At 60.8% G+C, this 45,938-nt stretch carries 39 protein-coding genes and 1 pseudogene (1 of these 40 only partly in view); 9 read left to right on the top strand and 31 right to left on the bottom strand.

The features are described from left to right. Positions 1-806: 806 nt before the first annotated feature. Both HMPREF2537_RS06050 and HMPREF2537_RS06045 read right to left on the bottom strand, forming a co-directional pair. On the bottom strand, positions 807-2,993 hold the full coding sequence (locus HMPREF2537_RS06050; protein WP_070526461.1) for a 3-hydroxyacyl-CoA dehydrogenase/enoyl-CoA hydratase family protein: 2,187 nt from the start codon (positions 2,991-2,993) through the stop codon (positions 807-809). Continuing rightward, positions 2,994-4,154, bottom strand: a complete 1,161-nt coding sequence (locus tag HMPREF2537_RS06045; RefSeq protein ID WP_070526458.1) for an acetyl-CoA C-acyltransferase — start codon at positions 4,152-4,154, stop codon at positions 2,994-2,996. Positions 4,155-4,371: 217 nt separating this feature from the next. On the opposite strand from HMPREF2537_RS06045, the gene HMPREF2537_RS06040 reads away from it, so the two are divergent. Both HMPREF2537_RS06040 and HMPREF2537_RS06035 read left to right on the top strand, forming a co-directional pair. After that, the gene (locus tag HMPREF2537_RS06040) at positions 4,372-5,661 is read left to right on the top strand and encodes an NRAMP family divalent metal transporter (RefSeq protein WP_070526455.1); all 1,290 of its coding nucleotides are present in this window, start codon (positions 4,372-4,374) and stop codon (positions 5,659-5,661) included. Beyond that, a complete protein-coding gene (locus tag HMPREF2537_RS06035; RefSeq protein WP_371441235.1) occupies positions 5,652-6,431 on the top strand; it encodes a putative hydro-lyase in 780 nt (259 codons plus the stop codon). The genes HMPREF2537_RS06040 and HMPREF2537_RS06035 overlap by 10 nt, the downstream gene beginning before the upstream one ends. A gap of 344 nt (positions 6,432-6,775) precedes the next feature. Here the strand turns inward: HMPREF2537_RS06035 and HMPREF2537_RS06030 are convergent, their stop codons facing one another. The 12 genes and pseudogenes from HMPREF2537_RS06030 to HMPREF2537_RS05975 all read right to left on the bottom strand — a co-directional run bounded on the left by HMPREF2537_RS06030 (position 6,776) and on the right by HMPREF2537_RS05975 (position 20,131). Beyond that, entirely contained in the window at positions 6,776-7,375 is a 600-nt protein-coding gene (locus HMPREF2537_RS06030) for a GntR family transcriptional regulator (RefSeq protein WP_070526452.1), read from the bottom strand. Positions 7,376-7,397: 22 nt separating this feature from the next. Beyond that, positions 7,398-9,197, bottom strand: coding sequence for an acetyl/propionyl/methylcrotonyl-CoA carboxylase subunit alpha (locus HMPREF2537_RS06025; RefSeq protein ID WP_070526449.1), 1,800 nt, complete (start codon positions 9,195-9,197; stop codon positions 7,398-7,400). A 24-nt stretch (positions 9,198-9,221) separates the two neighbouring features. Next, positions 9,222-10,769 (bottom strand): 5-oxoprolinase subunit B/C family protein, encoded by a 1,548-nt coding sequence (locus HMPREF2537_RS06020; RefSeq protein WP_070526444.1) that lies wholly within the window; start codon positions 10,767-10,769, stop codon positions 9,222-9,224. Next, complete coding sequence (locus tag HMPREF2537_RS06015; protein ID WP_070526442.1) at positions 10,769-11,530, bottom strand: 5-oxoprolinase subunit PxpA; 762 nt, start codon at positions 11,528-11,530, stop codon at positions 10,769-10,771. Before HMPREF2537_RS06015 ends, HMPREF2537_RS06020 begins: the two co-directional genes overlap by 1 nt. Before the next feature lie 261 nt (positions 11,531-11,791). Beyond that, positions 11,792-12,481, bottom strand: coding sequence for a hypothetical protein (locus tag HMPREF2537_RS06010; RefSeq protein ID WP_070526439.1), 690 nt, complete (start codon positions 12,479-12,481; stop codon positions 11,792-11,794). Between the two features lie 287 nt (positions 12,482-12,768). Beyond that, positions 12,769-13,422 (bottom strand): sortase family protein, encoded by a 654-nt coding sequence (locus HMPREF2537_RS06005; protein WP_246820257.1) that lies wholly within the window; start codon positions 13,420-13,422, stop codon positions 12,769-12,771. Between the two features lie 418 nt (positions 13,423-13,840). Next, complete coding sequence (locus HMPREF2537_RS06000) at positions 13,841-14,818, bottom strand: DUF2891 family protein (RefSeq protein WP_070526436.1); 978 nt, start codon at positions 14,816-14,818, stop codon at positions 13,841-13,843. Between the two features lie 607 nt (positions 14,819-15,425). Then, positions 15,426-15,773 (bottom strand): annotated as a pseudogene (locus HMPREF2537_RS05995) (DUF2200 domain-containing protein). 165 nt (positions 15,774-15,938) lie between these two features. Next, complete coding sequence (locus tag HMPREF2537_RS05990) at positions 15,939-16,532, bottom strand: hypothetical protein (protein WP_070526433.1); 594 nt, start codon at positions 16,530-16,532, stop codon at positions 15,939-15,941. Between the two features lie 3 nt (positions 16,533-16,535). After that, positions 16,536-17,108 carry a hypothetical protein gene (locus HMPREF2537_RS05985; protein ID WP_070526429.1) on the bottom strand — a complete coding sequence of 191 codons (573 nt, stop codon included), beginning with the start codon at positions 17,106-17,108 and terminating at the stop codon, positions 16,536-16,538. 29 nt (positions 17,109-17,137) lie between these two features. Beyond that, the gene (locus tag HMPREF2537_RS05980) at positions 17,138-18,376 is read right to left on the bottom strand and encodes a hypothetical protein (protein WP_210383628.1); all 1,239 of its coding nucleotides are present in this window, start codon (positions 18,374-18,376) and stop codon (positions 17,138-17,140) included. 507 nt (positions 18,377-18,883) lie between these two features. Next, complete coding sequence (locus HMPREF2537_RS05975) at positions 18,884-20,131, bottom strand: arginine deiminase (protein WP_070526423.1); 1,248 nt, start codon at positions 20,129-20,131, stop codon at positions 18,884-18,886. 704 nt (positions 20,132-20,835) lie between these two features. On the opposite strand from HMPREF2537_RS05975, the gene HMPREF2537_RS05970 reads away from it, so the two are divergent. Continuing rightward, entirely contained in the window at positions 20,836-21,303 is a 468-nt protein-coding gene (locus tag HMPREF2537_RS05970; protein ID WP_070526420.1) for an ASCH domain-containing protein, read from the top strand. Here the strand turns inward: HMPREF2537_RS05970 and HMPREF2537_RS05965 are convergent. The 4 genes from HMPREF2537_RS05965 to HMPREF2537_RS05955 all read right to left on the bottom strand — a co-directional run bounded on the left by HMPREF2537_RS05965 (position 21,300) and on the right by HMPREF2537_RS05955 (position 25,778). Then, complete coding sequence (locus HMPREF2537_RS05965; RefSeq protein ID WP_070526418.1) at positions 21,300-21,806, bottom strand: GNAT family N-acetyltransferase; 507 nt, start codon at positions 21,804-21,806, stop codon at positions 21,300-21,302. The two genes, HMPREF2537_RS05970 and HMPREF2537_RS05965, sit on opposite strands and share 4 nt — an antisense overlap. Positions 21,807-21,927: 121 nt before the next feature. After that, positions 21,928-23,790, bottom strand: coding sequence for a GmrSD restriction endonuclease domain-containing protein (locus HMPREF2537_RS05960; RefSeq protein ID WP_070526415.1), 1,863 nt, complete (start codon positions 23,788-23,790; stop codon positions 21,928-21,930). 223 nt (positions 23,791-24,013) lie between these two features. Beyond that, positions 24,014-24,748 carry a DUF4352 domain-containing protein gene (locus HMPREF2537_RS12455; protein ID WP_083298977.1) on the bottom strand — a complete coding sequence of 245 codons (735 nt, stop codon included), beginning with the start codon at positions 24,746-24,748 and terminating at the stop codon, positions 24,014-24,016. Positions 24,749-25,223: 475 nt separating this feature from the next. After that, entirely contained in the window at positions 25,224-25,778 is a 555-nt protein-coding gene (locus HMPREF2537_RS05955; RefSeq protein ID WP_070526412.1) for a CAP domain-containing protein, read from the bottom strand. A 350-nt stretch (positions 25,779-26,128) separates the two neighbouring features. Between HMPREF2537_RS05955 and mmuM the strand changes: the two genes are divergently transcribed. The 3 genes from mmuM (at position 26,129) to HMPREF2537_RS05935 (ending at position 28,013) form a co-directional block, all read left to right on the top strand. Next, entirely contained in the window at positions 26,129-27,007 is an 879-nt protein-coding gene (gene mmuM, locus HMPREF2537_RS05945; RefSeq protein WP_070526405.1) for a homocysteine S-methyltransferase, read from the top strand. Between the two features lie 52 nt (positions 27,008-27,059). Beyond that, positions 27,060-27,446, top strand: a complete 387-nt coding sequence (locus HMPREF2537_RS05940) for a hypothetical protein (RefSeq protein ID WP_070526402.1) — start codon at positions 27,060-27,062, stop codon at positions 27,444-27,446. A 75-nt stretch (positions 27,447-27,521) separates the two neighbouring features. Next, positions 27,522-28,013 (top strand): gluconokinase, encoded by a 492-nt coding sequence (locus HMPREF2537_RS05935; RefSeq protein ID WP_371326355.1) that lies wholly within the window; start codon positions 27,522-27,524, stop codon positions 28,011-28,013. Here HMPREF2537_RS05935 and HMPREF2537_RS05930 read toward each other — a convergent pair whose 3' ends face one another. The 6 genes from HMPREF2537_RS05930 to HMPREF2537_RS05905 form a co-directional block, all read right to left on the bottom strand. Then, entirely contained in the window at positions 28,014-29,408 is a 1,395-nt protein-coding gene (locus tag HMPREF2537_RS05930) for a GntP family permease (RefSeq protein WP_070526477.1), read from the bottom strand. It lies immediately after the preceding gene. Between the two features lie 84 nt (positions 29,409-29,492). Then, positions 29,493-30,650: an alpha/beta hydrolase gene (locus HMPREF2537_RS05925; RefSeq protein ID WP_070526396.1), complete on the bottom strand. Its 1,158-nt coding sequence runs from the start codon at positions 30,648-30,650 to the stop codon at positions 29,493-29,495. 185 nt (positions 30,651-30,835) lie between these two features. After that, positions 30,836-32,218: a hypothetical protein gene (locus HMPREF2537_RS05920; protein ID WP_070526393.1), complete on the bottom strand. Its 1,383-nt coding sequence runs from the start codon at positions 32,216-32,218 to the stop codon at positions 30,836-30,838. A gap of 412 nt (positions 32,219-32,630) precedes the next feature. After that, complete coding sequence (locus tag HMPREF2537_RS05915; RefSeq protein WP_070526390.1) at positions 32,631-33,239, bottom strand: cation efflux transmembrane domain-containing protein; 609 nt, start codon at positions 33,237-33,239, stop codon at positions 32,631-32,633. 65 nt (positions 33,240-33,304) lie between these two features. Continuing rightward, entirely contained in the window at positions 33,305-34,657 is a 1,353-nt protein-coding gene (locus HMPREF2537_RS05910) for an MFS transporter (protein ID WP_070526386.1), read from the bottom strand. 138 nt (positions 34,658-34,795) lie between these two features. Continuing rightward, the gene (locus tag HMPREF2537_RS05905; RefSeq protein WP_070526383.1) at positions 34,796-35,935 is read right to left on the bottom strand and encodes a helix-turn-helix domain-containing protein; all 1,140 of its coding nucleotides are present in this window, start codon (positions 35,933-35,935) and stop codon (positions 34,796-34,798) included. A gap of 141 nt (positions 35,936-36,076) precedes the next feature. Between HMPREF2537_RS05905 and HMPREF2537_RS05900 the strand changes: the two genes are divergently transcribed. Together HMPREF2537_RS05900 and HMPREF2537_RS05895 are read left to right on the top strand one after the other, a co-directional pair. Continuing rightward, positions 36,077-37,669 carry an amidohydrolase gene (locus tag HMPREF2537_RS05900; protein ID WP_070526379.1) on the top strand — a complete coding sequence of 531 codons (1,593 nt, stop codon included), beginning with the start codon at positions 36,077-36,079 and terminating at the stop codon, positions 37,667-37,669. Positions 37,670-37,678: 9 nt separating this feature from the next. Next, positions 37,679-38,914: a M20 family metallo-hydrolase gene (locus HMPREF2537_RS05895; protein WP_070526376.1), complete on the top strand. Its 1,236-nt coding sequence runs from the start codon at positions 37,679-37,681 to the stop codon at positions 38,912-38,914. A 35-nt stretch (positions 38,915-38,949) separates the two neighbouring features. Here HMPREF2537_RS05895 and HMPREF2537_RS05890 read toward each other — a convergent pair whose 3' ends face one another. From HMPREF2537_RS05890 to HMPREF2537_RS05870, 5 genes are all read right to left on the bottom strand, one after another. After that, a complete protein-coding gene (locus HMPREF2537_RS05890; RefSeq protein ID WP_070526373.1) occupies positions 38,950-39,396 on the bottom strand; it encodes a MarR family winged helix-turn-helix transcriptional regulator in 447 nt (148 codons plus the stop codon). A gap of 55 nt (positions 39,397-39,451) precedes the next feature. Continuing rightward, positions 39,452-39,847: an MmcQ/YjbR family DNA-binding protein gene (locus HMPREF2537_RS05885; RefSeq protein ID WP_070526370.1), complete on the bottom strand. Its 396-nt coding sequence runs from the start codon at positions 39,845-39,847 to the stop codon at positions 39,452-39,454. Between the two features lie 222 nt (positions 39,848-40,069). After that, the gene (locus tag HMPREF2537_RS05880; RefSeq protein WP_010189256.1) at positions 40,070-40,882 is read right to left on the bottom strand and encodes an enoyl-CoA hydratase-related protein; all 813 of its coding nucleotides are present in this window, start codon (positions 40,880-40,882) and stop codon (positions 40,070-40,072) included. Positions 40,883-40,885: 3 nt separating this feature from the next. Beyond that, positions 40,886-41,857: an NAD(P)H-dependent flavin oxidoreductase gene (locus HMPREF2537_RS05875; RefSeq protein WP_070526367.1), complete on the bottom strand. Its 972-nt coding sequence runs from the start codon at positions 41,855-41,857 to the stop codon at positions 40,886-40,888. Between the two features lie 75 nt (positions 41,858-41,932). Next, positions 41,933-42,343, bottom strand: a complete 411-nt coding sequence (locus tag HMPREF2537_RS05870; protein WP_010189254.1) for an acyl-CoA thioesterase — start codon at positions 42,341-42,343, stop codon at positions 41,933-41,935. Between the two features lie 87 nt (positions 42,344-42,430). Between HMPREF2537_RS05870 and HMPREF2537_RS05865 the strand changes: the two genes are divergently transcribed. Continuing rightward, a complete protein-coding gene (locus tag HMPREF2537_RS05865) occupies positions 42,431-43,612 on the top strand; it encodes an acyl-CoA dehydrogenase family protein (protein ID WP_070526363.1) in 1,182 nt (393 codons plus the stop codon). A gap of 48 nt (positions 43,613-43,660) precedes the next feature. On the opposite strand, the gene HMPREF2537_RS05860 is transcribed toward HMPREF2537_RS05865, so the two are convergent. Together HMPREF2537_RS05860 and HMPREF2537_RS05855 are read right to left on the bottom strand one after the other, a co-directional pair. Continuing rightward, entirely contained in the window at positions 43,661-45,034 is a 1,374-nt protein-coding gene (locus HMPREF2537_RS05860; protein WP_070526360.1) for an NAD-dependent succinate-semialdehyde dehydrogenase, read from the bottom strand. A gap of 8 nt (positions 45,035-45,042) precedes the next feature. Beyond that, positions 45,043-45,938: the 3' portion of an APC family permease gene (locus HMPREF2537_RS05855; RefSeq protein WP_070526356.1), read on the bottom strand. Its footprint extends 625 nt past the window's final position; 896 of the gene's 1,521 nt are visible here — the last part of the coding sequence; the start codon falls outside the window, past its right edge; its stop codon occupies positions 45,043-45,045.

Below are 45,938 nucleotides of genomic sequence, written 5' to 3'. Positions count from 1 at the left end.
CGTGTCTACTTTCCGGGGGTCAGGCCCTGCCGCTGGTCAGCACACGCACATGCAAAGAGCATCCCTAAATACGGCAACAAAGCAACGAAAATGGTGACTTTCACCCCGGTGTGCTTGAAGGGTCGTACAGGCGCATTTTCGTACCTGCCCAATCCACCTGCATCGTATGCCCTGGTGCATGGGTGATCCGGGCGGTCAGCCCGGCCGCGTCGACATGGGAGGCAACCAGTTGGCGGAACCGGTCGTAGCTGTAGTGACGCTGGCCCGGCTGGGCCAGCGTTGTGGTGTAGCGAGCCCACAATACTTACAATGTTAGCTTCACACGTCTTGTGCGTGCTTTGACGACCGCGTCAAAGTCAATCGGGACGAACGTGCCTTGCCCGCTACTGCGCTTATCTACGAAAATCGCGTCCAACTCGTTATTGATGGGCATGTGAAATATGACGGAATCACCTACGGCAAACCGGTGGATGAGGTCATCCGGGCGGAGCGGCAGCGTGAAAAGCACATCCAGAATCTAGGCTTTGTTGTCTTGCCGTATTCCCCGAGCGAATTGCTTTATGAAAGACCACGAGTGGTCAGTGAGGTGCGGGCAGCGCTCAAGGCTGTGAGGTCGCACCGTAGCGCATAGTGGTGGGGTGGAAAGCGAGCCTCATCAAGCACCGCCGAGTTTAGATGGTCCTTCTACTTTGGTTTCTTAGTGCTGATAAGGGACCATCTCCACACCAAAACCCCATACAAATGGTCCCTTTGCTGAGTAAAGGGGACCAGAGTAAGGGGACCATTTGCGATGAGGGTGGCGCAGGCTAGTTGTTGAGCGGCTTGCGGGTCGCGGCCATGTGCTTGGCGCGCTCCACGTTGGCGGGCAGGAGGACCAGCGGTACGTCGTACTCCACCTCGCGGTCGCAGAACTCGGTGAAGCTCAGCGAGCCGGAGCCGGTGTACATCTCGGCGAGCTTGGCCACGATGACGTGGTCGTTTTCGGTGGTTCCCTCGAGAGGCCAGTCGCGGTCCAAGGCGGGGGAGCCGGAGTACATTTCGATAGAAGCGTCTGCAGGTGGGGTGTAGGAGGCGGCCAGGTCGGCGGCCTCGAGCAGAGCGCGGGCGAGGACGTGGTCGAAGGACATGAGCACGACGTCATCTGAGGATAAGAAGCCAGCCTTCTGGGCTTCGAAAGCAGAGGAGAAATTGCGTGCCGAGGCAATGAAGTCGAAGGCCTTCTGGTGATAGTCCTCGACACCGGCCGCCTTGAGGCGTTCCAGCGAGGAGATAGTGCCCGTCCAGCCTGGGTAGAGACCCACGGTGCGCTCCGGGAAACCGAGGCGTGTATCGGCGTGAGCCACGATGCGGTCGCAGGCCAAAGCGGTTTCAAAGCCGCCGCCCAAGGCAACACCACGCACAGCCGCCACCACGGGAACCGGGGCGAACTTGAGTGCGCGCAGGGTCTTCGAGCCGTCCGCAATCAATGATTCGACGCGCGAAGCAGAACCTGATTCGCCCGCAGCCGCAATGGAAGCCAGATCCGCACCCGCGCAGAAGACCGGCTTGTCGTTAGCAATGACCAGAGCGACAAGGTTAGAGGAGGACACAGCGTCGAGAGCAGCGCGAATAACCTCGAGGGCCGGAGTCGGCATGGAGTTCATCGGCGTGTGCAGGTCGATGATGCCGATGCGCCCAGCAGACGTGGACACCGCGTGGACCGCGCCCGCATCCAGAGACACGATGGTCTCCGTATCAAGAGAAGCCAGAGTGACAACACCCTCGCGCGGCGCGAGTTCCTGGCGCGAACCCGTCGAGGACAGCACCGAGCCCTCGCCATAAAAGCCGCCCGCCTGAGCAGCAGCGGAGACCAATGCCGGAACGTCTGGGCCGTAAGCGGAGGCGACGTGGTCGATGCCGATGGCGTCGGCAAGCGCGAAGATGCCCTTCTTCCAACCGAAGCCCAAGTTCAGGCCCTCGTCGATGAGCCCCACATGGTCCGCGATGGAGGGCGCGACCTCGCAGCAATACGCCAGCGTGTCGAGGAAGACGGCGCGGGCGAAGCGGCCGCCGGGGGAGTCGGTGTCCATGACCTCGCGGGGATCCTTCAGGCCCACGACGGGATCGGACAACGTCGAGCGGGGTACGTAGTCGTAGGAGGCGTTAATGACCTCGTTTCGGCTGCGGTAGAAGCCGCCTTCACCAGTGCGGCCGGTCAGCCCCCGAGAAACGAGACCTTCGATGAAGGGATCATCGCCGAGGGGGACGTCAAGAAGCGGATCGCCGGCAGGCAGGGCCGTCTCCAGCGACTTCCAAATGGGCTTGACCAGCTGCAATCCGATGTAATCGAGCAGCCCGAAAATGCCGGTACGGGGAATGCCGAAGGCGCGGCCGAATGCGGCGTCGGCAAGCTCGTAGCTCACGTCGAACTCGCGGGCGCGGGCCACACCGGCGGCCATCCAATAGCAGCCCACGCGGTTGGCAATGAACCCGGGGGTGTCGCGGCACTCAAGAGCGATCTTGCCCAGGGTTTGCTCGATGGTCGTGCGCAGAGCAGCCTCCGTGGAGCCGGAAGCGATGAGTTCCACCAGGAGCATGACCTTCGGCGGGTTGAAGAAGTGCGTGATGGCGAACTTATCGCGGCGGGTCTCCGGAACGCCCTCAAGCAGGGAGGCCAGCGGCAGGGTTGAGGTATTCGAGCTCAACAGAGCGTCCGCAGACAAATGAGGCTCAATGGCCTGATAGAGCGAATGCTTGGCGCCCAAGTCCTCGAAGATGGCCTCGATGACCCACTCGCGGTCCTCCAGCAGGGCGTAGTCATCGCTGGCGCGCACGCGCTCGGCGAACTCCGGCAGGTGAAAACCTTTGCGCTTGAGCTGGATATCGACGCCGCGCTGGGCGCCCTCCGCATTCTGGTCCAGGAGCACGACGTCCATGCCTGCCGACGCGCACAGCGCCGCAATGCCAGAACCCATCGAACCCGCGCCGATGACGGCTACCTTGGTGATGCTCATTTACTTCGCTCCATTCTCAATAATCATGGCGATTCCCTGACCGCCGCCGATACACATGGTGACCAGGCCATAGCGCTTGCCCTGGTGGCGCAGCGCATACGCCAGCTTGGTCAGCAGGATGACGCCCGTGGCACCGACCGGGTGGCCGTGCGCGACGGCACCGCCATAGATATTCGTCTTCGCCGGGTCAAAGCCCAGTTGGTCCTGCACGGCGATGGCCTGGGCGGCGAAGGCCTCGTTGGATTCGATGAGGTCGATATCCTCCAAGCTCAGCCCGGCCTTCTCCAGCGCCTTCGGGACGGCAGCGATAGGGCCGATGCCCATGCGCGTCGGGTCCACACCCGCGATGGACCAGGACACAATCTTCGCCAGCGGGTCCAAGCCACGCTTGGTCACCTCTTCCGCGGTGGCCAGCACGGCGGCCGCCGCGCCATCGTTGATGCCGGAGGCATTGCCGGCGGTGACGGTTCCGTCCTTAACAAAGACCGGCTTGAGCTTCGCCAGCTTCTCGACGTCCGTCTCCCGCACCGCTTCATCAAAGTCCAGCTCGCCGACGGGGACGATTTCCTCGGCGTGGACGCCCTCCGCGCGGGCCTGGGCGGCGCGCTCCTGGGACTCGGCGGCGAACTCGTCCTGGCGCTCGCGGGAGATGTTGTTATCGGCGGCGACGTTTTCTGCGGTCACGCCCATGTGGCCGGTGCCGAAGGGGCAGGAGAGCGCGCCGGTAAGCCAGTCGTAGAGCTTGCCGTCACCCATGCGCTTGCCAAAGCGTGCGCCTTCGACGGAGTAGGGCGCGTTACTCATGGATTCCGCGCCGACGGCGAGAGCTAGGGAGCCGTCGCCAGACTGCAGCAGCTGCGCCGCGCTGATGACGGCCTGGACGCCGGAGCCGCAGAGGCGGTTGACGCCCATGGCGGTGGAAGAGTCCGGCATGCCTACGTTCCGGGCAATCGCGCGGGAGAGGTAGAGGTCCTTCGGCACAACGGGCATGACGTTGGAGGCCACGGCGGTATCGAGATCTGCACCAGTAAGCCCCGAACGATCAATAGCTGCTTCGGCGGCAAGCGAACCGAGATCAGTGAGGGAAAGGCGGGCCAGGCTACCTCCAAATTTGCCAATAGGCAGGCGCGCGGCTCCTGCGATGTAGATGTCCTGGGGCATGAGTTCCTCCGTAGATTAAACGAATCGCTATTAGTTAAAGCCGTATCCTAGGTCACTTTTTAGTGTCGTGCAATAGGGCCTGCATCCAGGTGTGTGTGGCGCTGCAGTTTCCACAGGGTGTAACGTGCGCCACCCCCGCGCTGTTTACAGATTGTTCAACAACCCCTATGCTTTCACCAACGTTTAATGCGACCTTCGTCACGAAAGGTGCCCAACAATGAGCTTGGAATCCACCAACCCCTCCGCTTCCCAGAAAACTTCCCAGAAAACTTCCCAGGAAGCAGCCCAGGGAACTAAACAGAACGCGCCGACCGAGGCACAGGCCCCCAAGGGCATCGGCGCCATGGCAGGCGCCATGTTCCTCATGGCCACCTCCGCCATCGGCCCGGGCTTCTTGACCCAAACCTCCGTCTTCACCGTGCAGATGGGTGCGGCCTTCGCTTTCGCGATTGCGTTGTCGATCATCGTCGACATCGCCATTCAGCTGAACGTGTGGCGCGTCCTCGCTATCTCCGGCATGCGCGCCAACGAGCTGGGCAACACCGTCCTGCCTGGCCTCGGATGGTTCCTCGCCATTCTCGTCTTCATCGGCGGGATGGTCTTTAACATCGGCAATATCGCTGGCTCGGGCTTGGGTCTTAACGCCCTGCTGGGCATCGATGCCCGCATCGGCGGCCTCATTGCTTCCGCCATCGCCATCTTCATCTTCTTGTCCAAGCGAGCCGGCGTCGCACTTGACCGCATCGTCGCCGCGCTGGGCGCCATCATGATTCTGCTCATGCTCTACGTGGCGATTGTCTCTCAGCCGCCGGTGGGTGAGGCGTTGAAGAACACCGTCATGCCAGAAAGCGTTGACTTCTTCGTCATCACCACCCTCATTGGTGGCACCGTGGGCGGCTACATCACCTTCGCCGGCGCGCACCGCCTCATTGACTCCGGACTGTCCGGCCCGGAAAACGTCAATGCGATTACCAAGACCTCTGTCCTCGGCATCATCGTCACCGGCATCATGCGCGTGCTGCTCTTCCTCGCGGTCCTCGGGGTTGTGTCGACTGGCGTTGCGCTCTCTGAGGACAACACGGCGGCCGATGCCTTCCGCCACGCTGCTGGCGAATTTGGTCTCCGCGCCTTCGGCGTTGTCCTCTTCGCTGCCGGCCTGTCCTCCGTTATCGGTGCTTCCTACACCTCGATCACCTTCGTGACCACCCAGAAGGTCAGCCCGCGCACCCGCAATTTCCTAACCGTAGGCTTCATCGTTGTCTGCGCTATTCTCTTCGGCATTCTTAATTCCGCACCGCAGAAGCTCCTCATTTTCGCGGGCGCCTTCAATGGCATCATCCTGCCCATCGCTTTCGCCATGGTCATGTGGGTGGCGTTCAAGCGCCACGACCTCACGCACGGTGTTAAGCAGCCGATGTGGCTGCTCATCGCTGGTGTCCTGGCGCTGCTGTTGGAAATCTTCATCGGCGTTAAGTCCATCTCGGGAATCGTTAACCTATGGGCATGATGCAGACTCCCGCAGAAGTGCGCGCCTTCGCCCGCGCCCACGACATGACCACCACCGCCGGCCACGCCCGCGGCTTCATGCAGGCTAATCTCATTGCGCTGCCGCGCGAGTACGCCTTCGACTTCCTGCTCTTCGCGCAGCGCAACCCCAAGCCGTGCCCCATCGTGGGCGTGCTGGAGGCCGGGCAGTTCACCTCTGAACTCATCCCGGGCGGCGATATCCGCACGGACATTCCCGCCTACAACATTTACGAGGACGGCAAGCTTACGCAGACGCTTGGCGACGCTTCCCCCTTCTACTCCGACGACATCGTCTCCTTCCTCATCGGTTGTTCCTTTACCTTTGAGAATGCGCTTGTAGAAAACGGCATTTCCATCGCTCACATTGACCAGGGCCGCAACGTGCCGATGTACCGCACTTCGATTCCTTGCGCGCCGGCGGGCGCCTTCTCGGGGCCGATGGTGGTCTCCATGCGTCCCATCCCCGCGAGCCAGGTTGCCGATGCCGTCCGCATTACCTCCCGCTATCCGGGAGTCCATGGTGCCCCGGTTCACGTGGGCGACCCAGCTGCCATCGGCATCGAGGACCTGTCGCAGTCCGATTTCGGCGAAGCCGTCGACATCCCGGAGGGCACCATCCCGGTCTTCTGGGCGTGCGGCGTGACTCCGCAGGCCATCGTGATGAACTCGCGGCCCAGTCTGGCTATCACGCATGCCCCGGGCAAGATGCTCGTTACCGACATCCCGGACCGCGATTTCCTCATCCCGTAGTTTCTACGCAAGCGGCTGGAGTGCTTTTGAGCCTCGTCGCTCCGTTCCACGCCGCCACGGCCCCTGCCGTGACTAGGCACCTCACAATAGTCGCGGCGCACCTCCGACTACGGCGCCGAGCACGCTGCCGCGTGGCCCGACAGCAGATGGCATCTCACAAAAGGCATCCCGCAGATGGCATCTGCGAACTGTGCCGAAGCCCGGTCAATAGCCGTTTGCGCGGGCGAAAACGGAACCGCAGGCGAAGAGAGCCCGTAAACACAGGGCAGGCCTGCGGGCGAAAACGGAGCCGCGGGCAAAGAAGTACCTGCAAACGCGGGCGGTCCTGTGCCGCGGAGGCGCGGTTAGAGGACCCGAAGAATCGAGTCCATCGCGCGCATCAAGTCTGCGCGGCAGGCATCGGCGGCCGCCTCGCGCTCACCCTGCACGATGAGGTGAGCCAAGTCGATGTTGGCTTGCACGTGGTTATCGTGAATCTGCGGGTAGCGCTCCAGCGTCAACAAGAAGGTCAGGCGCATCCGCGCCAGCAGGTGCGACATTGAGCGGTCCAGCGTCGGCGAGCCCAAGCCAGCGACCAGCTGCCGATGGAAGCGCTGGTTGATGAGGGGGCGGGGAGCGCCGTCTTGCACGGCGGATTCGGTCAGCCGCACCAGCTCGCCCGGGTCTTCGAAGGTGGCGTAGCGCGCCGCGGCCGGTTCGATGGCGGCGCGCGCCAGATAAAGATCGCGCACGAAATCGGTATCCGGGGTGGCGATGAAAACGCCTCTGTGCGGAATGCGCTCCACGATGCGCTCGGAAGCGAGCATGGCGAAGGACTCCCGCAGGGTGTTGCGGGAGCATTCGAAGCGCTCGGCCGCGCGGACCTCGCTGAGCTGCTGCCCAGGCATGTACTCGCCCTCGGAGATGGCGGCGCGGAGCGCGGAGGCGACGGAATCTGCAAGCATGCGACTTACAGTAGCCCGCCGCTTAAGAAATCGTGGCGATTACCGCGCCGGGTTCCAACCTCGAGCCCTCCTTCGCAACACGGCTCAGCTTGCCCGCGGACGGAGCCTTGACCGCGGATTCCATCTTCATGGCCTCAATCGTGGCGATGGCCTGGCCTTCCTCGACCGTCTCGCCGTCCTCGACGTTCCATGCCACGAGGTTGGCCTCGTAGGGGCTGGTCACTTCGTTGCCACTGGCGCTGGCACCGGAGGCCGCGCTTGCCGGCGCCCCCTTCACCTGTCCCTGCGCCAACATATCGGTGGGGAAGCCCACGCTGACTAGTTTGCCGTCGATCTCCAGCGCAACGCGGGTGCGCTGCGCGTAGATGGCCTCGACGGGGACGGTAGCGCTCGTGGCTTCCGCGGAGGGACGGTAGTTGTGGTCGAGCCAGTCGGTGTAGATGCCGGCCGCGGCATCGGCATCGCCGTGGTCCACGAGGACCTGGGAGGAGACCATATCGCGGTGGAAGGGCAGGACGGTGCGCACGCCCTCGATGTCGAATTCCTGGAGGGCCTGCTGTGCGCGCTTCAGCGCGATCTCGCGGGTCGGGCCCCATACTAGGAGCTTGGCCACGAGCGAGTCATAGTAGGGCGGCACGATGGAGCCGGAGCGTACGCCGGCGTCCACGCGGATGCCAGGGCCGGTTGGTGGCTCGAAGCGCACAATGGTGCCCGGGCAGGGAGCGAAGCCGTTGAGGATGTCCTCGGCATTGATGCGGAACTCGAAGGCGTGGCCGTCGGACACGGGGTCTGAAGCGTCTGAAGCGTGCGCTTCAGACGGGGAAGAGGTATCTGACGCGGGAGCGTCAGATAGGAAAGACAAGGGCTCGCCCGAGGCGATGCGGAACTGCTCCGCAATGATGTCCACGCCGGTGACCATCTCAGTCACCGGGTGCTCCACCTGCACGCGGGTATTGACCTCGAGGAAGGAAATCGTGCCGTCCTCGGAGACGATGTACTCGACGGTGCCTGCACCGGTGTAGCCGACCTTCGCGCAGATGGCGCGGGCACCTTCGTGGATGCCGGTGCGCTGCTCGTCGCTAAGCGCAGGCGCCGGGGCCTCCTCAATGAGCTTCTGGAAGCGGCGCTGCGTGGAGCAATCGCGGGTGCCCAGCACGGCGACGTTGCCGTGCGTATCAGCCAGAATCTGCGCCTCCACGTGGCGCGGGTGGGTCAGGAACTTCTCCACGTAGCACTCCGCGCGCCCGAAAGCCTCCTTGGCTTCGCGGCCGGCGGAGTTGAACGCGGCCTCGATGTCCTCGAGGTTCTCCACCACCTTCAGACCGCGTCCGCCGCCGCCATAGGCAGCCTTGATGGCGATGGGCAGGCCGTGCTCCTCAGCGAAGGCTCGGGCTTCCTGCCAGTCATCGATGGGATCGGAGGTACCCGGTGCCAGCGGGGCACCGACCTCCTCGGCCACGCGGCGCGCAGCAATCTTGTCACCGAGCAGCTCGATGGACTCCGGCGAGGGACCAATCCATGTCAGGCCGGCCTCGGCCACGGCGCGGGCAAAGTCGGCGTTCTCCGAGAGGAAGCCGTAGCCCGGGTGAATGGCATCCGCGCCTGCGCGCACGGCGATATCGAGGAGTGTTGGGATATTCATGTAGGTATCCGCCGCAGAGTTACCGGGCAGCGCGTAAGCTTCGTCAGCCACCTGGGTGTGCAGGGCGCCGGCATCGGCCTCGGAGTAAATGGCGATGGAGCGGATGCCCAAGTCACGCGCGGTGCGGGCGATACGGACGGCGATCTCGCCGCGGTTAGCAATAAGGACTGCAGAGATCATGGGTGGTTGTTCCTTTACTAGTGTTTAAGCGAGTTCAAAGCGGACCGTCGCTCCCGGCGGGAGTTGCGCGGCAATGTCAATATCTTCTTCGAGGACCGTGGCGATGACCGGGTAACCGCCGGTCACGGCGTGATCACGGAGGAAAATCACGGGTTCGCCACTCGGCGGTACCTGGACGGAGCCGGCCACCATACCCTCCGAAGCCAGCTCGCCCTCGCGGGCGCGGCTTAAGCTCACGGAGCCCTCCGGGCCGACCAGGCGCACGCCCACGCGGTTGGACTGTGCGGTCACAGTCCACTCGGTGGCCAGGAAGGCCTCCAGGCTCTCAGGAGTAAACCAGTCATCGCGCGGACCGAGCACGCAGCGCAGCACGCCCTCGGTCTGGCCGTGCGCGCCTTCGCGAACGCGCATCGGGTTGCTCAGCTGGGCATCGGTCATCGCGGTGGAGCGGGGGAGGACACCGATTACGTCGCCAAGCCGCACTGGTGCAGGCCCCAGCCCGGAAAGCACATCGGTGGAGGCCGAGCCCAGCTCTGCATCCGCCACGATGCCGCCGCGGATGGCGATGTAGTTGCGCAGGCCTACCGCCGCGGGATCCACAGTCACAGTCGAACCAGCCGTGACGAGCACTGGGCGCGCGAGGTGCACCGGCATATCGTCCAGCAGGACGCGGGATTGGGCGCCGGTGACGCACATGACGGCGTCGGTCAGCGCGCGCAGGCGGATGCCGCCGATATTCTCCAGCACGGTGGCACCGCGGGGGTTACCCACCGCGACGTTGGCGGTGGCCGCCGCGGCTAGGTCGGCTGCACCCGAGGGCGTAACACCCAAGTTGCCGCGGCCGGGGCGACCCTGGTCTTGGAAGAGCGTGAGCAGCCCGGCATCGAGGACCTCCAAGCGCGGCAGGCGCGCCGGTGTGCGGCGGCCGAAAGGCGTGGTCGACACAACATCTGGGAGCGAGCTCACCGCGCGGTAGCGCACGCGGTCGCCTGGCTGGACCAGCGCTGGCGGGTGGGCATCAGATTCCCACATCGGGGTCGAGGTAGTGCCCAACAGCTGCCAGCCGCCAGGGGAGACGCGCGGGTAGACCGCAGAGAAACCGCCAGCAATACCGACGGCACCCGCCGGCACTGCGGTGCGCGGGGTGGCGCGGCGCTCGATGTTGAAGTTCTGTGCCGGGTCCGCTGGGGTGCAATAGGTAAAGCCGGGTGCGAAGCCGCCGAAGGCCGCGAGCCACTCGGTCGACGTGTGCCAGTCAATGAGGCCTTCGCGTGACATGCCCATCAACTCGGCGGCCTCGTCGAGGTCTTCGCCGTCATAGAGAACGTCGATCTCCACAAAGCGCGGATCCTCGCCCGCCTGCGCGGTGGGGTGGAAATCCTGCAGTTTCTCGGCGGCAGCGGCGGCGGAATTCGGCGTGGCAAAGGTCAGCAACAAGGTGGTGGCTGCAGCAATGGCATCGACTTGGTCCTTGAGCGGATTGGCGTCGAGGGCCGCGTGCCACGCCATGACCTGGGACAAGTCCTCCAGCTCTACGAGCAGCGCGCGTGTTCCTACGGGGTGAATATGCATCAGATAGCGCTCCGAGTCTCAATCCCGCGCGCCTGCAGTTCCTTGACCACACCGCGCAGCAGCTCTACCGCACCGGGCGAATCACCGTGCGTGCACACCGACTGGGCATCCACGTTGAGCACGGAGCCGTCGATGGCCGTGATGGATCCGGTTTCGGCGACCTCGAGCACGCGCTTGACGACGTCCCCCTCATCACCCATCCCCGCATTCGCCTCTCGCCGCGAGACGAGCGTGCCATCGGGGTTGTAGTTGCGGTCAGCGAAGGCCTCGCGGATGACGGTGAGTCCCTTCTGCTCGGCGATGTCGACGGCGATGCCGCCGGGCAGCAGCATGACGGGCAGATCACCGAAGGCCTTGATGCCGTCGATAACGGCGTGGGCTTGGGCTTCGTGGTGGACGATGGTGTTGTACATCGCGCCATGCGGCTTGACATAGGCAACGCGGGTTCCGTTGGCCTGGGCTAGGGCTTGGAGGGCACCGATTTGGTAGGTGACTTCGTCGGCAAGCTCCGCAGGGGCGTAATCGATGAAGCGACGTCCGAATGCTGCTGGGTCGTTGTAGCCCACGTGCGCGCCGACGGTGACTCCCGCTTCCGCGGCCGCTTTGAGGGTGCCCGCGATGGAGTGCGGGTCGCCGGCGTGGAAGCCAGTGGCGACGTTGGCCGAGGAGACGAGCTGGAGCATCGCGGCGTCATCGGCCACGGGGTTGCCGGCGGTGGTTTCGCCGAGGTCAGCGTTGAGGTCTATGTGCAGCGCGCTCATAACAGGAGGACACCTCTTCTGTAGTTCCCAAATTGTTGAACAATCTATGGGTGCCTAGTGTAGCCCGCATCACGCCACTTTGTGAAGTGTGTCCCTCATCTGTGTAGTTGTGGGAAGTGAACGTACCCCCATCGCGACGGCGATGGGGGTACGGCTGTCTGGTGCTGTCACTGAGATGTTGCTGGGGGAGTGTGGGGTAAAACGCAAAAGCCGCGTTCCTCTGCCTTGAAAAAGAGGAACGCGGTGTGCGGAGCCTAGTGCTTAGGCGAAGAACTTGCGGCGAGCGGCGAAAGCGCCAGCAGCGATCATGGCTGCGAAGGCGAGTGCAGCGAGGCCACGAGCGACGGTGTTGGAGCCGGTCTCAGCGGAGATACCGCGGGACTGTGCCGGTGCCTGTGCGGCGGTGTTGTCAGCAACCTGGCCACCCTGAGCGATGACCTCGTCCTTGTTGGCGTTGAGCATTTGCTCGGAAGCGGCCTTCTCCTCAGCGGTCGGGGTGCCCTGCTGTGCAGCCTCCTGGGACTTCACGTAGGTCTTGCCGTCCTGGGACAGGTACCAGGTCACGCCACCGATGACGAGGGCTGCCGGCAGAGCCAGCCAAGCCAGCTTCTTCTTGTCGAAATCGGACTCGGAGGAGGAGTCCTCGTCTTCCTCGACCGGAGCTTCGTCTTCAGGAGCGTCCTCTTCGGGAGCCTCCTCTTCAGGATCCTGCTGAGCCTGCAGCTGCTCCCAAGCCCACTGTGCCTGCTCTTCGGTCAGTTTGGTGGTTCCGTCCAGCTCGCCGTCCTCGTTGCGGTGCGCGTAGGTACCGTCGGCCTGCCTCTGGTAGGTCACGCCATCGAGTTCAAACTCGGCCGGGGCCGGAATCTGGGCAGAGGCAACGGCGGTGCCGCCGAGTGCGAGGGAGCCAGCCAAGACGGCTGCGGTCAGAGTGCGGTTGATGCGCTTCATAAGTTTCTCCTTGTGAGGATGGTGAGAGTGATTCGATCCAACGTGAACCACAATAGTCACAACTTTCACATCGGCCACAAGGTTTGGAGAGTTTGTTTCGCTAGCATGACGGTCGCTTATCGCGTTAATTGAACTGCGTGTTCGACATGTGGAAGCTCGCTCGATTGGGCCCATGGTGTCTGCTGACCTGCAGGAATATGCGTAATGAAAACAGGCGAACTGGGAAAATGTTCGATAAATGTGTGGCGAGCTGGCCATCCCCCTCTATGGGGGTATGTCGGGTGGATCTAGCCTTGGTCTGCGGCGGCTTCAGGTGTTTCAGCTACGCCTTCAAACTGCCATCCCACCACGGCATTGCGCACCGCCGCTGCTAGAGGGTTGGCTGGCTGGATACAGCTGATGGTGAGCAAGCGGCCGGGCTGGGCATCGGCGCCCCAAATGCTCTCATCCTGTTCGAGGCCTTCCTTTGAGGGATCGTGCAGATCCGTTGCGGTGTACACCAGCCACTGATCCCCGGAGTTCTGCGTGCGCAGGTAAAGCTTGTCGCCTAAGGAAGCCTTGTGCTCATCTGCCCGGCCGTCATAGAGATTATTAAAGACTGCCGGTACGCCCGCGCCGGTATGGCCGGCGATGACCACGATGTCCTGAGCATCCGTACCGGGAAGTGAATAAGGTTTATCCTCCGCCGTGTAGGTGCAGGCCTTATTCATCGAGTCAGGGTTGATCTTGTTGTCTTTGATTCGGCAGGATCCTTCCTCGAAATCTGTGCGCACGTCAATCGCGGGGATGTACATTTCGATTGCGGGGGAGGGCTCGATGACTGCGGCGGGTTCCGTGACGACGTCGGCCGGTTGTGGCGCGGGTACCTCTGGTTCCTTATTGAACTTAAGCGCGGCGACAATCCCGATGAACACCAACGCCAGAATCAGGAGAACCCCCATCCCGCGACGGCTGGCAGGGATGCGAGGGCTTGTTGCTTGGTGCCGCTTTACGGTCTTTGTTGTCTTCTTTGGTGCCTTTCGCGTCGGCGCGGGTCGGGTAGGCGCCGACAAAGAAGCGGAGCGTCGTGAGGGAGTAGCGGCCGATGAAGAAGGTGCTAGGCGTTCTTGGCTGGGGCGGCGTCGTGGCCGGTAGGGCGGGCGCTCAGAGGTAGCATCCGTGCGGCCTTGAAGAGATCGGCTACGGCGTGCACGTTCAGCACGAAGATCAATACGGATTCCTTCTTCTGGCAGGCGGTAGTTATCGCGCTGTGCCGAGTAGCGAGAATCCATGGTGAGCTCCTGAGAAGAACGATAATTAGAAAATTACAGTACTACTCAGTAAGTGACTAGTCCGTAAGTACGCGTCATCAATCGCTTGTTACCGAAGTCCATCCAAGGGCTTCCGCTCACTGGCGAGCTGAAAGCGTAGTGCGTAGGTGATGAGCCAGTGAGTGGACATGAAGTGGCCGTCGACAAGCTGTGGTTGCGCACTGGCCGCCAGCGCTTGGGCGCGCGGCAGGACGGAGGCATCGAAATGCTCGGCGAGTTCAACGAGCATCCATGCCCTGGTCAGTGCCAGTCCGTGGCGGTGGGCGAGGAGGCCATCGGTTGGATCGAGCACCTCTGGGATTGTGGTCAAGAAGTCCAGCGCTTCGGAACGACGGGGAAGAAAGCCATCAAACCAACGCGGGAAATCCGGCAGCACGCGGGACATGAGTAGTGCTTCAGATAGTCCGTTGGAGAGGAAATCGTGCCCGGAAAGCTCCCAGTCCAGTGGGTAGTCGCGGTCATTGCCGAAAAGGCGGACGGCAGCCTCGCGCACCGAGCTCGCCAGTGAATCTAGCCTGATCTTCTCCGCGGCCTCGAGAATGAGGAAAAGGCTGAAGGCGGTATTGGAATGCATGCCGTGGCGCACCGGTTGGTTGAGCGATTCAAGCCAGTCGTGGCAGTGCTGTGCGGTTAGTTCAACGAGTTTGTCCATCGCTTCACTCGGGCGAACCGAGGCGAGCTGCAACAACCAAGCGCGTCCATAGGGCATCTCATACCCGGGGTGTTCGACAAGGTAGTTGTATTCGACGGTGAGGGCTTGGGGGCTGAGGCGATCGTCGAGAAGCGCGGCAAGACTGGTGGGGGATTCCGGTCCGAGAACCTTGTTTAGTAGCGCGCCTGAGTACTGCATGTGGACGCTGGAGTGCCAGTCGAAGCAGCCGTAGAAACTGGGGTGTAGCTCGCGTGGGCGCACGGTGCATTCATCCGCATTGGTGCTCGTGTGGTGCATCGCGGCGGGAAATTCGCGCTCGAGTGCGACCACAATTGCTTCCGCCCAGGCGCTGGCACAAGTTTCTAGCGTGGTCATGCATCAAGTATGGCAAAGCTGAGAGTACCGCTGCAGCGCTCGGCAGATTCCGGTGTGGAACCGGACTCGAATAGATTTTCATAGGTTCGAGGGTCAAGACTCGGCCGGTAATCGTAGAGAAACTGCGGAGAATGCCGAGTATTCCGCTGGAGAGCATCCAAGATTTTTAGGAGTGCGAATGGACTTCGATGTGCTCTCTTCTCCGTTTGCCGAGAACCTCGTGGAAACGGTGGAGCTGCGTGAAGCCCGGTTATTGCGGAAAAGGACTTTTACGATGTTGTATAGTCTCATTAGTGAGCTCGACAGGAGACGGGCAGACAATGAGTCGGAGGGGGGTAAATAGTATGCCGGCTTTTCTCATCAAATATCACCGTCCAACGGGTGCACTGAACGTCACCGAGTTTGGATCCCTCACTGCGGTAACTCTTGCCCGTCACGACCTCGATCAAATCAACGACAACCAAACGTTGAACTCGTTGCCATTGGCGCTGAGAGCCTAGAGTCCGTCCGGCACACGCACGCGCGCTACTTCTTCCGCGAGAGGACCGCACCGCCGTACCCCTCCGTGGCTTAAAGCTAGAAGCATTAAAAGCGCAGTTGGTGAAAGCTAGCTGCGAAGGATTTTCTCCATGGTCTTTCCTTTGGCTAGCTCATCAACGAGCTTGTCCATGTACCGAATGTTTTGCATCAGTGGGTCCTCGATGTCCTGGACACGGTGCCCGCAGATGCTGCCGGTGATGAGGCAGCGGGATGGGTTCAGATGCGGGGCCTGCTCGAAGAATTCCTCGAGGGTGACCTTCTCTTCGCGGACCCGCTCCAGCCCCTCAACTGAGTATCCGGTAAGTCAAGTGATGACTTCGTGGAGCTCGCTGACAGTCCTGCCTTTGCGCTCTACCTTCTTAATGTAGTGCGGATAGATATCGGCGAAGGGCACGGAAAAGATGCGGTGAGACATGGGTGCAGTATATCGGTGGGCCTCATGGTCCGGGGAGGCCGTTCATTGCCGTTCTGTAATGTTCCCGCTGCCGTTTGATCACGCTGTGAAACGCCAAAAAGAGGGCACCCGCAGCCATCTCGAAACGGTTTGGGTGCCCTCTTCTCTGAGGCCTGGGGAGGTGAGCTAGTTCCAGACGGGGGCGCTACCAAGCTGCAGCTCGGAGTAGCGCGCCTCCGGAACGGTGGCGGAGTAGGGCTTGCCCACAGCCTCCCATTCCTGGTCGGTATTACAACGCACGTCCTGACCGTCGGTATCGAGCATGGTAAAGCCCCACACCAGCTTGCCCTGGGAGTTCGCCGGCAGCGTGTACGGGCCAACCTCCTGGTTCAGCTTCCAGTGCTGCTCGTGCACGTAGTTGAAACCGTAGGTCTGGGTCAGCACCTTGGCCAGTTCGCCCTCGCCCTTGATGGAGCCGGAGACCTCGATGGTCTGCGTGCGGGCCTGGGTCACGGTGTGGCTGACCGGCACGGGCTCATCATTGCGGTTGGCCACGCTGGTGGCATCGGTCTGCTTGAACCAGCGGCGTGTGGCGGTGACATAGGTGCCGTTCTCACCGGGTGTTGCGCAGTGCGTGCCCGGCTTGAAATCATCATTCCAACGCTGCGGCAGCTCGAAGTCCCCGCCGAAGTCCGCGGCGTGGGCAACGGGAGCGGCCGCCAGCAGGCTCAGCGCGGCACAGGCGCTAGCGAAGGTGCTCGCGATGGACTTCTTCAGCACGTCTTAGCCCCAATCGTTGTTGTCGCGGGTGGAGACCTCCACGTGGCGCTCCTTCGGCAGGGTAGCGGTGAAGGTCTCGCCGTTGGCCTGCCAGGTGTTATCGGAACCGCAGATGGTCTTCTGGCCTTCGAAGTCGGAGACAACCCAGCCGGCGCGCATGACGGCGGTCTTGCCCGGGGCGATGTTGTACGGACCGACCTGCTCGCCGACCTCATAGGACTGGGAATCGGTGTAGCTGGAGGAGAAGGTGAAGTTGATCAGATCCAGCAGCTTGAAGTCAACGCCGGCGGAAACGTTCCAGGTCTTGGTCTTGGTTTCCTTGATGGAGCGGGTGACCGGCAGCGGCTCGTCGTTGTAGTTGGACACGGTCCAGGAGCCGGCGGAGCCGTCGAAGTAGGTGCGCTTGATCTTAACGGTCTGGCCGGTGTCACCCGGGTTGGTGCAGTGCTCACCGATGGTGGTCGGGTTGGCCGGGCCCAGGTCACGTGCCGGGAGGGCGTTAGCGGCCGGGGTAGCGATCAGGCCGCAGGCGATGGCCACGGCGGCGGTGGTGGAAGCAATCTTGGTCTTGAACATGGTGATTTCTCCTTGGGATTAAAGGTGGATTAGTAGATGGTCTGGGTCGGGACCGGGAGGTCGCGGTACTCCTCCGGAGTGACGTCTTCGGTGCGGGTGGAACCGTCCTTGCCCGTGATGGTGGCCTCCGCCCAGAAACCGCTGGGAGCGGTGGTCTGCTTGTAGTTGGAGGTCAGGCTGTACTTTCCGTCCTTGCCGCAGTGGATTTCGCGGTAGTTGATGCGGGTCATGGTGGTGCCGTACTCCACGCGAACGCGCTCGCCGGGAGCGAGGTCGACGTGCTCGAGCTCGGTTCCCACCGGCATGTAGGCACGCTTGACCGCGCCGACGGATTCCAGCCAGCCCTTCGGGATATCCCCGCGGTTGCCCTGCCAGTTGGTGTAGGGCGAGTGCTCCGCACCGACGACGAAGTCAGTGACCGGCGCATACTCGTAGTCACCCTTGGACCAGTTGAGGAAGTCCGTGGAGTAGCCCGGCTTGCGGAAGCTCGGCGTCACGGCAGTGATATCCAGCGGGTACCAGGAGCTATCGCCGCTCTCGCAGGTCTCTCCCTCCTTCGGCCAGGAGGGGTCGCGCTGCAAGTCCTCGGAAGGCTGCATGATTTCATCCTTCTTCGGGTCCGCGATCTTCTCCAGGCTGGGGCCGGATACGGAGGTGTAGTTGCCTTCGATGGGCTTTGAGTTCGCGCCCGGGGAGCGGGAAGGAATCTCCATGGCCAGGTCCGAAATGGAGCCATCGGCCTTGATGATGTAGGCAAAGGCATAACGCTCGGCCGGGCCTTTGCCGCGGATGACGTTGGCGCCGGGGAGGTTCTCCAGACGGTCGTCATTGCAACCGACGAACATCGAGATGAAGTCTTTTTCCACCACGCCATATTCCACGCGGAAGGATTCGCCCGGCTTGAGCGTGATGGGGCCGAAGGTTTCCTTCTCCTGCCAACCGTTGCTCAACTTCAGGCCGATATCGGACTTGGCGGTGGTGTCCCACCCGGAGGGCATCGCGGCCTTGGAGTTGGCCTCAATCTTGTGGTTGGTGCCGGTTTCCACCGAGGCGGTGTAGGGCACCTCTTGGTCAGTGGTGTTCTTGAACTGCAGGGTGCCGTCGCTCAAATAACGGCGTCCGGTTTCTGCGAAGTGCCACTCGGGAGTGGCGTTGTCTTCACCTGCTGCGCTGCAGCTCTTGTAGAGGTTGGTGATGGGGTAGGCCTGCGGCATGGGCGGAATGCTGGCCGCCTGTGCTGCGGGCGCGATGAAGGCCGCGGTTGCCATCGCGGCAGTAGCTGTCAGCGGCGCGAGCGCACGCAATCCCTTGATGTGCACCTGGATACCGTCCTTAAAGAATCTCAAAGAATGATGTGGAACTAATTTAAGCCTGAAACAATCCTAGGCGTCAGAAGCGCACTCCTAGGAAAAGGAGGAATGACTTTTCTTAGGCCGGTGGGGAGGTTAGCGATGCCAATATGATGACTGCCAGTGTTTTGACCTTTCGTGCACCATAATTTGGTCGACCCTATGTGGGGGAGTTGAAAACCTACAGTTTTCTGTCAAACCTGCTGGCAGTGGGCTTCACTCTGTGTATCTTCCACCGTGAGATTGAGGGGGATGAAGGGTATTGCCATGTCCGCATTTCTCACCCCGGGGTGAGAAACGCGCGGAAGGCACTATGGTGCAAATGGCGCTGCGCTTGGCGACGTCCCCCTCGTCTCCCTCGCGGTCCTCTCTTATGTAGGGCAGGGTGTGTGCTGGGTGATGCGAAAGTATATTCCCATAGGGCTGTTAATAATCCACCGCATCGCGAACAATCGGACAGGTCATGCAGTGCCCGCCACCGCGCCCGCGGCCTAGTTCCGCGGAGCCGATTTCGACGACCTCAATGCCGGCAGCCCGCAACTTCTTATTGGTGTGCTTGTTGCGGTCATAGGCCACCACCACGCCGGGCTCAATGGCCACGACATTGTTGGCATCATCCCACTGTTCACGGGCGGCGGTATAAACATCTCCGCCGGTTTCGATGACCTCGAAGCTTCCAATGCCGAGTGCCTGTGCGACGACTTCAAGGAAGGAGTCGGTGGGTAGTTCGACGTCGAAAGGCGCCGTGCTCGTCGAGGGATGCAGAACGATGGGCCGGATGGTGTCCACAACCTTGGGGTAGGCGGTGACCTTATCCGCATCCAGGAAGGTCAGGACGGTATCCAGGTGCATCGAGGCGCGGTCGGCAGCCATCGCCGCGATGATGATCTTCTCCACCGCGCCTTCCTCGAAGAGCCGCATGGCCAGCTGGCTCACACCTTGCCACGTGGTGCGCTCACCCATGCCGACGAGGACGATGCCCTTGCCAATCGGCATGATGTCGCCGCCCTCCAGCGCTGCCAGCCCCGGCTCCTCATCGTTATTTCCGTACCAGAACTGAAAATCTGCCTGCGCAAACCGCGGGTGATAGTTGTAGATAGCCCGTGTTAGGAGTGTTTCCTGGTGGCGCGCCGGCATGCGCATTGGGTTGAGCGAAACCCCGCCATAAATCCAGGCCGAGTTATCGCGCGCGTACTGCGTATTGGGCAGCGGGCGCAGCGCAAAAGCGGAAGGCCCGTAGACCTCGCGCATGGCGTCGATGGTGCCGTGGCCGAGACCTTTCGGAATCTCAGCGAAAGGCAGCCCGCCGATGAGGAGCTCCGCCAGGCGCGCGTTGGACATCTCGTTGAACCAGTGGCGCAGCTCGCCGCCGATGCCCACGCCAACGTTCCTATCCAACAGCTTGAAATCCAAGATGAAGTCACGCCCGCCCGGGGTGGCTAGCGTTTCCTCCAGGAGGGTGTGCATCTCCAGCACCTCGACGCCGTAGCTGCGCAGCTTGGCGACGAACTCCGCGTGATGCTTCTTGGCTTCGTCGACCCAGAGGACGTCGTCGAAAAGCAGCTCCCCACAGTTGTTGGGGGTCAGCCGTTCATGCGCGAGTCCCGGCGCACACACCATGACCTGGCGGAGCTTGCCAACCTCGGACCACACGCCCAGCGGGGGAGTTGTCATCTGCGTGAACCTTTCTTTGCGTGCGGTGCACCGTGTTAGCCACGTGTGTAGTGAGTGGCAGCACCGCAAGAGCTGATTGTGAACTAGATGACAATTCTAAGATGAGTTTGAACTTTTTCAAGCTTCCGAGGGTGAGGAAAGTCCACGTAGATGCAGTTTTTGCGGCTGTGTGCATACTATTATCTGCGTTTATTCACACGGTCCTGGCGCGCACGTGGTGCGGTTCCATGCAGAGCTTGCCGACGTCCGTCCCTCCACCACTGCGGTAACATCGACGCCGAGGCCATCGTGCCCTAGCCGGAGGCTGGATGAATAAAGACGGAGGGAATGAAAACTCTGCGCGAATAGTAGAAAGGGGAAATTTTCTCATGCTCTCCCATGACCCGTTGCGCGAATCCCACCCAAAGAGCTTTTGAAGCCTTGTGAAGTTTACGAATTTTGTGAATTCTTTGAAGTTTGTGAAGAGCTTTGAAGTTTGAAAGAGGGGCCGCGCCGCTAGGCAATGGGAAGTAGCAGCGCGGCCCCGGAGTGATAGGGAAGAAGGGCGGATTCCGTCTTCCGTGTAGGGGAATCTTTGACATTAGGAGTGGAGCTGGACATGGCTGCGCATGATTCGAACGCGCGGGTCGAACGTCCAGTTGGACGAAACGGCAAACTAGCACGTGCACGGTCAACAGCATTAATGAGCAACGTACTGTAAACGTATGGCTCAGGACGCTTTGGAACCTATATCGCAACTGCCCCGCGGCGAGTTCGCCTTCCCCGGCCCGCTTCGCGATGCCCTCGTCACCGCCATCCTGGACGGCACCAAGACCACCACGACGTCCTTGCTGGCTGAGTACCCGCGCGACCATGACCCGCGTGAGGATGTGGGCACCTTTGAGGCCGTCCTCGATTCACACGACAACGTGGTGTGCGTCATCCGCACCACCGAGGTCTACGCGTGCCGGCTTGCGGACGTCAGCGACGAGCACGCCATCGCCGAGGGCGAGGGATACGCCGATGCCAGTGAATGGCGCGCCGGGCATGAGCAGTTCTGGCGTTCACCCGAGTTCGTTGAATATATCGGGGAGCTAGATATCAACGATGACACCCAGGTGGTGTGTCAGCGTTTCACCATCGACTCGCGGTACCCGACTAGGGGTTTGGTGCCGTGGCACGCCGAAACCTAGGAGAGTCGGTACACCTCGTAGTCATCCGGCACGCCCGCACCGGGGACGTGCTGAAGTCCAAGCTTTAGGGCTAGCGCAATCGACGCCTCGTTCGTGGGGTCGATGATGGCGACGACGGGGAGCTGAGGGAAACGCTCGCGCGCACTGGCAATCGCAGCGGCTGCGGCCTCCTTGGCATAGCCCTGGCCTTGCGATTCGGGTGCGAAGCGGTAGTAGAGGTTGAGCACTTCTTCACCGGCTTCTTCGCTATGGCGCACACCGGTAAAGCCTATGGTTGTGCCATCGAGTGTGGACACCACGTAGTATCCCAGTTGCTTTTCACTCCAATTCTGTTGCCACGAGCGTGCTAGCTCCACGGCTTCCTCCCTGGTCTTCATGGCTAGTTCAGGGCGGTGCTCGTAGGTGCGAGCATCCGAGTGAATAGCAAAGACGGCATCAATGTCGGCATCTCTTGGTGCTGACAAGCTGAGCCGCGGGGTGCGGAGAGTGTGAGCATCATTCATTGCGACTCCTAAGATTGAAAGCTACGGTCTGCCAAGGTTACCCAAACTTGAAACGGGTGGTGCAGTCGTTCTTGGCCGAAGGCTGCGCTGCTGCGCTGGTCGGCAAGGAACAGATGCTGCCTCAGGCTTCTGATAGGGGTTCCTCTACCAACTGGCCTGGTTCTTTAAGGGCTTCTTCCTCGAAGAATGACGAGTCTTCTACAGCGTTTCCTTCGCTGACATCGCGTTGGACCGTCTTCTTCAGGGCACCCTCGATGAGCGTGCAGAGTGATTCCCTTCGAAGCTCAAAGAACGCATCAAAGTTGTCGCTGCGCAGTGCTTTGGGTGAAATGAGGTGTCCGCGGAGAACGTCGTCCACGCCGTCGGCAGCGAAGCCTGATTCGCTCTCAACCTTGGACAAGTATGCCGACGGTGCGACGCCACCGATGACACGGTTGGTGCGTGCGCTCAGCGTCGTCTTGTTGACGATGGATTCGCGGCGCTCGTCATCAATTCCGTTTTTCTTGCACCAGTCCTTCGGGAAAATATGGTGAATATCCACGGCCATATCCCTGTACTGGAATGCGCCGAATTGTTTACCTTCTACCCAGTCAGTTGAGCCCTGTGCCATGATGAGCGCGGCAATGCCTTTATATGCAGCGGCATTGCGGGTGCGCAAGGAATGAAGGCGGGATTCAGCAAAAGTAGCGTCCTGCACGGTGCGCGGGGCGGTAGTTTCTTCACCCATCGCCCAAGCGGGCACCCCTTCGAGGTCACGCACGAAGCGTGTCTCAATGGCAGCGCCATAAAGCTCGCCCAAGACTCCGCTCCAGAACCACTGCGTGATTTTTTCTTTCACGTGGTGCTTGTCTGCTTCCTTGCCAAGGACAACGGCGATGGCAGCTAGCGGCACTAATTGCTTCGGGTAGGGGACATCCCTGAATCGATAGATGTGCAGGTCTGCGAGGAAGCCTGCTACCCAGATGAATCCTTGACGCAGGGCGTCACGCCAGGTGAGGTAGTCGTTCAACTCAAGCCTTAGAACGTCTTCCCTCTTGGCAGACAGACCGACTTTGCGGTTTCCCGAAGAATGCTTGCTTCGCTCAAGGGTCGTTAACATTGTGATTGCTTGGAGGAAGTCAGTGTTTTCCACCTTGTGGAGGACATCATGTTCTTTCCATAGCTCCTTGGTCTCAACCCAGTCATCGTTGAGGCGGAAATCGCGCTGGTACTTGTCGTAGTACTCGGCATCGCCTGCGAACACCGCCGTGAGGAGCTCAAAAACGTTGAGCGGGAGCCCGCCAACATTGACCTTTTCGAAGACGGTGGCCACCGCTGCCTTGTCGGTCTGTTTGTCTAGCTCAATTGCTGGAATCTTGTATTCGTTGATCTGGCGGATGATTCCATCGCTGAATGCGGTCATGAGCTCGGTATCGCCCAACTTGCCGAACCATTCGAAAAGTCCCATCTGATCAAGCAGTAGCGAAACGGGGATATAACCCGCTTCGTGTTGCTTCTCCATGCTGCTGAGATCAAGCACGATATCGCGGTTGAAGTTGGTTCGAATTATCCCATCAGCTGGCACGGAGATCACTGCCTCATCCAGCTCGAAGGGATCCTCAATAGACTTCTGGATATTGATGAAGTACCTGCGATCGAGGCGCTTGCCGCGTGAGTCTTTGGTGTGAACAACGCCGTCGCCTTTGAGGGCTTGGGTAAGCGATGTTAGTCGTTGCTGACCGTCGAGAAGCAAGAACTTGGGCTCGGAAGTAGCCGTAGCCTCGGTGCTCTCGATCGGGCGTGGCTTGAACCTGACCGAGGAGTTACCAGTTTCCAACAACATGATGATGCCCAGCGGATGCCCACGGAAAATGGTGATGAGGAGCTGACGAACACGCTCGTCTTCCCACTTATACTTTCGCTGGAAATCGGGGAGCTGAACCTCTCCGTTCTCGGTGGAGCGCATCAGCGCCGATAGTTGGTGCATGTTGGTGTTGAAACCCACCGGAGCCTCCTCTGTGGTGAATAGTCCATTCCAGCATGCCTCAAAAGCTCAAGGGAGGAGGAGAAAATGGAGCAGGTTTTGTGAAACCAGCTCCCGCTAAAGCGTTCGTGAGTCAGTGGAACATTCCAACCTGATTCCTGTACAAAGCTCTATTGGAAGGGTGCTGTGTTTAGCTATTACCCCGTGATGCGAAGGTGTCTGATACCTGAACCTAAAGTGTTCGCTAGACGGATTCTCCCAAACGAATAAGGGTCGGATTGTCGGTAGCGCCTGAAACTGAAGGATCTGCGTAGACAAAGTATCCCAATTCGTGGTTGTCCGGCACTTCATAGGCATACGATGCCTTCCCCGAGAAGCCGGGAGCGATTGAGTCGGAACAGTCAGGGTTCCCTGCGAGATGGTACAGATTTTTAACAGTTGTATATTCTTGTCCTTGGCTATTCATGAGCACCGTAAAGCCGTCAAAGCCACATGACAAATGAAGGGCTTTGACGCTCTCATTGGTAATAGAAGCGTTTACCCGAACAAACTTAGCCCCGTCGTGATCTGGGGTTAGAGCCTCTGAATCAGTGAGGTACTCGCGAGCTTCCTTTTTTATCCCTAGCTCACTGACTATCTCAACTGACTCTACTGTTAGACGGATCCCGTGGTTGGTAGATAATTCTCCCACTGAAAAAATGTTTTGACCTTCGTCTGTCGAAGACGGTGAATCATCCTGTCCGGTTAAAGTCGAACTTGGTGCAGTTGAGTGTAAGTTGGCTGGAGCCGCCGAGGAATTCTCGCCGGTGTTTACCCGTGCGTCGGTCGTTCCAGTATCCGCGAGTGTGATGGCGCCGAAGGTTAGAAGTGGACCTGCGATTAGTGAGGCGCCCAATGACCAAAGGGGTACCGGTTTCTTGAGGAAGCTTTGCTTCCTAACTGCGGGAACGTAGAACGGGTTTGAATTGTCATTTGCCATGTTTTATCGAATCATTCAGTGATTGGTTGTCGAAGGAGAGGGCACCCGTTGCCAAGCCTAATAGGGCCGCCGGTGGTGACATGAGGCGTAGCGATGGTTTCGCTCGGGTAGATAGTCAGTCTGAGCTTTTCGGCTCCTGCTGTAGACGAGAGAACGTCGTGATATAAATATCGCTTATTTTTCTTTTGGGTCAAAATCAAAAGCGTTAGTTCTCTGGAAATCTCACTCCAAGACGTCTCTACTGCGGCTTGAACTTGTGGATTGGATTTGACTCTGAAACTGCAGAATGACCATGTGTGGTGACGCTCAGGGAGAAAGTCCTGTGGGATCGATGCTGGGCGGCCGTACAACCTAGGAAGCGGCAGTTCTTGCTGCAGCATTTTCTGACTTTATTTTCTAGAACTCCTGAAGCTTCCTTAGAGTTAAAACCTGTCTGCGGTTTGGTCCTTCCTTTTAGTGGCGGAGTGTACGAATCCTACCGCCCAAAATTCTGCACAGCATACAGCTTGCTATCAGCACCGACGGCCATGCCGATGCCCACGGACTTGGCGCGGGGATCGAGCAGGTTCGTGCGGTGGCCAGGGGAGTCCATCCACAGCTGAACAACGCGGGCATCGGAGTAGTCGCTCCATGCCTGGAGAACATTCTCACCACCGGCTGGCAGGCCGGCGGGGTAGTGGGTCCAGTAGTTCGGGCGGTGACGGGTCTTGCCATCGCGGCTCAAGGTGTTGGCCCAATCTTGTGCCAAGTTGGTCAGATTCGGGTCAACACGCAGCGGTGCGAGGCCATTGCCCACGCGTTGGGCATTGGTTTGCTTAATAATGCCTTGCACACTGGCGGATGCGCGGGGAGCTGGAGCTGCCGGGCCGGCAGCGGAGGGCATGGCGTTGATGAACGCGGCTGGCGTGGAAGAGCCGAAGGAACTTACGGCCTGAGCAGGAACGTTGAGGGAGCCGGCGAAGAGTGCTGCGGCGGCAGCAATCGGGGCGACGATCTTTGTGGCTTTATGCCCGAATGAAAGGCGGAACATGGCTGGGCACCTTTTTCTACTTCAGGGGCTAAGTGGCGGCATTGTGGCCGCGTACCGAGCGGTACTTTCACCTAAAATTAAAGCTCCTAATCGGGTGGAAAATCCGTTTGACCAGTGGTTTTAAGCTTGTCTGTGCGTTTATATTGCTTCGCGCAAAATATAGTTTGCATTTATCCATCTGTGGGGAGGTGTTGGCGGAGGAGGCGTCGGCAAGCGCGGCGAAGAGCAGGCAGAAGGGCTGTGTGTGCTTTGTAGTGGAGATTGAGGATTAAGAAAATCAATCGAACCATTAAGGCGGGCTATCCTGACGGTGCCTGGTGGTTGCTGAATCGTTGCTAGGCTGATGCGCCATGGCACTCTTTGATGGGCCGCTGCTCTTAGATGGTGGCCTCGGAACCCACCTTGCAGCCCAGGGGCATGACATCGCAGGCCCGCTGTGGTCGGCGCGGGTGTTGCGGGAGAACCCCGCGCTCATTGAGTCTGCGCACGTGGACTTCTTCGCCGCCGGCGCTCAGGTGGCCACCACGGCCTCCTACCAAGTCACCTTTGATGTGCTTGGTGAAGAAGCGGAGAAGCTTCTGCGTCGCAGCGTCGGAGTGGCTCGTGGGGCGGCGCAAGTGGCCGTCGACAAGCGCGCTGCCCACGGTGAACTGCTTGTCGCCGCATCCATCGGTCCTTATGGTGCCGGTCCGGGGAAGGGGACGGACTATGACGGCGCTTATGATCTGCGCCGTGATGAGCTGCAGCGCTGGCATGCCCGCAGGGTAGCGGTACTCGCGGATACTGATGCCGACTTCCTTCTTGCGGAAACCATTCCCAACGTCGAGGAGGCCGCAGCACTGCTCGAACTCCTTGAAGCACAGCCTAAGCCTTTTGCACTAAGCATTACCGGCGCCATCGCGGCGGGCCTGGCGAAGCTCTCGCAGGTTATTGAGCTGGCCAACCAGTCACCCCGTCTGGGAGCCTTGGGCGTAAATTGCGTCAACCCATCGCAGGCATGCGGGGTGGTGGCGCACGTGCGCGGTGCTATCGATAAGCCGCTTCTGGCCTGCCCCAACAGTGGTGAGGTCTGGGATTTTAGTGCCCACGACTGGCAGCCTGCTCCGGCTAGCGAAATGAGCTTGCCCGAAGCGGCGTTGAAACTTCGCGCCGCAGGAGTCAACGTGCTGGGCGGCTGTTGCCGCGTTGGCCCTGCGGAGATTCGGCAGTTGCGCAAGGCCATCAGCTAAGCCGTCTGGTTAATGCCGAGACAATCCTGTGGTATGGGGATAGAGTGTTCCTATGAAAAAGTTTCCACTCCTCGCTGCAACCGCAGCGCTGTTCATCACCACACTGACCGTACCCGCCGCCAACGCCGAGCTGACCCAGACCGAGCGGGATCAATTCCGCACCGATCCCGTCGGGGCAGTTGCCTGGCAAGCCATCAAGGGCTCCTCGGAGTATGTGCGTGCCGACGGCAACACCATGATGGCCGCCTCCTTCTTCTCCATGACGCAGCCGGGGCAGAGCATCGGCATGCCGACACTCCAGAACTGCGCCGAGCGCGTCGGCTCCTCCTCGCCGGCGGGCGGCGTGCGCTACGTCGCGGCTGCCCTGTGTGCGACCTTCGACCCACAATCCCGCGGTGAGGTCCAGCGTGGCGACTTTGGCTACGGGCCACTGGGCTAAGCCGAACTGTGTTCAGCCGTGCTCTGTCACGTAGTGCATAGCGCCTAAAATCTGGTGGCGTGTGAAGGAGGAATGATGCGCAAACATGTCGTGATCATGGGAGTCTCAAGCTGCGGCAAGTCTACGGTCGGGGAGTTGCTGGCGCAGCACACCGGCCTCCCCTTTCAGGACGGGGATGACATGCACCCGGCGGCGAACATCGAGAAGATGGCCTCGGGGCAGGCGCTTGACGACGATGACCGGAAACCCTGGCTCGAATCCATCGGGCGCTTCCTCGCGGACCAAGAAGATGGAGCCATCGTCGGCTGCTCCGCGCTCAAGCATTCCTACCGTGAACTCATTCGGGCCGCAGCGCCAGATACGGTTTTCGTGCACCTGCACGGCTCTTATGATCTGCTCAAAGAACGCATGAGTAAGCGTTCTGGGCACTTTATGCCTGTATCCCTGCTTGATTCGCAGTTCGAAACGCTGGAGGAACTGCGCCCAGAGGAAGCAGGAGTAGTGCTCGATGTCAGCGCTAGGCCGGAGGAGCTGGCCGCCGCGGCGGCAAAGTACCTTCAGAGCTAGCTAAAGCAGCGCGGCGGCACCGTAGAAGATAAGGACAATGCCGAAGCCAATAGAGGAAATGAGCGCCTGGTTTACAGTCCACGTTCGCAGCGTGGTCGACACATCCATGCCCATGAGCCGGCCGACGAGCCAGAAGCCCGAGTCATTGACGTGGCTACCAAAGACGGAGCCAGCCGCGGTGGCCAGTGTGATGAGGACCAGCTGGATTTCGCTGAAGCCACCAGCTTCGACGGCGGGTGCCATGAGCGCGGCGGCAGTGGTGAGCGCAACGGTGGCTGAGCCTTGTGCCAGGCGCAGGGCTACCGCGATGAGGTAGCAGGCCAAGATAACGGGGACACCGAGGTTGGACATAGAATCCGCGAGCGCATCACCAATGCCGCTGGTACGCAGCACCCCGCCGAACATGCCGCCGGCACCGGTGATGAGGATGACGGAACAAATCGGTCCGAGCGAGGACTCCATGGTTTTCTCAATGACGCTCTTGTCTTCCCCGCGGCGCAACCCCAGCACGGCCATCGCTGCAAGCGCGGTGATGATGAGCGCGATCGGCGTTTGCCCCAGGAAGATGAGGAAGCGCACCCATGTAGCAGAAGGATCGACAACGCCAGCCGTTCCCAGCGTGCTCAACCCGGTATTGCCGAAGATGAGGACCATAGGGATGAGTAGGATACTGATTACTGAAGCCGGGGAGGCGGGGCGATCCGGCAATTCGGCATCGCTGACCAGCGCGCCGGTTATGGCCTCCTCAAGACGGTAGGGGTACTTCTTGCCCAGGTGGAGCCCGAAGCGGTAGCCGGAGAGATACCACGTGGGCAAAGCCACGAGGAGACCGAAGATAAGGATCAGGCCGATGTTCGCGCTGAAGAACTCACCTGCTGCGACGGGGCCTGGGTGAGGTGGCACGAAGACGTGCATGACGGAGAAAGCACCGGCCGCGGGAATGCCATAGGCCAGGACTGGGCCATCCAAGCGCCTGGCAACGGCAAAGATGACCGGCAGCATCACCATGAGGCCTGCGTCGAAGAAGATTGGGAAGCCCATAATGAGGGAAGCCACGCCCAACGCCAGGGGCGCTTTGTTTTCGCCGAAGAGTTTCACGAGGGCGTCGGCAAGCGTTTTGGCGCCACCGGAGGTCTCTGCCAAGCGCCCGATCATGGCGCCCAGGCCCACCAACAAGGCCACGGAACCGAGGGTCGAACCGAAGCCGCTCGTCATGGTGGGAACCACGCCATCCAGCGGGATTCCCGCTGCCAAAGCGGTGAGCGCGGAGACCGTGACAAGGGTGACGAAGGCGTGCACCTTGAAGTGGATGACGAGGATGAGGATGACGGCAATGGCCGCCACCGCAATTCCAAGTAGAGGTCCGGTGCCCAGCGTGGGCTCCCAAGTATCCATGACATTCATGAATGCTGATTTTACGTGTGCGCTGCGTGGTGATCTAGAGCTCACACGCTTCAGTTGTGTGCGGGATCGCCGGTGCTAGTTCACTCCGAGTGCCGGGCCCACCGTGGCCCAACTGATGGCTAGCTCCCGGCGGAACAGCCCCCACGTGTGGCGCCCGGCCGGAAGCTCGTAGTAGTCAAGATCAACGCCAGCGGCGGTGGCTCGCTTGGCGTAAAAGGAACTGCACCAGTAATCCAAGCGTTCGTTGAGGCCCAAGGCTGGGAGTGGTGAGTCCTCAATATCGACGTCAAAGTCTGCTGGGCCACCGCGGGAGACGATGACAAAGGTCTTCCGCCCCTTTTGTTGTTCGAGATTGAGAACCGGCGAATGCTGTGCCCATGCCGGATCCCATGGTGCGCCGAAAGAACGCGCTGGGTCCGTACCGTAGAAAGCCGCGCTTACCCATGCGAAAGACTGCGCAAGGATACCTGTGGTCGAAGGGCAGCCGGAGAAGGAACCAGCCACCTTAAAGCGCGGATCATATGTGGCGAGCTCCAGGGCTGGGCCACCCGAGTTGCTCACGCCCGCGATGCCGTCGCGGCCGTTGCCGTGAAACTCGGCGTCGATAAGCTGCGGGAGCTCCTTGGTCAGGTAGGTAGCCCACTTGTATTTTCCGTGGGTGTCATGGGGCTGCGACCAGTCGGACATCATCGAGCCATAAGCACCGCGGGGTGATACGACATTCACGTGCTTGTCGCGGAAGAACTCGGAAGCTCCTCCACCGTCCCACCACAGTGCGTCCTCGCCTCCACCAGCGCCGCCCAGGAGGTAATAGGTCGGGCGAGGCTGAGTATTGTCTAATCCTCCCGGAGGAAGAATGATGTCGTTGGTGATGACGCGGTCCATGGCCGGTGAATAGGCCTTAAGTTCCCACACGTTGTCTTGGATATGTCGCAGCTCGCGCAGTTGTGCCGGTGCGGTGGTCGCCGGTGGGCGCGTAGCGTCCGGTGCTACCGTCGGGATTCTCAATTGCTGAAGCAACTGCCCCCAGGCAGCGACGATATTGTCGGCAAAGAGTACTGGGGCTAGTGGGCCCAGTGCTATGGGATCGAGGGCACTGGAGTGTTGATCGATGTTGGCGATATCGCTGCTCATCGTATCCGGTGTTTGTGCGTGTGCCGGCTGCGTGTGAGTGGGGGAAAGGACCAGCCCCACAGAAAGAAGGACCGCGAGTGCGGTGCGAGAGAAATGCATTTGTTCACAATAGCCAACTAATTGTGTACCGCGAAATGCCGTCTGCGTTATGAGAGCCTCGTGAAAGAGTCTCTGGGCATAAAGAAACCCCGACCGCGCGTGGCGGTCGGGGTCCTCTCACTCTCTCATTGCCGGATGAAGCACCGGCGGGCTGTGCACTCTCTGCAGTGGGCGAGGGGTGTTGCTTAGAACAGGCCCTCAGCCTTCTTGCCGGTGTCCTTCACGGTGATCTCGCGGGAGTCAACGTTCTGGTCGTTGTCGGTGGACTTGTCACCGTCGAGGCGGGAAATCTGGGTGACCTCGATGTAGTTCTTCAGGCGGCCTTCCTTGGTGTTGCCGTCGCCGAAGTCCAGGTTGGCAACGCGAGCGGACTCGCCAGCGTTAATCGGGTTGGCCAGGGTGACCTCGAAGGAGCGGGTGGAGGTCTTCTCGTCGAAGCCCAGGTCGCGGATGTGCGCGCCGTTGGAGGAACGCGGGGTGATGAGGCGGTCAACGCCCTTCGGGCCCTCGGCGGTCTTGACGTCAACGCGGTACTGAACAGCCGGGAAGTCGCCGTAGTAGCGCTCGGTGCCGACGTTCTCCAGGCGGAGAGCAACGGTGCCAGCGAAACCTGCGTGCTTAGCGCCGGAGGTGGTCAGAACGGGCTTCAGGTCCAGCTTCTGCTTAGCCTCATCGGTCTTGCCGTTCTCGACGTCCTCCTGGACCTTCTTGTCGGCTTCCTCTTCCTTATTGCCCTCAGCCTCGGACACGGCCTTCTCCTCCGGAGCGACCTCGTTGTCCTTGATGACCTCAGCGTCAGCCTCCGGGGACTTCTCCTCCTCAACAACCTTCGGATCGTTGACGTCGGTGGTGTTCTGAGCGTCCTTGTTCGGAGCGTAGGAATCAGCGATGTCGTCGTAGAGCTTGACGCGAACCTCGTTCTTCATCGGCTGCATTGCGGACCAGAAGGTCGGGGTGGACCAGGTGCCGTTCGGCTTGCAGTACTGCTGGGTGCCGGTCATGTTCAGAACGCGGAAGCCGTAGGTGGCCTCACCGGTGTGGTTCGGCGGAACATCGTATGGGCCGATGGACTGGCCAGCCTCCCAGGACAGGGAGTAGGACGCAGAAGCGCCGAGCTTGGTGGCGATCTCGTGGGAGATGCCGAAGGAGCCCTCGGAGTTCTTGCCGGAGCCCTTGCCGCCCGCGTTCATGGAGGTGGTCTCGGTGCGGTCACCGTTGACGGACAGGGTGATGGACTGGGACTTGGACAGGTCCTGCTGCAGCGGGATGTCCTTCTTGGTCTGGTTGGTGGTGGAGATGGTGCCTGCCGGCATGAAGTTATCGGTCACCTTGTAGACCACGGTGCGGTGGTCCTCCCACGGGTTGCACACCGGGCGCGGGTTGAGCACGTTGGCCTTCATGTGGTCGGAGCCGTGGCTGGTGTGGACGATGGGGAGCTTGGCGTTGATGGCCGGGGTCTCCGGGTAGGACTCGGTGTGGGTTGCTGCGGATGCAGCCGGTGCGATGAGGGCGGTGCCTGCAATCGCGAGGCCGGCGATGAGGCCAGCGGTACGACGACGCTTGGTCATGGATGTTCTCCTGGATGAAAAATTATGGGGCAATGTGGTGACGCACCGTGGTGGCGCTGTGTGTGAGCTGTAGTGCCCAGTGCGTGACGTGTTGCAACGATAAGACGCTTTTCAGGATCACGCACCCTTAGAATTGTTTATATTTTTGCCCATTGAAGTAAGTGTTGATTGGGTGACCCTAGGGTGAACGTTTTGCTAAGAAATTTGCGAAGACCTTGGTTTTGTTCGATTAGACCGTATTCTGCGAAAACGTCTCTTTGACCGTTCGTTCACAAACTAAAGAATGACCCCATATAGGGGCGTATAGGGGGTGTTGGGTGGGGTGTCAGTGGGTAATTCTGGCCACCAGGGGGCGGGGGAATGGGCGCGCGGCGACGCGACGCAGGCTTAAAGGTTTCTTATAAAGGCCGGGTTAGTCTTCTTCGATCTCTGGGTCCTCTGAACGTGCCTGTTCGAAGACCTCCGCCGCTGCGCGCAAGTTGATGGTGCCGATGATGAGGCCGACGACGATATCCGGCCATGGACTTGCCCATGCCAGCATGAGCAGGCCAGCGCCAAGGATGAGGATATTGGCGGCGACATCGTTGCGTGCAGCCAACCATGCCCCGCGCGTGAGTGCGCTGCCGTGGCGCAGCTGCAGCAACAGCACTGCGCAGAGCAGATTGATGAGCATGGCGGCCACGGCCGTACCCGATAGCGTGAGTGGTTCAGGGACAGCGCCGTTGATGATCTTCCAAATCGCCATGCCATAGGACGCCACCGCCGGAATCAGGATGAGCCCGGCCAGGCCATAGCTTGCTTTGCGACGCCCCTCCACCGACCAACGCAGCGCTAACAACACGAGCGCATTGATTAGGAAGTCCTCGAGGAAGTCGGCGGCATCAGCGAAGAGTGAGGCCGAGCCAATGATGCAGGCGATGATGAACTCGGCGAAGAATCCGAGGAGGTTCAGCGCGGCTACCCAGGCGACAATGCGCCGGGCGTGAGCGTTCAGTGTGGAGGCGGAGAGATCATGCGACACGGCACCTGAGCCTAGTGGGCTTGGGTGCCGTGTCCCAACTTATTTTTCTTCTGAGCGGTGGTGCATTAGTCGACGATGGTGACGTCGTCCTCGCGGCGGTGCTTCTCGCCAGCGAAGCCACCGAAAGCCGTGATGAGCGCGGTAGTGGCCAAAATGATGATGCCCGGCGTAGAGCTAGGTGTGTCGTTGGAGGCGTTCAATGCGGTAGCGAGGAAAGGCAGCAGTCCCGATACTGCCGAGGCGATATTGGCGGAGATGGCCACCCCGGAATAGCGGACGTTGGCGGGGAAGACCTCTGAGAGCAGGACGCCCGAGACGGAGTAGGTGATGGTGACCAGGGACAGGCCGATGCAGACGGCAAGCGTGAGGAGTACGGCATTGCCGGTATCGATCATCGTCCACAGCGGCCACGCCATGATGGCGGTGGCCAGCGCGCCGTATCCGATAACGCGACCGGGGCCGATCTTTTCGCCGATGCGGCCGAAGATGATGTTGATGAAGATCTGGCACACAGCGCCGAGGAGGGTGGCGTTCACGACGGTCTGGCGGTCGAAGTCCAGCGTGGTTGTGGCGTAGGAGAGGACATAGGTGCTCATGACGAAGAAGCCACCAATGCCGAGGAAGGCCGCTGCGGAAGCAAGGCACAGTTGTGGGAAGTGCTGCGTGAAAAGTTCCTTCAGTGATCCTTGGTGCGCAGCCTCGTCGGCTTCTGCTTCCTCTTCGAGGGCTTTGTAGACAGGAGATTCTTCAGCCTTTGTGCGAATCCACAGTGCTACTCCAAGGAAGGGGAAAGCGATGAGGAAGGGAACACGCCAGCCCCAGGAGTTCACCGCGTCATCATCAAGCATGAGCACAAGCGCGAAGGCGCCGGAGGAGAGCAGTGTGCCGGCGGGGGAGCCGATCTGCACGAAGGCCGCGTAGCGGCCGCGCTTTTCAGCCGGTGCGTGTTCAATGGCCATGGTCGTTGCACCGCCCCATTCGCCGCCAACGGCGACTCCTTGAAGCAGGCGCAGGATGACGAGAGCGATGGGCGCCCAAATGCCAATGCTGTTAAAGGTGGGCAGAAGGCCGATGATTCCGGTGGCCACACCGATGACAACGATGGAGATGATGAGGGCTGGTCGGCGGCCCATCTTATCGCCGATTTGGCCGAAAATGACCGCGCCGAGCGGGCGGGCAAGGAAGCCCACGCCGAAGGTGGCGAAGGAGGCCAGGGTGGCGCCGGTGCCTGACATTCCCGAGAAGAAGAGATCGTTGAAGACGAGCGCGGCGGCGGTGCCGAAGAGGAAGAAGTCATACCATTCAAGGGCAGTGCCGACGAATGCGGAACTGGCGATGCGGAAGACGTCCTTTGACTCGACCTTGATTTCCTCGGCGCCGGATTCGGCCGAAGAGGCCGGCGGTGCATGGGTAGTCATATCGAGGTACTCCTTATGTGAAGTGCATTACCTTTTTATGGGACATTAGGCGCACATCACCCGCGAGTAAATGATCTGGAGGTATTTCTATGCATCGACCCACGACGCAACGGCAACGGTTGTGTCTGTGCACAAGTGCTATCGGTTTGTGCGGTGTAGCGCCAGCAATACTCGCGCGGCGTCCTTTGGGCGAGTGATATCAAGGCCGGTGAGCTCCGTGACTTGTCGAAGGCGGTTGAGCACCGTATTGCGGTGGCAGTGCAGCGCTTCGGCGGAGTCCTTGATGGACCCACAATCCAGGTAGGTGGTGATGGTTCGGTAGAGCGGCGCGTTATTAAGACGTAGCTCGGTGATTGTTTGCGTGAGCTCCGTAATGCCGCTGGCGCTGAAGTCAGCGATAGCATCCCCGGCGACGGCCCAGAGTGCGTCGGGTGCTTCGGTTAAGTGGTCCAGCGGGCCGGTGGCGTCAAAGATGCGCGGCGCTTGCTGCGCCGACGCGCGAACTCCGGCTAGGCCGATGACGTCCTGGAAGAGGACTCCGGGGATCTCTGTTAGTTCTGTGGTTGGGAGTCCGGCGGAATGCTCGCTGGAGCATTGCTCCTTGGGCCAGAAGGCCACAAACATCCCGCGCACACCGTGGCCGAAGGCCTCGCCGGAGGAGATGGGGTCGTCGAGAAGCGCGCGCAACTCCACCGCCGCGGTGGGGTGGGCCACCACAACGTCGAAGCGGCAGTCCTTGTCCACGTTGAGCGCGCGGGTGATTTCCGCAATGCCGAGCGTGCCCAGTGATTCGGCAGCAAAGAGCCGTTCCAAATGTCGGGCGTGGGCGCGGTGCACGTCGTGCTGCCCGCGCGCCTCTTCTAGGCGATAGGCATCACGCACCACCAGGTTGTACATCGTCACAACGGAATGCAGCTGGGTCACGTGGTCGATGAGCACGTCCTGGTCCGCACCGGCGGCCCGGCGTAGATGCTCCCAGAGGACTGTGAAGTCGAGCTGGATGGCGTCGATCAGCGTTGCTAGTTCCACGCCCTGGTGTGCGCGCCGCCGACCCAGGCTCTGCGCGTGGGTGCGCAGCTCTTCCTCATCCATCGCGCCGACCAGCACGTCGGTGATACGCGCAAAAACCTCGAAAGCGGTCAGGCGCAGCTCGTCCTCGCTCACCAGCGAGTCGCCATAGCGCCCCGAGCGAGTAAAGGCCGCGAGGAAATCCTCCACCAGCCGGGGGATGGTGCCATGGACCTCCGTGACGATGTCATGCCAGCGTTTCTCGTGCATATGCACAACGCTACACGGCGACCTTTGGTGAATTGCCCTCAATGTGGAGAAGTGTGTCACTGTTGCGTCTAGCATGTGGGAGCAAACACAGCGCGCGCCGCGTGCAATTTGTCGGAGAAGCATGAGAACTCAGGAGGACGCATGATCACGCGCATCGACAACGCCCACATCCTGACCCAAGATCCCGCGCGGCCGGTCACGGATGCGGTGGCCTTTGCCAACGGCCGCATCCTGGCAGTGGGAGAGGACGCCCGCGCCCTGCCTGCTGAGCAGACATGGGATGCCGGTGGGCGCACGCTCACCCCTGGCTTTAATGATGTGCATTCCCACACCGTGTGGTTCGGCCAGACGCTGTTGGAAGTCGACCTATCCCAGGTCACAACTCCTGATGAGGTCTATTCCGCCTTGCACGAGGCCGAGCCCAACCCCGATGGCTGGGTGGTGGCCGCAGGATTCCGGCCCTCCGGGCTCGATGCCCCGGTGAAGATCGCAGAGCTTGACCGCGTGACCGGCGGTGCTCCGCTGTTGATCAAGCACAACTCCGGCCACGCCTACACGGTCAACACCGCGGCCCTGCGCGCGGCGGGCGTTGACCCCGCCAACCCGCCCGAGGTAGACGGCGGCGAGTTCGTCCGCGATGCCGACGGGCACTGCACCGGGCTGCTCGATGAAAACGCCATGCGCGCCATCCAGGAGGTGACCCTGCCGGAATCCGGGGAGGAAATCGGCCGTGCCTTGGAACTGGCAACGCGCCGCTATCTCGAGCGCGGTCTAACCTCCGTCACGGATGCCGGGGTGGCCGGCGGCTGGATCGGGCACAGCCCGCGCGAGATTGCCGCCTACCAGAACGCCACCCTGCATACCCGCATGCAAGTGATGGTGACTATGGATGTGCTCCACGAGATTCCCGGACACGCCTCCGACGGCCCCGGTTGGGGTCTCGACGGCGGCCTGCGCACCGGATTCGGCGACGAGTGGCTGCAGGTCGGCCCCGTCAAGATCTTCAGCGATGGCTCCCTGCTGGGGACCACCGCCGCGCTGAGCGAGAATTACGCCTGCTGCTCCCATCACGGCTACTTCCAGGGCGACCCAGAACAGATGCGTACCCGCGCGCTGCAGGCAGCGAATTCCGGTTGGTCACTGGCCATCCACGCCATTGGTGATGCGGCGGTGGATTTTGCGATTGAGACGCTGGAGGAGGCCGTCGACAAGCATGGCGCGCCTGCGATGCCGCACCGCATCGAGCACGGCGGCGTGGTGCGGCCCGACCAGATTGAGCGCCTGCGCGGCAAGCCCATCGTGGTGGTGCCGCAGCCGCTGTTCATCCAGGCCTTCGGCGACGCGATGGCGGATGCCCTCGGACCGGAGCGAACCGCGTGGAGCTACCCGGGCAAGCGGCTTCTCGACGCCTCCCTCATCCTCCCCGGCAGCTCCGATCAACCCGTAGCCCCCGGCGTGCCGCTGGAGGTCATGCAGGCATTCGTGGAGCGGCGCACTGCCTCGGGCCGTGACTATGGGCCCAAGGACCGTCTGACCCCAGCTGAAGCTCTCTACGCCTACACCGCAGGTTCGGCCGCGGCGACGGGCTGGGCCGGACGCAAGGGGCAGGTGATGCCGGGGCAGCTGGCGGATTTCGTGCTGCTTTCCCAGGACCCGCTGCAGACTGATGACCTTTCCACCATCGACGTGGCCGCCACCATCGTGGGCGGCGAGCTGCGCTACGGAAGCTTTTAAGGAGTAGTAATGCGAGCAACCACCAACGAACAATTTCTGGCCGATTTCCAGGCCATGTCCGCCAACGGCGCCACTCCGGGGGGCGGCGTGGAACGCCAAGCAGCAAGTGCCGGCGATAACCTCAACCGCGCTTGGTTCCACGAGGTTCTAGAGTCCCTCGGGGCGCGCGTCATCTACGACGAGATTGGGAACCAGTACGGGCTCTTCGAGCTCGCCCCCGGCGCCGAGTACGTGGGCCTGGGCTCGCACCTGGATTCGCAGCCATTGGCCGGCCGCTTCGACGGCGCCTATGGCGTGCTGGCGGCAGCCCATGCGGCCGGGCGCGTGGCGCAGGCCGGGGTCAAGGCGCGCTATAACCTGGCGGTCATCAATTGGTTCAATGAGGAGGGCTCGCGTTTTGCGCCCTCCATGATGGGCAGTTCCGTGTTTGTGGGAACGCTGGCGCTTGACCGCGCCCTCTCCGCCACCGACCTTGCCGGCATCACCGTCGCGCAGGCCCAGGAGGAAGCCGGTTGGGCCCCGCGCGGTGAAGCCCCGAAGCTCGCGGCCTATGCGGAGATCCACGTCGAGCAAGGAAAGGAGCTGGAAGCCGCCGGCAACACGATTGGTCTGGTCACCGCCACGTGGGGCGCGAAGAAATTCCAGGCGGTGGTCTCCGGTGAACAGGGCCATACCGGCTCCACGCTGATGGCCGATAGGAAGGATGCGCTCTTCGGTGCCTCCCTCATCATTGCTTCAGTAGAGCGCCTGACCCACGAATTTGCCGAAGGCCAGTTGCAGGCTTCGGTCTCGCAGCTAACACTGGAGCCGAACTCGCCGGTGACCATCGCCCGCGAGGTGCGCTTCAACGTGGACGTGCGCTCGCCCTCCACTCAGGTGCTGGACAAGGCACAGGCGCGCCTGCAGGAAATTATCACTGAAGCAGAGGAGGAGTCTCGCACCTCAGTCGAGCTATCCCCAACGCACGAGTGGGCGCTCAACCCCTACCCGGCAGCCGGTGTGGCGCTGGCCCGCGAGGTCGTGGAGGAGCTGGGCTACTCGCACCAGGAGATCTACACGGTGGCCGGCCATGATTCGACCAACCTCAAGGAGGTGGTGCCGACGGTCATGCTCTTCGTCCCGTCCGTCGACGGCATCTCACACAACGAAAAGGAGTTCACCACGGAGGAAGACTGCGTGGCTGGACTGGACGTGCTAACGCACGTGGCGCAGCGCCTCGTGGAAAACGGCTGCGGGGAGGGCTAGGTCCCTCGTGCTATGTCCATAGCGCGGCCGACGCGCTAGTCCTCATCGCTCCACGGCACATACCCGAAGGCTTTCAGCGCGGTCTCAAAACCGCGCTTCATCGTGTTCAACTCTTCCTCGCTGAACTCATAGGTGCGCAGGCGCGCCGGGCCGGTGAGGGGCACGTGGAGCAGGAAGTGCCGGCCCTCTTCGGTAATGCTGCACAGGCGGCGGCGCAGGTCCTCTGGATCGTCGTCGATGGAAATGAGATCATCGCGCACCAAGCGCTTGACCGCCTGCCCGATGGTGGCGGGCTGCCATCCCAGCTCCTTGCACAGCTGCAGGATGGGGATGGGGCTCTTCTTATCAATGAGCCGGAGGAGCGAAAGATGGGAACCGGTGATTCCATATTCGCGGCGTGCTTCAGTATCGAATCGCGCGCGGGCGCGTTCGAAGCGGCGGTATTCCGCGATGGTCTCATCGATGAGGTCAAAATCCGTCACGTGCTCAAGCCTAAGAGCTCTGGGATAGTGTCCGCAAATGTTTACAGCGGAATCCCTAACCAAAAGTGGATGGGTCGATGGGGCGTTGCGAGCGGGGGAGTTTTTCTACTACGAGGCGGTAGGAGTCCGTCACGAGTTCGGCCAGAAGTTCCGGGGTCAGCTGGGGATCAGGGTGCACCGACACCCAATGTCGCTTATTCATGTGGTAGCCGGGCGTGATGAAGGAGTGCTCGCTACGCAGCGCCTCGGCATCCAGAGGCTCGGCTTTAAGGATGGCTTGGTGCTTGCCAGTGATTGCGGTGAGGAGAAGGAAAACCAAGCCGTGCACCTTAAACACGTCCCAGTCTGGTCCAAATGGATGCGTCAGCGTGGCGCTGGGGAGCTCCATGGCGCGGGCGGTGGCGCAGGAGTGAAGGTCCAGGACGGCGGAGCCTCTTAAGCTGGAATTCATACGGTCTAGCCTAGGTGAAAAACACCGTTGGGCCCCTTTCCGATTCCTCGGGGTAAGGGGCCCAACGGCGTCTCTATCAAGTCCCTCCAATTATCGGCCAGTGGCCGCCCTCTGGAGGGTGAGGGGTTCTCTCTCTCGCATGCGCTCTCTCAAACGCACAACACTGAGTATGGAGGCTAACGCTGGCACCGCCATGAACTCTTCCTGGCAGTTTTCTGCTAGTCACAATTCCTGCTTATTAAAGCGCGCGGGGCGCTTTTCCAGAAAGGCCATGACGCCTTCCTTGTGCCCAGCAGAATCCATTTGCGCGTACTGCGTGGGCTCTTCCCAGGAAAGCTGTTGCTCTAGCTGGCCCAGGGCCGTGCGGTTGATGGCCTCCTTGGCCTTAGCAAGGGCATCGCGCGGCGCGATATGCAGGCGCTGTACTAACTGCAGGGCGGCGGCCAAGGCCTGGCCTCGGGGTGCACTCTTGGCCACGAGCCTTGCAGCCTCCGCTTCCGCGACGCCGAGCTTGTCTTGCAGCAGCGCTAATGCAAGGGCGCGGTGGCGCCCCACGGAGGCGAGGGCGGTGAGGCTCACGCCGCCGTCGGGGATGAGGCCAATCTTGCCGAAAGGCAGCGTGAAATAGGATTCCCCGCCGGCCACGATGAGGTCGCAGGCGAAGGCTAGCGAGGCACCTGCCCCCGCGGCTGCACCTTCGACCGCAGCGATGACTGGGATCTCTGCGGCCTGGATTTCGGTGACGAGCGCGTTGAGCTGGGGCAGCATGGTCGACTCGGCAGGGTTGGGCGCTTCGCCCGCAGCCTGCGCGGCGGCAGCTGCCTGCGCTGCCGCAACGATGTCCGCGCCGGCGCAAAACGCGGTTTCATCGCCGGTGATGATGAGGGCGCGGATGGCGGGGTCAGAGGAAGCGTCGGCAAGCGCGGCGGAGAGCGCTTCGCAGTGTTCCTTGGCAATAGCGTTGCGCCGAGCGGAGTTGTTGATCTGGGCAATGAGGGCGGAGCCTTCGCGGTGGATGAGGATGGCGTCGGTCATGGATTAGTCCTTAACAAGCTCAGTGAGAGAGGAAATGATGCGCGCGGCATCGGCGGAAATGCGAGAGACGATCTCAGAACACGGAGCGACATCGTGGATAAGCCCCTGCGAAGTACCGCAGGTCCATACGCCCGCATCCAAGTCACCGGTCTCGTAGACCGCACGGCCGCGCTTACCGGCGACGAGGTGGCGGATATCCCCGAACTCTGCACCTTGGGCGAGGCGCTCGGCCACCTCATCGCTCACGGCATTCTTGGCCACGCGGGTGGAATTGCGCAGCTCACGGAGGATGAGCTGGGTATCGAGTTCACTGCGCTCCACGATGGTCTGCTTGACGTTCTCATGCACCGGGGCCTCGGTGGAGGCCACGAAGCGGGTGCCCATGTTGATGCCTTCGGCGCCCAGTGCCAGGGCGGCAGCGAGCCCTCTGCCATCCGCGAAGCCGCCCGAGGCGATGATGGGGATGTCGAGTTGATCCGCGGCGGCGGGGATGAGGACGAGGCCCGGGATATCATCCTCGCCAGGGTGGCCGGCGCATTCGAAGCCGTCGATGCTGACGATATCCACGCCGACCTTCTGCGCGCTGAGCGCGTGGCGCACCGAGGTGCACTTGTGGATGACGGTGATGCCAGCATCCTTGAAAGCCGGCATGTGCTCTTTAGGGTTATTGCCAGCAGTTTCTGCGATCTTCACGCCTTCCTCAATGATGACGTCGCGGTACTCGGCATAGGGTGGTGGGGTGATTGCCGGCAGCATGGTGAGGTTGACGCCGAATGGCTTGTCGGTGAGCTCGCGGGTGCGGCGAATCTCGTGGCGCAAATCCTCCGGGGTGGGCTGGGTGAGCGCGGTGATAACACCGAGGCCTCCGGCATTAGATACAGCAGCGGCGAGCTCTGCGCGGCCGACCCACTGCATGCCGCCTTGGATGATGGGGTGAGTGATGCCGAGCATCTCGGTAACGCGGGTGGAAATCATGAGAGTTGTGCTCCTTCGTGGTGGGAAAGCGAGGTGGGAGTGCTGAATGAGTTTTGAGCTAGATCGGGTGAATGGCTATTCGGAAAAATGGGTTCGCAAGCGGTCCCTGAGGTCGTCGGGCAGGGCAATGGGACGGCGCGCGGAGACGTCGATAAGCACCAGCGTCGCCGTGGCAAACACGCACGAGGTGCCGTCCTGGATGAGTTCGTGGGCGACTTGGTAGGAGGTGGTTCCAATGCGGGAAATCCACACGCGAGCCTCGATGGAATCGGCGTAGGTGAGCTCGGCGTCATACTGGACTTCGAGGGAACGCACCACGTGAGCATAGGAATCGGTGGCGACGGGGCCGGTAAGAGTGGCGGCTGCACGAACGCGCGCCTCCTCAAGGAGGGTGACCACCGTGGCGTTATTGACGTGGGCGTTCGCGTCTTGGTCGGACCATCGCAAAGCGAGGGTTATGGGGATAGCGTTGTCGGGCGCGCGCATTGTTCCTCCTGGGGCGAGCGGGTAGAGTGATGTACATTACTATACCTACGAATTGTGGTTCGTTGCTCGAATCGTGAGGAGAATGCCATGACAGATCTTCTGGGAATCGATGCTCTGCTGAGCGAAGAAGAAAAAGCCACTCGCAACCGCGTCACCGCATTGGTGGATGAACACATCCGGCCGTATGTGGGGCAGTGGTACGAGGACGCGGTGCTGCCGGAGTCTATCTTTCCGGTGCTGGCGGAGGCTGGTCTGTTCGGAATGCACTTAGAAGGCTATGGCTGCGCCGGGCGCTCCGCAGTTGAATACGGACTAGCCATGCAGGAGCTGGAAGCGGGGGACTCCGGTATCCGCACGGTGGTATCGGTGCAGGGATCGCTAGCGATGTCGGCGATTTATAAGCACGGCTCGGAGGAGCAGAAGCAACAGTGGCTTCCCCAGATGGCCGCCGGCGAGATCATTGGTTGCTTCGGTCTGACGGAGCCCACCGCGGGCTCGGACCCGGCGGGCATGGCGACGATGGCCCGCTATCGCTCCGGCGAATGGGTACTGGATGGTGCGAAGCGCTGGATTGGCCTGGCAAGCGTGGCCGGGGTGGCTATCATCTGGGCCAAGGTTTCTGAGGAGGATGCCGCTACGGCTGGCGTGGAGGCGGGCGTGCGCGGGTTCATCGTGCCGACCTCCACGCCGGGGTTTAAAGCGACGCCAATTACCCGCAAGCTGTCGATGCGCGCTTCTATCCAGTGCGATATTGAACTGGAAGGTGTGGCTGTGCCTGGCGACTCCCTGCTGCCCAAGCACCCTGGCCTTAAGGGACCGTTCATGTGTCTCAACGAGGCGCGCTTCGGCATTAGCTTCGGTGCCTTGGGTGCTGCGCGCGATTCTTTGGAGGTGGCACTGGAGTATGCCAAGGAGCGCAAGCAATTCGACCGCTCGCTGGCGTCCTTCCAGCTCACCCAGCAAAAGCTGGTGGATATGGCGGTGGAGCTGAACAAGGGTCAGCTGCTGGCGCTCAACCTGGGGCGCGCCAAAGACGCGGGCACGCTGGAGCCCTACCAAATTTCGGTGGGCAAGCTGGCCAACTGCCGAACCGCCATTGAGATTTGCCGCCAGGCACGCACCATCCTGGGCGGCAACGGTATCACCGCGGACTTCTCACCGTTGCGCCACGCCGCCAACCTAGAATCAGTGCGCACTTATGAGGGCACGGATGAGATCCACACGCTGATTCTGGGGCGCGTGCTGACGGGGGAGCAGGCGTTTAGTTAGAACTAAGCCCGAAACCTCTCCTCCAAGTGGTTTCGGGCTTAACTATTTCTAGTTGGCGATGAAGTACATCTGCTTATTGATGAATTCTTCGATACCGAGTGAGCCAAGCTCGCGGCCGAAACCTGAACGCTTGACGCCACCAAACGGCAGTTCAGGACCTTCACCAGTCGGGGTGTTGACATTACTCATTCCAGAATCGATGCGTTCAGCAATAGCTTGGGCTCGCTTGGAGTCTTGAGAGAACACCGCTGCTCCGAGGCCGAAAACATTGTCGTTCGCTATCTCGAGTGCTTCCTCATCGGTCTTAAATTTGTAGACAGTGGCTACAGGTCCAAAGAACTCCTCATAGTAGGAATCGCTGCCACGGGGGATACCTGTGATTACTGCCGGGGAGATGTAGGCTCCCTCATCGGAAAGCTCTCCGCCAACCAACAATTGACCGCCGGCTGAAACAGCGCGGTCGAGCTGGTCTTTGAGATTCTCTGCGGCGCTACGGGAAGAAAGCGGAGCATACACAGTTCCGCCGGCAGCATCTGGCAGCCCCGGCTCCATTTGCTGCGCAAGATGGACTAGTTCTTGAACAAACTCGTCATAAATGTCTTCTGCAACAATGAGCCGCTTGTTTGAATTGCAGGCTTGGCCAGTGTTGTACATGCGTGTTCCCCAAGCGAGCTCAGCTGCAGCTTTTACATTGTCCGTGTCGAGGATGATATACGGGTCTGAACCGCCAAGCTCGAGTACGGCTTTCTTGAGGTTCTCGCCAGCTTGAGCGCCAACGATAGCCCCAGCACGTTCGGAACCGGTAAGGGAAACTCCCTGAACGCGGGGGTCGGCGATAAAGGTGGAGATTTGCTCGTGGGTTGCAAAGACATTGGTATAAACCCCTGCGGGAACGCCGGCATCGAGAAAGATCTTTTCGATCGCCAGAGCAGAACGCGGGCAAATCTCTGCGTGTTTAAGGATGATGGTGTTTCCAGCGACAAGGTTGGGGCCTGCAAATCGCGCTACCTGGTAGTACGGGAAGTTCCACGGCATGATGCCGAGCAGCGGTCCGAAGGGACGGCGGCGAATATATGCTTTACCGTCAGCCTCCGTGGGGATTTCCTGATCAGCGAGGAATTTTTCCGCGTTATCTGCATAGTACTGGATAATGGCAGATGAAAACTCGGCTTCTTCGACGCCTTCAGGCAGGGGCTTGCCCATCTCTTCAGCAATGATGGCGGCGAGCTCATCCTTGCGTTCTTCGAACAGTGAGGCTGCCTTGGCCACAATCTCTGCTCGCTTTGCGACGGGCGTTGTAGACCACTCTGAGAAAGCCGCAGACGAAGCTTCGAGGATTGGCTCGATGGCAGCATTATCTAGCGCATCGAAGGTTTCAATGATTTCGTTGTTGGCTGGGTTCTGGACACGGTACTGAGACATTTTTCCTCCTAGGAAAAGGTTGGGGTGTTATCTGAACTGGAATCACTACGGCTAATGACTGAGCCGGTGAAGAATTCGGGATTGCGTAAACGGGTAATCATCATGAGGAGCAGGCCAAGCACTAGGATGCTGGCTCCTAAGATGAATACGATTCCGACGCCTCCGAGGGAAGAACCAGAGCCAAAGCTCGGGTCCATGGAGTCATAGGCGGTGATGAAAAACATGATGAGCAAGAAGCCACCGCCCAGCAGTGGGAATAGGAACTTGAAGAAGAAGTTTCGCACTGAAGTGAAGAGCTCTTTTCGGAAATACCACAGACAGGCTACTGCCGTGATTCCGTAATAGAAGCAAATCATGAGACCAAGAGCAGCAATTGTGTCCCACAGTGCATTCTCCGAGAGCACCCTTGTCACGGCGTAGAATGTCCCCGAAACGACGGTTGCGACAATCGTTGCGACGGTTGGAGTTTGAAACCTTGGGCTGATTCGCGCCAATTGTGGGGGAAGAGCTTTGTAGTAGCTCATTGCAAGAATCGTACGGGCGGGACTAACAAGCGTGGACTGCAGGGAGGCAAACGAGCTAGCTAGAACCGAGATATAAATGAGGATGGCGAACGGGCCCATAATTGGGTAGGAAAGCACGGCAAAAATGGATTCCTGATTATCAGGGTTACCAGCGCCTAATCCGGTTTCGCCGATTCCTGCCCACGCCATGACAGCCACCGCTGTAAGAACATACAAGATGATCGTGATGATGATCACGACGGTAGCCGCTCGGCCAGGGGTCTTTTCTGGGTTCTTGGTTTCTTCATTCATGGTTAGGGTGACATCCCATCCCCAGAACATGAAGATGGATAGCGAGATACCGGCTGCGACCACCGAGAAATCCTTCATTTCAAATGGGT

The organism is Corynebacterium sp. HMSC074E01, from assembly GCF_001808885.1.
Taxonomy (GTDB): domain Bacteria; phylum Actinomycetota; class Actinomycetes; order Mycobacteriales; family Mycobacteriaceae; genus Corynebacterium.
Note: the sequence above shows the minus strand (reverse complement) of the source record. Positions and strands in the feature narration are given on the sequence as shown.

Coding starts and splice junctions, on each gene's coding strand:
- HMPREF2537_RS06050 (WP_070526461.1), bottom strand. CDS start 2,993: ATGAGCATCACCAAGGTAGCCGTCATCGGCGCGGGTTCGATGGGTTCT.
- HMPREF2537_RS06045 (WP_070526458.1), bottom strand. CDS start 4,154: ATGCCCCAGGACATCTACATCGCAGGAGCCGCGCGCCTGCCTATTGGC.
- HMPREF2537_RS06040 (WP_070526455.1), top strand. CDS start 4,372: ATGAGCTTGGAATCCACCAACCCCTCCGCTTCCCAGAAAACTTCCCAG.
- HMPREF2537_RS06035 (WP_371441235.1), top strand. CDS start 5,652: ATGGGCATGATGCAGACTCCCGCAGAAGTGCGCGCCTTCGCCCGCGCC.
- HMPREF2537_RS06030 (WP_070526452.1), bottom strand. CDS start 7,375: ATGCTTGCAGATTCCGTCGCCTCCGCGCTCCGCGCCGCCATCTCCGAG.
- HMPREF2537_RS06025 (WP_070526449.1), bottom strand. CDS start 9,197: ATGATCTCTGCAGTCCTTATTGCTAACCGCGGCGAGATCGCCGTCCGT.
- HMPREF2537_RS06020 (WP_070526444.1), bottom strand. CDS start 10,769: ATGCATATTCACCCCGTAGGAACACGCGCGCTGCTCGTAGAGCTGGAG.
- HMPREF2537_RS06015 (WP_070526442.1), bottom strand. CDS start 11,530: ATGAGCGCGCTGCACATAGACCTCAACGCTGACCTCGGCGAAACCACC.
- HMPREF2537_RS06010 (WP_070526439.1), bottom strand. CDS start 12,481: ATGAAGCGCATCAACCGCACTCTGACCGCAGCCGTCTTGGCTGGCTCC.
- HMPREF2537_RS06005 (WP_246820257.1), bottom strand. CDS start 13,422: ATGGGGGTTCTCCTGATTCTGGCGTTGGTGTTCATCGGGATTGTCGCC.
- HMPREF2537_RS06000 (WP_070526436.1), bottom strand. CDS start 14,818: ATGACCACGCTAGAAACTTGTGCCAGCGCCTGGGCGGAAGCAATTGTG.
- HMPREF2537_RS05985 (WP_070526429.1), bottom strand. CDS start 17,108: ATGTTCAAGACCAAGATTGCTTCCACCACCGCCGCCGTGGCCATCGCC.
- HMPREF2537_RS05980 (WP_210383628.1), bottom strand. CDS start 18,376: ATGGCAACCGCGGCCTTCATCGCGCCCGCAGCACAGGCGGCCAGCATT.
- HMPREF2537_RS05975 (WP_070526423.1), bottom strand. CDS start 20,131: ATGACAACTCCCCCGCTGGGCGTGTGGTCCGAGGTTGGCAAGCTCCGC.
- HMPREF2537_RS05970 (WP_070526420.1), top strand. CDS start 20,836: ATGGCTCAGGACGCTTTGGAACCTATATCGCAACTGCCCCGCGGCGAG.
- HMPREF2537_RS05965 (WP_070526418.1), bottom strand. CDS start 21,806: ATGAATGATGCTCACACTCTCCGCACCCCGCGGCTCAGCTTGTCAGCA.
- HMPREF2537_RS12455 (WP_083298977.1), bottom strand. CDS start 24,748: ATGGCAAATGACAATTCAAACCCGTTCTACGTTCCCGCAGTTAGGAAG.
- HMPREF2537_RS05955 (WP_070526412.1), bottom strand. CDS start 25,778: ATGTTCCGCCTTTCATTCGGGCATAAAGCCACAAAGATCGTCGCCCCG.
- mmuM (WP_070526405.1), top strand. CDS start 26,129: ATGGCACTCTTTGATGGGCCGCTGCTCTTAGATGGTGGCCTCGGAACC.
- HMPREF2537_RS05940 (WP_070526402.1), top strand. CDS start 27,060: ATGAAAAAGTTTCCACTCCTCGCTGCAACCGCAGCGCTGTTCATCACC.
- HMPREF2537_RS05935 (WP_371326355.1), top strand. CDS start 27,522: ATGCGCAAACATGTCGTGATCATGGGAGTCTCAAGCTGCGGCAAGTCT.
- HMPREF2537_RS05930 (WP_070526477.1), bottom strand. CDS start 29,408: ATGGATACTTGGGAGCCCACGCTGGGCACCGGACCTCTACTTGGAATT.
- HMPREF2537_RS05925 (WP_070526396.1), bottom strand. CDS start 30,650: ATGCATTTCTCTCGCACCGCACTCGCGGTCCTTCTTTCTGTGGGGCTG.
- HMPREF2537_RS05920 (WP_070526393.1), bottom strand. CDS start 32,218: ATGACCAAGCGTCGTCGTACCGCTGGCCTCATCGCCGGCCTCGCGATT.
- HMPREF2537_RS05910 (WP_070526386.1), bottom strand. CDS start 34,657: ATGACTACCCATGCACCGCCGGCCTCTTCGGCCGAATCCGGCGCCGAG.
- HMPREF2537_RS05905 (WP_070526383.1), bottom strand. CDS start 35,935: ATGCACGAGAAACGCTGGCATGACATCGTCACGGAGGTCCATGGCACC.
- HMPREF2537_RS05900 (WP_070526379.1), top strand. CDS start 36,077: ATGATCACGCGCATCGACAACGCCCACATCCTGACCCAAGATCCCGCG.
- HMPREF2537_RS05895 (WP_070526376.1), top strand. CDS start 37,679: ATGCGAGCAACCACCAACGAACAATTTCTGGCCGATTTCCAGGCCATG.
- HMPREF2537_RS05885 (WP_070526370.1), bottom strand. CDS start 39,847: ATGAATTCCAGCTTAAGAGGCTCCGCCGTCCTGGACCTTCACTCCTGC.
- HMPREF2537_RS05880 (WP_010189256.1), bottom strand. CDS start 40,882: ATGACCGACGCCATCCTCATCCACCGCGAAGGCTCCGCCCTCATTGCC.
- HMPREF2537_RS05875 (WP_070526367.1), bottom strand. CDS start 41,857: ATGATTTCCACCCGCGTTACCGAGATGCTCGGCATCACTCACCCCATC.
- HMPREF2537_RS05870 (WP_010189254.1), bottom strand. CDS start 42,343: ATGCGCGCGCCCGACAACGCTATCCCCATAACCCTCGCTTTGCGATGG.
- HMPREF2537_RS05865 (WP_070526363.1), top strand. CDS start 42,431: ATGACAGATCTTCTGGGAATCGATGCTCTGCTGAGCGAAGAAGAAAAA.
- HMPREF2537_RS05860 (WP_070526360.1), bottom strand. CDS start 45,034: ATGTCTCAGTACCGTGTCCAGAACCCAGCCAACAACGAAATCATTGAA.